This is a genomic window from Kosakonia pseudosacchari (genome assembly GCF_900184035.1).
In the GTDB taxonomy this organism is placed as follows: Bacteria; Pseudomonadota; Gammaproteobacteria; order Enterobacterales; family Enterobacteriaceae; genus Kosakonia; species Kosakonia pseudosacchari.
This window is the reverse complement of sequence record NZ_FXWP01000025.1, coordinates 400405-456958: the sequence shown is the minus strand read 5'-3', so window position 1 is coordinate 456958 and position 56554 is coordinate 400405. Positions and strand designations below refer to the sequence as shown.

General features: G+C 57.7%; 56 protein-coding genes (1 of these 56 cut by a window edge). 24 read left to right on the top strand and 32 right to left on the bottom strand.

Features of this window, described 5'->3' with window-relative positions; genetic code table 11:
• From ascF to BN2591_RS20730, 4 genes are all read left to right on the top strand, one after another.
• Positions 1-1085, top strand: the 3' portion of a protein-coding gene (gene ascF / locus BN2591_RS20745; RefSeq protein ID WP_086873688.1) for a PTS cellobiose/arbutin/salicin transporter subunit IIBC. It extends 358 nt beyond the left edge of the window; 1085 of the gene's 1443 nt are visible here — the last part of the coding sequence; the start codon falls outside the window, past its left edge; the stop codon is at positions 1083-1085.
• A gap of 20 nt (positions 1086-1105) precedes the next feature.
• Positions 1106-2530: a 6-phospho-beta-glucosidase gene (locus tag BN2591_RS20740; RefSeq protein WP_086873687.1), complete on the top strand. Its 1425-nt coding sequence runs from the start codon at positions 1106-1108 to the stop codon at positions 2528-2530.
• 167 nt (positions 2531-2697) lie between these two features.
• Positions 2698-3591, top strand: coding sequence for an SDR family oxidoreductase (locus BN2591_RS20735; protein WP_086873686.1), 894 nt, complete (start codon positions 2698-2700; stop codon positions 3589-3591).
• Positions 3592-3657: 66 nt separating this feature from the next.
• The gene (locus BN2591_RS20730; RefSeq protein WP_086873685.1) at positions 3658-5487 is read left to right on the top strand and encodes a glycoside hydrolase family 15 protein; all 1830 of its coding nucleotides are present in this window, start codon (positions 3658-3660) and stop codon (positions 5485-5487) included.
• 75 nt (positions 5488-5562) lie between these two features.
• Here BN2591_RS20730 and BN2591_RS20725 read toward each other — a convergent pair whose 3' ends face one another.
• The 8 genes from BN2591_RS20725 to BN2591_RS20690 form a co-directional block, all read right to left on the bottom strand.
• A complete protein-coding gene (locus BN2591_RS20725; RefSeq protein ID WP_086873684.1) occupies positions 5563-6615 on the bottom strand; it encodes a bifunctional transcriptional activator/DNA repair enzyme AdaA in 1053 nt (350 codons plus the stop codon).
• The gene (locus BN2591_RS20720) at positions 6599-7366 is read right to left on the bottom strand and encodes an isocitrate lyase/PEP mutase family protein (RefSeq protein WP_086873683.1); all 768 of its coding nucleotides are present in this window, start codon (positions 7364-7366) and stop codon (positions 6599-6601) included. Before BN2591_RS20720 ends, BN2591_RS20725 begins: the two co-directional genes overlap by 17 nt.
• A 140-nt stretch (positions 7367-7506) precedes the next feature.
• Entirely contained in the window at positions 7507-7941 is a 435-nt protein-coding gene (locus tag BN2591_RS20715) for a hypothetical protein (RefSeq protein ID WP_143468274.1), read from the bottom strand.
• Between the two features lie 5 nt (positions 7942-7946).
• The gene (locus tag BN2591_RS20710; RefSeq protein WP_086873681.1) at positions 7947-8246 is read right to left on the bottom strand and encodes a helix-turn-helix domain-containing protein; all 300 of its coding nucleotides are present in this window, start codon (positions 8244-8246) and stop codon (positions 7947-7949) included.
• Positions 8234-8596 (bottom strand): type II toxin-antitoxin system RelE/ParE family toxin, encoded by a 363-nt coding sequence (locus BN2591_RS20705; protein WP_086873680.1) that lies wholly within the window; start codon positions 8594-8596, stop codon positions 8234-8236. Before BN2591_RS20705 ends, BN2591_RS20710 begins: the two co-directional genes overlap by 13 nt.
• Before the next feature lie 114 nt (positions 8597-8710).
• Entirely contained in the window at positions 8711-9418 is a 708-nt protein-coding gene (locus BN2591_RS20700; protein ID WP_086873679.1) for an ArsR/SmtB family transcription factor, read from the bottom strand.
• Complete coding sequence (locus BN2591_RS20695; RefSeq protein ID WP_086873678.1) at positions 9415-9807, bottom strand: amino acid-binding protein; 393 nt, start codon at positions 9805-9807, stop codon at positions 9415-9417. The genes BN2591_RS20700 and BN2591_RS20695 overlap by 4 nt, the downstream gene beginning before the upstream one ends.
• Position 9808: 1 nt before the next feature.
• Positions 9809-10123 carry an antibiotic biosynthesis monooxygenase family protein gene (locus BN2591_RS20690; RefSeq protein ID WP_086873677.1) on the bottom strand — a complete coding sequence of 105 codons (315 nt, stop codon included), beginning with the start codon at positions 10121-10123 and terminating at the stop codon, positions 9809-9811.
• Positions 10124-10354: 231 nt separating this feature from the next.
• On the opposite strand from BN2591_RS20690, the gene BN2591_RS20685 reads away from it, so the two are divergent.
• Positions 10355-12214, top strand: a complete 1860-nt coding sequence (locus tag BN2591_RS20685; protein ID WP_086873676.1) for a beta-glucoside-specific PTS transporter subunit IIABC — start codon at positions 10355-10357, stop codon at positions 12212-12214.
• A 39-nt stretch (positions 12215-12253) separates the two neighbouring features.
• The gene (locus BN2591_RS20680; protein ID WP_086873675.1) at positions 12254-13258 is read left to right on the top strand and encodes a LacI family DNA-binding transcriptional regulator; all 1005 of its coding nucleotides are present in this window, start codon (positions 12254-12256) and stop codon (positions 13256-13258) included.
• A gap of 16 nt (positions 13259-13274) precedes the next feature.
• Here the strand turns inward: BN2591_RS20680 and BN2591_RS20675 are convergent, their stop codons facing one another.
• On the bottom strand, positions 13275-14138 hold the full coding sequence (locus BN2591_RS20675; RefSeq protein WP_086873674.1) for an aldo/keto reductase family oxidoreductase: 864 nt from the start codon (positions 14136-14138) through the stop codon (positions 13275-13277).
• A gap of 97 nt (positions 14139-14235) precedes the next feature.
• Between BN2591_RS20675 and BN2591_RS20670 the strand changes: the two genes are divergently transcribed.
• Both BN2591_RS20670 and BN2591_RS20665 read left to right on the top strand, forming a co-directional pair.
• Complete coding sequence (locus BN2591_RS20670; RefSeq protein ID WP_086873673.1) at positions 14236-15156, top strand: LysR family transcriptional regulator; 921 nt, start codon at positions 14236-14238, stop codon at positions 15154-15156.
• A gap of 50 nt (positions 15157-15206) precedes the next feature.
• Positions 15207-16163: a sensor domain-containing diguanylate cyclase gene (locus tag BN2591_RS20665; protein ID WP_017459278.1), complete on the top strand. Its 957-nt coding sequence runs from the start codon at positions 15207-15209 to the stop codon at positions 16161-16163.
• Positions 16164-16199: 36 nt separating this feature from the next.
• Here the strand turns inward: BN2591_RS20665 and hycI are convergent, their stop codons facing one another.
• From hycI to hycA, 9 genes are all read right to left on the bottom strand, one after another.
• Entirely contained in the window at positions 16200-16655 is a 456-nt protein-coding gene (hycI, locus tag BN2591_RS20660) for a hydrogenase maturation peptidase HycI (protein ID WP_017459277.1), read from the bottom strand.
• Positions 16648-17058 carry a formate hydrogenlyase maturation HycH family protein gene (locus BN2591_RS20655; RefSeq protein ID WP_086873672.1) on the bottom strand — a complete coding sequence of 137 codons (411 nt, stop codon included), beginning with the start codon at positions 17056-17058 and terminating at the stop codon, positions 16648-16650. The genes hycI and BN2591_RS20655 overlap by 8 nt, the downstream gene beginning before the upstream one ends.
• Positions 17058-17822 (bottom strand): NADH-quinone oxidoreductase subunit B family protein, encoded by a 765-nt coding sequence (locus BN2591_RS20650; protein WP_086873671.1) that lies wholly within the window; start codon positions 17820-17822, stop codon positions 17058-17060. The genes BN2591_RS20655 and BN2591_RS20650 overlap by 1 nt, the downstream gene beginning before the upstream one ends.
• Positions 17822-18364, bottom strand: a complete 543-nt coding sequence (locus tag BN2591_RS20645) for a formate hydrogenlyase complex iron-sulfur subunit (protein ID WP_045511023.1) — start codon at positions 18362-18364, stop codon at positions 17822-17824. The genes BN2591_RS20650 and BN2591_RS20645 overlap by 1 nt, the downstream gene beginning before the upstream one ends.
• 16 nt (positions 18365-18380) lie before the next feature.
• Complete coding sequence (gene hycE, locus BN2591_RS20640) at positions 18381-20093, bottom strand: formate hydrogenlyase subunit HycE (RefSeq protein ID WP_086873670.1); 1713 nt, start codon at positions 20091-20093, stop codon at positions 18381-18383.
• A 12-nt stretch (positions 20094-20105) separates the two neighbouring features.
• Entirely contained in the window at positions 20106-21032 is a 927-nt protein-coding gene (locus BN2591_RS20635) for a respiratory chain complex I subunit 1 family protein (RefSeq protein WP_086873669.1), read from the bottom strand.
• Positions 21033-21034: 2 nt separating this feature from the next.
• Positions 21035-22849: a formate hydrogenlyase subunit 3 gene (gene hycC / locus BN2591_RS20630; RefSeq protein ID WP_086873668.1), complete on the bottom strand. Its 1815-nt coding sequence runs from the start codon at positions 22847-22849 to the stop codon at positions 21035-21037.
• Positions 22846-23454, bottom strand: a complete 609-nt coding sequence (locus BN2591_RS20625; protein ID WP_086873867.1) for a 4Fe-4S dicluster domain-containing protein — start codon at positions 23452-23454, stop codon at positions 22846-22848. Before BN2591_RS20625 ends, hycC begins: the two co-directional genes overlap by 4 nt.
• Before the next feature lie 97 nt (positions 23455-23551).
• Entirely contained in the window at positions 23552-24019 is a 468-nt protein-coding gene (hycA, locus tag BN2591_RS20620; protein ID WP_017459269.1) for a formate hydrogenlyase regulator HycA, read from the bottom strand.
• Positions 24020-24219: 200 nt separating this feature from the next.
• Between hycA and hypA the strand changes: the two genes are divergently transcribed.
• Genes hypA through flhA form a run of 6 tightly spaced genes read left to right on the top strand, consistent with a single transcriptional unit; the run spans position 24220 to position 29963 of the window.
• Positions 24220-24567, top strand: a complete 348-nt coding sequence (gene hypA, locus BN2591_RS20615) for a hydrogenase maturation nickel metallochaperone HypA (RefSeq protein WP_045511032.1) — start codon at positions 24220-24222, stop codon at positions 24565-24567.
• A 3-nt stretch (positions 24568-24570) separates the two neighbouring features.
• Positions 24571-25443, top strand: coding sequence for a hydrogenase nickel incorporation protein HypB (gene hypB, locus BN2591_RS20610; protein WP_086873667.1), 873 nt, complete (start codon positions 24571-24573; stop codon positions 25441-25443).
• Positions 25434-25706 (top strand): HypC/HybG/HupF family hydrogenase formation chaperone, encoded by a 273-nt coding sequence (locus BN2591_RS20605; RefSeq protein ID WP_017459266.1) that lies wholly within the window; start codon positions 25434-25436, stop codon positions 25704-25706. Before hypB ends, BN2591_RS20605 begins: the two co-directional genes overlap by 10 nt.
• Positions 25706-26827, top strand: a complete 1122-nt coding sequence (gene hypD / locus BN2591_RS20600; RefSeq protein ID WP_086873666.1) for a hydrogenase formation protein HypD — start codon at positions 25706-25708, stop codon at positions 26825-26827. The genes BN2591_RS20605 and hypD overlap by 1 nt, the downstream gene beginning before the upstream one ends.
• The gene (gene hypE, locus BN2591_RS20595; RefSeq protein ID WP_086873665.1) at positions 26824-27834 is read left to right on the top strand and encodes a hydrogenase expression/formation protein HypE; all 1011 of its coding nucleotides are present in this window, start codon (positions 26824-26826) and stop codon (positions 27832-27834) included. Before hypD ends, hypE begins: the two co-directional genes overlap by 4 nt.
• Positions 27835-27890: 56 nt before the next feature.
• Positions 27891-29963, top strand: a complete 2073-nt coding sequence (gene flhA, locus BN2591_RS20590) for a formate hydrogenlyase transcriptional activator FlhA (RefSeq protein ID WP_086873664.1) — start codon at positions 27891-27893, stop codon at positions 29961-29963.
• Positions 29964-30097: 134 nt separating this feature from the next.
• Here the strand turns inward: flhA and BN2591_RS20585 are convergent, their stop codons facing one another.
• A complete protein-coding gene (locus BN2591_RS20585) occupies positions 30098-30439 on the bottom strand; it encodes a nitrous oxide-stimulated promoter family protein (RefSeq protein WP_086873663.1) in 342 nt (113 codons plus the stop codon).
• Positions 30440-30659: 220 nt separating this feature from the next.
• On the opposite strand from BN2591_RS20585, the gene BN2591_RS20580 reads away from it, so the two are divergent.
• The 3 genes from BN2591_RS20580 (at position 30660) to BN2591_RS20570 (ending at position 32874) form a co-directional block, all read left to right on the top strand.
• Complete coding sequence (locus BN2591_RS20580) at positions 30660-31226, top strand: hypothetical protein (protein ID WP_086873662.1); 567 nt, start codon at positions 30660-30662, stop codon at positions 31224-31226.
• Complete coding sequence (locus BN2591_RS20575; RefSeq protein WP_086873661.1) at positions 31223-31744, top strand: surface-adhesin E family protein; 522 nt, start codon at positions 31223-31225, stop codon at positions 31742-31744. Before BN2591_RS20580 ends, BN2591_RS20575 begins: the two co-directional genes overlap by 4 nt.
• A gap of 86 nt (positions 31745-31830) precedes the next feature.
• Entirely contained in the window at positions 31831-32874 is a 1044-nt protein-coding gene (locus tag BN2591_RS20570) for an alpha/beta fold hydrolase (protein ID WP_086873660.1), read from the top strand.
• A 43-nt stretch (positions 32875-32917) separates the two neighbouring features.
• Here BN2591_RS20570 and BN2591_RS20565 read toward each other — a convergent pair whose 3' ends face one another.
• From BN2591_RS20565 to BN2591_RS20520, 10 genes are all read right to left on the bottom strand, one after another.
• Positions 32918-34105, bottom strand: a complete 1188-nt coding sequence (locus BN2591_RS20565) for a cytochrome c biogenesis protein DipZ (RefSeq protein WP_086873659.1) — start codon at positions 34103-34105, stop codon at positions 32918-32920.
• Between the two features lie 129 nt (positions 34106-34234).
• Positions 34235-35536 carry an ATP-binding protein gene (locus BN2591_RS20560; protein ID WP_086873658.1) on the bottom strand — a complete coding sequence of 434 codons (1302 nt, stop codon included), beginning with the start codon at positions 35534-35536 and terminating at the stop codon, positions 34235-34237.
• Positions 35533-36273 (bottom strand): response regulator, encoded by a 741-nt coding sequence (locus BN2591_RS20555; protein ID WP_086873657.1) that lies wholly within the window; start codon positions 36271-36273, stop codon positions 35533-35535. Before BN2591_RS20555 ends, BN2591_RS20560 begins: the two co-directional genes overlap by 4 nt.
• Positions 36274-36364: 91 nt before the next feature.
• Positions 36365-40108: a bifunctional nitrate reductase/sulfite reductase flavoprotein subunit alpha gene (locus BN2591_RS20550; RefSeq protein ID WP_086873656.1), complete on the bottom strand. Its 3744-nt coding sequence runs from the start codon at positions 40106-40108 to the stop codon at positions 36365-36367.
• A gap of 17 nt (positions 40109-40125) precedes the next feature.
• The gene (nirB, locus tag BN2591_RS20545) at positions 40126-43038 is read right to left on the bottom strand and encodes a nitrite reductase large subunit NirB (protein ID WP_086873655.1); all 2913 of its coding nucleotides are present in this window, start codon (positions 43036-43038) and stop codon (positions 40126-40128) included.
• A gap of 35 nt (positions 43039-43073) precedes the next feature.
• Positions 43074-43868, bottom strand: coding sequence for an ABC transporter ATP-binding protein (locus BN2591_RS20540; protein WP_065370199.1), 795 nt, complete (start codon positions 43866-43868; stop codon positions 43074-43076).
• 9 nt (positions 43869-43877) lie between these two features.
• Positions 43878-44765, bottom strand: coding sequence for a nitrate ABC transporter permease (gene ntrB / locus BN2591_RS20535; RefSeq protein ID WP_086873654.1), 888 nt, complete (start codon positions 44763-44765; stop codon positions 43878-43880).
• 10 nt (positions 44766-44775) lie between these two features.
• On the bottom strand, positions 44776-46035 hold the full coding sequence (locus BN2591_RS20530) for a CmpA/NrtA family ABC transporter substrate-binding protein (RefSeq protein WP_086873866.1): 1260 nt from the start codon (positions 46033-46035) through the stop codon (positions 44776-44778).
• Between the two features lie 275 nt (positions 46036-46310).
• Complete coding sequence (locus tag BN2591_RS20525; RefSeq protein WP_086873653.1) at positions 46311-47567, bottom strand: nitrate regulatory protein; 1257 nt, start codon at positions 47565-47567, stop codon at positions 46311-46313.
• A gap of 60 nt (positions 47568-47627) precedes the next feature.
• Positions 47628-48224, bottom strand: coding sequence for a TetR/AcrR family transcriptional regulator (locus tag BN2591_RS20520; RefSeq protein WP_086873652.1), 597 nt, complete (start codon positions 48222-48224; stop codon positions 47628-47630).
• A gap of 112 nt (positions 48225-48336) precedes the next feature.
• On the opposite strand from BN2591_RS20520, the gene BN2591_RS20515 reads away from it, so the two are divergent.
• Positions 48337-48933, top strand: a complete 597-nt coding sequence (locus BN2591_RS20515; RefSeq protein ID WP_086873651.1) for an NAD(P)H-dependent oxidoreductase — start codon at positions 48337-48339, stop codon at positions 48931-48933.
• Positions 48934-49179: 246 nt separating this feature from the next.
• On the opposite strand, the gene BN2591_RS20510 is transcribed toward BN2591_RS20515, so the two are convergent.
• Entirely contained in the window at positions 49180-50844 is a 1665-nt protein-coding gene (locus tag BN2591_RS20510; protein WP_086873650.1) for a phospholipase D-like domain-containing protein, read from the bottom strand.
• Between the two features lie 187 nt (positions 50845-51031).
• On the opposite strand from BN2591_RS20510, the gene BN2591_RS20505 reads away from it, so the two are divergent.
• Genes BN2591_RS20505 through BN2591_RS20495 form a run of 3 tightly spaced genes read left to right on the top strand, consistent with a single transcriptional unit; the run spans position 51032 to position 52873 of the window.
• Positions 51032-51553, top strand: coding sequence for a tetratricopeptide repeat protein (locus BN2591_RS20505; protein WP_086873649.1), 522 nt, complete (start codon positions 51032-51034; stop codon positions 51551-51553).
• On the top strand, positions 51534-52091 hold the full coding sequence (locus tag BN2591_RS20500; protein WP_086873648.1) for a sigma-70 family RNA polymerase sigma factor: 558 nt from the start codon (positions 51534-51536) through the stop codon (positions 52089-52091). Before BN2591_RS20505 ends, BN2591_RS20500 begins: the two co-directional genes overlap by 20 nt.
• Entirely contained in the window at positions 52088-52873 is a 786-nt protein-coding gene (locus tag BN2591_RS20495) for an anti-sigma factor family protein (RefSeq protein WP_086873647.1), read from the top strand. Before BN2591_RS20500 ends, BN2591_RS20495 begins: the two co-directional genes overlap by 4 nt.
• Positions 52874-52890: 17 nt before the next feature.
• Here the strand turns inward: BN2591_RS20495 and BN2591_RS20490 are convergent, their stop codons facing one another.
• Complete coding sequence (locus BN2591_RS20490) at positions 52891-53460, bottom strand: YceI family protein (RefSeq protein ID WP_086873646.1); 570 nt, start codon at positions 53458-53460, stop codon at positions 52891-52893.
• A 166-nt stretch (positions 53461-53626) separates the two neighbouring features.
• Here BN2591_RS20490 and BN2591_RS20485 point away from each other — a divergent pair, with 166 nt between their 5' ends.
• From BN2591_RS20485 to BN2591_RS20475, 3 genes are all read left to right on the top strand, one after another.
• Positions 53627-54334, top strand: coding sequence for a heavy metal response regulator transcription factor (locus BN2591_RS20485; protein ID WP_086873645.1), 708 nt, complete (start codon positions 53627-53629; stop codon positions 54332-54334).
• A complete protein-coding gene (locus BN2591_RS20480; RefSeq protein WP_086873644.1) occupies positions 54327-55703 on the top strand; it encodes a heavy metal sensor histidine kinase in 1377 nt (458 codons plus the stop codon). Before BN2591_RS20485 ends, BN2591_RS20480 begins: the two co-directional genes overlap by 8 nt.
• Before the next feature lie 114 nt (positions 55704-55817).
• On the top strand, positions 55818-56201 hold the full coding sequence (locus BN2591_RS20475; RefSeq protein WP_086873643.1) for a DoxX family protein: 384 nt from the start codon (positions 55818-55820) through the stop codon (positions 56199-56201).
• A 95-nt stretch (positions 56202-56296) separates the two neighbouring features.
• Here the strand turns inward: BN2591_RS20475 and BN2591_RS20470 are convergent, their stop codons facing one another.
• Entirely contained in the window at positions 56297-56554 is a 258-nt protein-coding gene (locus tag BN2591_RS20470) for a YdgH/BhsA/McbA-like domain containing protein (protein ID WP_086873642.1), read from the bottom strand.

Below are 56554 nucleotides of genomic sequence, written 5' to 3'. Positions count from 1 at the left end.
CGATCATCGGCGGGTCGATGGTTAAACTGCTGGCAATGGTGCTGGAGATGTCCGGCGCGTTGCCAAAAGGCTCCTCCACGCTGACGATTTTGACGGTGATTGGCGATGGTGCTTTCTTCTTCCTGCCATTAATGGTGGCGGCCTCTGCGGCGGTGAAATTCAAAACCAATATGTCGCTGGCGATCGCCATCGCCGGGGTGCTGGTGCATCCGAGCTTTGTCGATCTGATGGCGAAAGCCGCGCAGGGCGAGCATGTTGAGTTCGCGCTGATTCCGGTAACGGCGGTGAAATACACCTATACGGTGATCCCGGCGCTGGTGATGACCTGGTGTCTGTCGTATATCGAACGCTGGGTGGATCGCATTACACCGGCGGTGACGAAAAACTTCTTAAAACCGATGTTGATCGTGCTGATTGCCGCGCCGCTGGCGATTGTGCTGATTGGCCCGCTCGGTATCTGGATCGGTAGCGCGATCTCCGCGCTGGTCTACACCATTCACGGCTATCTCGGCTGGCTTTCCGTTGCCATTATGGGCGCGTTGTGGCCGCTGCTGGTGATGACCGGTATGCACCGTGTGTTCACCCCAACCATTATTCAGACCATCGCGGAAACCGGCAAAGAGGGCATGGTCATGCCGTCGGAAATCGGCGCGAACCTGTCGCTCGGCGGCTCTTCGCTGGCGGTGGCATGGAAAACTAAAAACCCGGAACTGCGTCAGACCGCGATGGCGGCAGCGGCTTCCGCGATTCTGGCCGGTATCTCTGAACCGGCGCTCTACGGTGTGGCGGTGCGTCTGAAACGCCCGCTGATTGCGAGTTTAATTAGCGGTTTTGTCTGCGGCGCGGTCGCGGGTATCGCCGGGCTGGCCAGCCACTCGATGGCGGCACCGGGATTATTTACCAGCGTGCAGTTCTTCGACCCGGCCAACCCAATGTCCATTGTCTGGGTGTTTGGCGTGATGGCGCTGGCGGTAGTATTGTCTTTCGTATTGACGCTGCTGCTCGGGTTTGAAGATATTCCCGTAGAAACCAGTGACAAACCGCAAGCGGCTGAGCCAGTCACTGTAAAAGAAGCACGAGCCTGATTAAGAAAGCGAGGTAACGCATGTCAGTATTTCCGCAAGGATTTTTATGGGGCGGCGCGCTTGCCGCCAACCAGTCGGAAGGGGGTTATCTGGAGGGCGGCAAGGGGCTGACCACCGTGGATATGATCCCGCACGGCGCAAACCGTCTGCCAGTGAAACTGGGGCAGGAAAAACGCTTTACGCTGCGCGATGACGAATTTTACCCAAGCCACGAGGCGATCGATTTTTATCATCGCTACAAAGAAGATATCGCGCTGATGGCGGAGATGGGGTTTTCGGTGTTTCGTACCTCGATTGCCTGGAGCCGCTTGTATCCGAAAGGTGACGAACTGACGCCGAACCCGGAAGGGATCGCCTTCTACCGCGCGGTGTTTGAAGAGTGCAAAAAGTACAATATCGAACCGCTGGTCACGCTGTGCCACTTCGATGTGCCGATGCATCTGGTCATTGAATACGGCTCATGGCGTAACCGTAAAATGGTGGAGTTTTTCACCCGTTACGCGCGCACCTGCTTTGAAGCGTTTGACGGGCTGGTGAAATACTGGCTGACCTTCAACGAGATCAACATCATGCTGCACAGCCCGTTCTCCGGCGCCGGGCTGGTGTTCGAAGAGGGGGAAAACCAGGATCAGGTGAAATACCAGGCGGCACACCATGAGCTGATTGCCAGCGCGCTGGCAACCAAAATCGCCCATGAAGTGAACCCGCATAACCAGGTCGGTTGTATGCTGGCGGGCGGGAATTTCTACCCCTACTCCTGCAAACCGGCCGATGTGTGGACGGCGCTGGAAAAAGATCGCGAAAACCTGTTCTTTATCGATGTGCAGGCGCGCGGCAGCTATCCGGCCTACTCCGCGCGCGTGTTCCGCGAAAAAGGCGTCACCATTTTGAAAGAGACAGGTGATGACGAGATCCTGAAGAACACCGTCGATTTTGTCTCCTTCAGTTATTACGCTTCGCGCTGTGCGTCGGCAGATATGAACGCCAACAACACCAGCGCCGCCAACATCGTGAAATCACTGCGTAACCCGCACATTGAAGTGAGCGAATGGGGCTGGGGCATCGATCCGCTGGGTCTGCGCATCACCATGAACATGATGTACGACCGCTACCAGAAACCGCTGTTCCTGGTGGAAAACGGCCTGGGCGCGAAAGATGAACTGAACGCCAACGGCGAAGTGGAAGATGATTACCGCATCAGCTACCTGCGTGAGCATATCCGCGCGATGGGCGACGCCATTGAAGACGGTATCCCGGTTATCGGTTACACCAGTTGGGGCTGTATCGATCTTGTGGCGGCATCGACCGGCGAAATGAGCAAGCGCTACGGTTTTGTCTATGTTGACCGCGATGATGCCGGTAACGGCACGCTGGCACGCAGCCGTAAAAAATCGTTCTGGTGGTACAAGAAAGTGATCGCCAGCAACGGGGCCGATCTCGACTAAACACCGCGCCATACCAGACGGGCAACACGAATGCATGTCGTCGTTGCCCGTCCTTTCCCCGCTGTTTACAGACTTTTCTCAACGCTGGTTTACCGCTTGATAGCGTGACAACGCTCACATCTATGCCAGGCTTAATGACGTGTATAACAACGTCTGAAGGAGAAAGCATGGCAGAGCAAAGCCCTAAAACCACGCTAGCACCGCACTATCCTACTCCTCCGTTTGTCGAACAACCGCAGCCCGCGCCGGGTCTTGCCAGCAAAATGAAACCCGTGCCGGATCACGGTGAAACCAGCTACCGGGGTTCCGGCCGTTTAACGGGCCGCAAAGCGCTGATTACCGGCGGCGACTCCGGCATTGGCCGGGCAGTTGCCATTGCCTATGCCCGCGAAGGCGCGGATGTGGCGATTAACTACCTGCCGGAAGAGGAATCCGACGCCGCCGAAGTGATCAAACTGATCGAAGCCGAAGGGCGAAAAGCCATCGCCATTCCGGGTGATATCCGCTCGGAAGCGTTTTGCCAGACGCTGGTAAAAGAGGCGGTCGCCAAACTGGGCGGGCTGGATATTCTGGTCAATAACGCCGGTCGCCAGCAGTTTAACGAGTCAATCCTGACACTTTCGACCGAGGATTTTGACGCCACCTTTAAAACCAACGTCTATGCGATGTTCTGGATAACCAAAGCCGCAGTGGAACATCTGCCGCGCGGTGCCAGCATTATTAACACCTCTTCGGTGCAGGCCTACCAGCCAAGCCCGATTCTGCTGGATTATGCGCAGACCAAAGCGGCGATAGTGGCGTTCACCAAATCGCTGGCGCAGCAGCTGGGTGAAAAAGGCATCCGCGTCAATGCGGTGGCGCCAGGCCCTTACTGGACACCGCTGCAGTCGAGCGGCGGTCAGCCGCAGGAAAAAGTGCAGCAGTTCGGGGCCAGCGCACCGCTGGGCCGCCCTGGTCAGCCCGTGGAAATCGCTCCGCTGTATGTCACCATGGCCTCGGCGGAAAGTAGCTACACCTCCGGGCAGGTGTGGTGTTCTGATGGCGGTACCGGCACGCTGTAACTCACTCCCGCTTCCACTCTGTATGGCCGCCGTCTGGCGGCCATTTCTGGTAAGGATCGCAACACCGTGAAGAACACAATTTCTCACTCTCCTGTACGGGAGGATGGCTTTGCCGAACCCGGCGATTACGCCGCGATTGGCGAAGGGCGCTCGGTTGCCCTTATCGCTCCCGACGGGTCAATCGACTGGTGGTGCGCGCCAAACCTTGATTCCCCACCGCTGTTTGATCGCCTGCTCGATCCGGAGATCGGCGGTTTTTTTCAGCTCGAGCCACAGCAACCTTACACCGTGACGCGACGCTACAGGCAGGACAGCAATGTGCTGGAAACCACCTTCACTACCGCCAGCGGCAAAGTGTTACTCACCGAATCCATTAACAGTACGCTCGCCGGACGCTTGCCGTGGAGCGAGCTGGCGCGGCGGATTGAAGGTCTGGAAGGCGAAGTAGCCTTAACGCTGAAAGTCCGTTTCGGCACACGAGCGGAAACCTGTTCGCCGTGGATGAACAAAACCGCGCACGGCAACGTCTACCATATCGCCGATTTAATGGCGATGCTGCGCACCAGCGAAGAGGTCAACATCACCGACGCCGACGATGAGCAGGTTAACGGCCATGTTACGGTTTCGGCGGGTCAACGGCGGTTAGTCGCCCTGCTGGTGACCGAGAAAGAGCCGCTGGCAGTCCCGAGTCTTGAGGCTATCGACGCGCGCATTGAAACCAGCCACACCGCCTGGTGCGACTGGTCAAAAAGCCTGAGCTATGCAGGACGCTACGCCGGGCATGTTGGCCGTTCCGCGCTGGCGCTGAAATTCCTCTGGTATTCCCCCACCGGCGCGCTTGCGGCGGCGGCGACAACCTCTATTCCGGAAGGGATGGGTGGCGAGAAAAACTACGACTATCGCTATGCGTGGATCCGCGATGCCTGCCTGATTATTAAAGCGTTTGCGTTTTTGGGGGCGCTTGAAGAGTGCAAAGCCGCTTTCTCGTGGCTGTCAAAAACCATTATTCGCCACGGGGTCAGGCTACAGACCTGTTACACCCTCGAAGGGGATGAAGTGCCCTGTGAAACGTACCCGGCACTGCGGGGCTACAAAAATTCAAAGCCGGTGCGAGTGGGGAACAACGCGCGCGACCAGCTACAGCTCAGCATGTATGGCGACATGCTGGCAACGGCGGAACTGTTCGTGGAAGCGGGCCATGTGCTGGATCTCACCACGTCGCGGCTGCTGGGTGAGCTGGCAAACTGCTGCGCCGATCACTGGCGGCAAAAGGATTGCGGGATTTGGGAACTGCCCGAGCTGCAACATTATACCCACTCCAAGATGGCGTGCTGGCTGGCGCTGGATATGGCCGTGCTGATGGCGAAAGAGAAATATATCGAGCCAACGTGGGTCGGGCGCTGGGAGCGCGAGCGGGATCGCATCCGCGACTGGATAGAAACCCATTGCTGGTCAGAGCGCAAACAGGCTTACCTCTTCTACCCGGAGAGTGAAGATCGGCTTGATGCTTCACTGGCGCTGGTTTATCGCTATGGCCAACAGGTTAACCCTGAGCGCATGCTGGCCACTTACCGGGCTATTGAAGACGAGCTGGGTCACGGCGGCGCACTGGTCTACCGCTACAGCGGCGTCGAACAGGAAGAGAACACCTTTGTCGCCTGTTCGTTCTGGCTGGCCGCAGCCTGGGCAGCGATGGGCGAGACAACCAAAGCCGAAGCGGCCATGGACGCGATCCTCAACGCCCTTTGCGATAAAGGCAATGTCGAAACGTTTAATGAGATGTTTGATGTTCGCACGGGCAAGTGGAGCGGCAACCTGCCGCAGGGTTTAAGCCACCTGGCGCTGATTTGCGCAGCCCAGGCGATTACCGAACACGGCTCATCATCACGCCCATGAACCGGCAGGAGCGGCAAACGTGCTTGCGTTCTCAGCCCGCAACCGCAGGTTTTTCTGCCAAAAGGGTAAACACGGCTACTGCCTGAGGTGGTTTTTCTCATGCGCGATCAACCACGCTTTACGTGCGATACCGCCGCCGTAGCCGGTCATCGCGCCATCTTTACCGATAATGCGATGACAAGGAATGACAATCGCCACCCGGTTTGCGCCATTGGCCGCCGCAACAGCACGCACGGCGGTGGGTTGTGCAAGTGACTCCGCCAGCGCCTGATAATGTGTGGTCTGTCCGTACGGCACCGTTTGTAAGCCTTGCCACACGCGGCGCTGAAACGCGCTGCCGGGCAGATCCAGCGTCAGCGAAAACTGCTGGCGTTCACCTGTGAAATACTCGCCGATCTCTTTTTCCGCCTGCCGGGTATGCAGGTTTTCTCCGGCGATAATGAGCGCTTTCAACAAGCGCTGTAGGTCGCTGAATTCGGTCTCCAGCATGCGCCGATCCACGAACTCCAGCAGACACACGCCCTGTTCCGTGGCGCAGACAAACATCGGGCCAATCGGTGTAGTGAAACGGTGGATCATGATCACCTGCTGCCCGACGCTCGGTGGCGCGCCAGTGAGTTTTTTACAGGTATAACCAAAACCGCTGAGCGATTCATAACCGCTGTCAAAGGCAACTTCGGTGGCGCTGCGCCCGCCTTTCAACTCCTGAAGCGCGACATTTACCCGCGACATGCGCTGAAAAGCCTGAAACGTGATGCCATGTTGCTGTAAAAACCAGCGGCGCACGCGCTCCGGGCTGATGCCCTGATCGCGCAGCAGCGTGTCGCTGATACGCATTTTAGGATGGGCGCGGACCAGCGCTACTGCCTGCTCGATAAAGCCCGGGGCCGAGCAGGCATTTTCCGTTGGCCGACACACTTTGCACGGGCGGAAACCGGCATCGAGCGCTGATTTCATTTCGCGGAAAAACACCACATTTTCCCGCTTTGGTTTACGCGCGCGACAGACGGAAATACAAAAAACCCCGGTGGTTTTGACACCGACAAAAAAGAGACCGGTATATTCAGAAGCGCGATCGAGCAGCGCCTGATACCAGATATCGCACTGCGCTTTATCCGTGATTTGCATAGTGGAAAACGCCCTCAAAGGATTGCTGTGTCTGCACGCTCAACAGTATGTTTTTCAGCTGCGTTTGTAACGCGGCATGAACAAAATTGCCCATCGAAATGCGGCGCACGCCGAGCGTGGCCAGTTCGGCGAACCCTGCCAGCCCCGGAACGCACATCACATTGAGCGGCAAAGGGATCTGTTGCGCGAGTGCTGTAATATCCGCGTTTTGCAACACGCCAGGCACAAACAGACCGTCCGCGCCGTGCTGAGCATATAACTGCCCGCGATACAGCGTCTCTGCCAGCGCATTTTTTCCGTTCAGCAAGAAGGTGTCGGTACGGATATTTAAAAACAACGTACCCGGCAATTGCGCGCGAATTTCCCGTAACTGCCGGGCGAATGGCGTGGCCTCAAGCAGTTGCCGTTCGCCATTAACCACACGGCTATCTTCCAGATTGATACCCTCCACGCCGAGCTGTATGAGTTGTTGCAGGTTATCGGCAATCGCCTGTGCGGTTTCGCCGTAACCGGCTTCCATATCCACGCTGAGTGGCAGATCGCAGGCGGCGCGAATGCGCTTCACCATAAACAGCAGTTCAGCAAACGGCATCTGTTCGCCGTCATCATAACCGAGCATCGCGGCAATGGCGGCGCTGGAGGTGCCCATCGCCTGATACCCGGCCTGCTCTGCCGCCTGCGCGCTGGCTGCGTCCCAGACATTGGCAAGCAGGAATGGTGTGGTTTGCTGGTGAAAAGCGGTGAAATCCATAGTCGTCTCCAGGAGGTTAAGTGCAGTCAGTGTGGCGTTTGCTGTCTACGCCTCACAACCGAAAATCGGACGACCATTTTTTTATCTCAGGCAGAAGCCGTTTTTGGCTGGCAATTAATTTACCCGGCGCAGAGCAAAGATCATTGCCTCAGACGTTGGGGGTAATACGCGATTTTGCTGCGCTCGGATCGTTGCGGTAAGAGATTGCTGGAACCGCGTTTCCAAGGGGAGCTATCGAGGTCCAGGGTGTTGATAGTCAGCGGTTGATTCTTATTGCTATAGGTTTGGCCGTTTGCCGTGAAGGTGCGGGTCATCACAATTTCGACCTTGCCTGAATCGTTCGGTGTTCTGAAGAAAAAAGTGACGATCTGCGTTTCAGTCTGCAGCGGGTCTTTGTTGATTTTTCGGCTGAGGAAATCATCGTTACCAAAACAGCGCCCATCATCGCGGTAAAAAGAACCCAAACTAAAGCCACTGAAATGGAACGCATTTTTCCTCATAAAATCAATGCTACGTCGTGGAGGCCGGATAAGGCGCAAAGCGCCATCCGGCAACGTAGTAGTGGTTTTTGGCATCAATATCAGATATGAAATGCAACGCGTTTGCCCGTCGGCAATGTGATATCAATGCTTAACTCACCGCCTAATGCAGAGACATAGCGCTTGAGAGTAGAAAGGCGGGGATCGTTGCCAGGCTGCTCTATTTTCGCCAGTGTCGGTTGTTTGACGCCCATGACTACGGCAAGCTCGGTCTGGGAGATATTTAATTCTTCACGTAGCTGGCTCAATACAATATTGCGGCGCAGTTCATCAACACGCACTTCAATTCGCGCCTGGCTTTCAGGACTGCGTTTCGCTAAAAGTTCGTCTAAGGTTGCCACGTTAACTCCTTATTTCGCATATGTTTTCTGAACTCTGCGTCGGCAATTTTTATCATCTCTTTATAAAACCGTTTCTCGTTAACGCCCGTTTTATCTCCGGCGCACAAAACAATAGCCCGCCGCGTAGAATCGAACGCAAAAAAGGCGCGTACGGGAGAACCTGCATACTGGATCCTCAACTCTTTCATATTGCTATAGGTTGATCCTTTTACAGTATCAACATAAGGACGGCCAAGCTGCGGGCCAAATTCACTGAGGATCCTGAAAACGGCTAAAATCTCATCCTGCAACCGTTCTGGCTGGATGCTAAACCACACGTCAAAACGCTCCGTCGTAATCACTTGCCACATTGCTCTTCCCTCATAGCTTTCTTGCTATGAAGGGAAGTTATAGCCTGTAAGCTATGCAATCAAGAGAAGTGTAGTCATTCCTGAAGGCGTGTCGACAATTTTCTTTTCACCTTTTCACCCTTTCACACCGAACACCCGATAAAACGCAGTTTTTCCCTCTTCGGTTACCGTGACTTCACGATAACCGAGGGTTCTGCGCAGCCAACCCTGCTGTTCAAAAGCAATCAGCAGTGCCGCGCCGGCATCGCCGCCGAGGTGAAAACGCCGCTCGCTCCAGTCCAGACAGGCGCTACAGGGTTTACGCCGGGTGCGCGGATCGAGGGTAACGCCAATCTTCTCAAGGCTACGTTTACCTAAATCCGTTACCGCGCTGCCATCGTCAGCGATCCAGCCTTCGCGCTGCATAAACGCATACACGCCAACGGCGATTTCACCGGCAAGATGGTCATAACAAGTACAGGCATGGCGCAGCGCCTGTGGCGTGCGGGTGACAGGAACCTGCGCACCGCGCATGGATACGCTCATCATCGTTTCCAGCAGCGCGGCGACATCGCTACCTGCCAGCCGGTAGTAGCGGTGCCGCCCCTGCGAAACGCAGACCAGCAGCCCGCTGGCGAGCAGTTTTGCCAGGTGCGCGCTAGCCGTTGACGCGGCAATATCCACCACCGCGCTCAACTCGGTTGCAGTCCACGCCCGCCCGTCCATCAGCGCGCAGAGCATTTTCGCCCGGGAAGGCTCCGCCATCGCGCTGGCAAGGCCGGAGAGCGTCTCCTCCAGCAGATGCGGCTCCTCCCGCGTTTCGCGTCGTTCATAGCTGGTCATAACGGTTGTACGTCCCATCGTTGTGTTACTTCCCGCGCCAGCGGATCGTTATCGGTGATCAGGATCAACCGGTTGTCATGGTCGCTGTATTGCACAAGGATATTGATATTATGTTGCGCGATCGTGCGGGCAATTGCGCCTAACTCGCCAGGTCGTTCCTGCTTGAGTTTGCGAATAACCGGCGACGTCACCGCATGCACCGGGAAACCGGCCTCGGTTAACGCTTCACGGGCACGCTCGCCATCGGCCACAAGAAAGTGCGCATGGCAGTGATCGCCTGCGGTAAAGACCCCTCCGCCTTCCAGCCCGACGCCATTTTTCCCGAGCGTTTCGCCAAGCTGTGCCAGCGCGCCCGGCGCATTATTCAGGATAACGTGAATATCGTACATATTATGGCTTCTCCGGGGTTGATGCGTAATCGCGAAAAACCGTGGCAACACGGATGCGGTAGGAGGAAAAAACGGCGTCCCGCCCTTCACGCTGGGCCGCCTGGTGCAGCACATTGCTTTTCCAGGCGTGCACTGAGGCTTCATCGCGCCACCATGACAGTGACAAAATCTTTCCTTCGCGGCTTAAGCTCTGAAAACGCTCGATAGCGATAAACCCGTCGATGTCGGCCAGTACGGGCTTGAGTTCTGCGGCTAATTGCAGGTAACGCGCCTGTTTGCCTGCGGCGATATCGGCTTCAAAAAGTACGGCGATCATAAAGTGGCTCCTCATGAATAATGAGCCGCCAGTGTTGCGCAGACGCCGGATCCACGCTTCGTCCCCCAACGAAATATGCCTGTCGATTGCCTCTCCCTAATACAAATCGGGAAGTGATTTGGCTCGCAGATCTCCATGAAACCGGTTGCAGGTGAAGTTTACCAGGTTAGCATGAAACCGGTTTCAGGCAGTTACACCGACTCAGTTTCCGGTAATAAAAGGTAAATAAACATGGCCGTTATCAGGGATTACAACAAGTTAGCGAGTGATATCCTCCGCGAGGTCGGCGGTGAAGGGAACATCAATAATTTCTCCCGCTGCGCCACGCGTCTGCGCCTGGTATTGAATCAAACGCCTGACACGGCGAAAGTCAATATCCAAAGCCTGCCGGGCGTGATAGCGGTGGTGGAAAGCGGTGGACAATTTCAGGTGGTGATTGGCACCCACGTCGCCGATGTGTTTAACGCCCTGAGCGGCATGGTGAAAGAGAAAGATGGCAACACGGCACCGCCGAAAACACGCTGGCTGGATGCGGTGATCGCCACCATGTCGGCGGTATTCGCGCCAATTGTCTACATTCTTGCCGCCGCCGGGATCTTACAGGGTGTGCTGATCCTGCTGGGTCTTGCCGATGCAGAGATCAAATCTTCCGGCACGTTTGCCGTGCTGAACTTTATGTCATGGACGCCGTTTGCTTTCCTGCCGGTATTTATCGCGATTACCGCCGCGCGCCATTTTAAATGTAACCCTTTTATTGCTGTGCTCTGTTGCTGCGCGTTAATCAATCCGGAGTGGACGGCGATGGCCGGGAAAATCGCCAGCGGCAGTGAAGTGAAATTCCTCTTTTTCCCGCTGGCGGAAACGGTTTACACCTCGTCGGTTCTGCCGCCGTTGTTCCTCGTCTGGGCACTGTCGTGGTTTGAGCGCCGGGTAGAAAAATGGCTGCCTGAAGTGGTAAGCCCGTTGTTTACGCCACTACTCTGCTTTGTGGTGATTGTACCGCTGACGCTGATTGTGATTGGCCCGATCACCAGTTGGGCTGCGCTGGGTGTCGCGCACGGTTATAACACGCTGTTCCACGCCGCACCGGCGCTGGCGGCGGCAATTATCGGCGGCGTCTGGCAGGTGATTGTGATCTTTGGTGTGCACTGGGGCATTACGCCGGTGATCATGGCCAACTTCGATACTCAGGGCTATGACTCTTTCCAGGCGTATCAAACCATTGCGGTGATTGGCCAGATGGCGGCAGTGTTTGGTGTGTTTATCAAAAGCCGTAACAAGCAACTGAAGGCAACCTCGCTGTCAGCGGGCGTGACGGCGATTTTCGGCATTACCGAACCGGCGATTTATGGCGTGACGCTGCGCTTTAAAAAACCGTTTATCTGCGGCTGTATTGGCGGCGCGATTGGTGCAGTCGTCGCCAGCCTGTTTGGCAGCCTCTACTATGCTTATGCCGCATTGCCGGGCCTGTTCACGCTAGTCAACGCGATTAGCCCGGATGCGCCAATGTCGTTTATTGGCGAACTGGTGGGCGCGGGCACCGCAATTGTGCTGACCATTGTGATGGTGCAGTTTGCCGGTTTTGACGATCCGGTTGACGCCGTGGTTTCTGATGAAAAAAACGCGCCGCTGACCGTCGGTTCCCTGCAAATGCTCAGCCCCATTAAAGGTGAAGTGATTGCGCTGGAAAGCGTGGCGGATGAAGCCTTTGCCGGAAAAGTGCTGGGCGATGGCATCGCCATCATCCCGCATGAAGGTAAAGTTGTCGCCCCTTGTGATGCACAGGTCGCAACATTGATCGACTCTCATCACGCCATTGGCCTGATATGTGATAATGACGCGGAATTGCTGATTCACGTTGGGCTTAACACCGTTAATCTGCAGGGGCAATTTTTTACGCCGCTGGTCAAAGAGGGCGACCGGGTTAGCGCCGGCACACCGCTGCTGACCTTTGATAAAGAACATATTGAGCAGGCAGGTTACGACTTGACGACCCCCGTGCTGGTGGTCAATAGCGAGGCGTTTACGCTCACTCGCCATCAGTCGCAGGGCGCTGTCAGCGCGGGCGTTCCGCTGATGTCGCTGGCCTGAAACTAACCGCCGCAATAATAACAACAGTGAGGTTGAACGATGGTAACGATACTGGATGTCGCCAGGCTTGCCGGCGTCTCCAAAGCGACAGTATCGCGCGCGCTAAACGGCAAAGTTTTCGTCCGCGAGGAAGTGAAAGCCCGTATTATGCAGGCGATTGCCGAAACGGGTTATCGCCCTAATCAGCTGGCGCGCAATCTTGCCAACAATAAAACCAACTCTGTCGGGCTGGTCATTACCAACGGGCTGTATAACGGCCCGTTTTTCTCCAGCATGATTTACCACGCGGCGACCAACAGCGAGCTGCACAGCCGCCAACTGGTGCTGGCAGACGGTAAACACAGCGCGCAGGAAGAGCGCGACGCCATCGATCTGCTGCTGTCGCTGCGCTGCGAAGCAATCATGATCTATCCCAAATACCTGTCGGTCGCCGAACTTGATGAGATCATCGAACGCAACCCGACGCCGATCGTGGTGATCAACCGGGAACTTACCCGCCACCGCAGCCAGTGCGTGTTTGTCGATCACCAGCAAAGCTGTGAAACGATGATGGACTACCTGCTCTCGCAGGGGCATACGCGCATTGCGTTTGTTGCCGGTTCTGACGCCTCTCCCACTGGCGAGCGCCGTTTAGCCGGATATCGTAAAGCCCTGCGCAACGCCGGAATTGAACCCGACCCGCAACTGCTGGTGCGCGGTAGCTGGAGCACCGATAGCGGTTATGAGGCGGGGCGAGAACTGCTGGCGCGCAACGTGCCGTTTACCTGCGTGCTGGCCGGGAATGATGATATGGCGATTGGCGTGGCGAAAGCCTGTTATGAAGCGGGGTTGCGGCTGCCGCAGGATGTGTCGCTGGCCGGGTTTGATGATTCGGTTATCGGCAAGTATTACAACCCGTCGCTGACCACCATCCATGTTCCGATGGAGGAGATGATCCGTAACGCCATCGAGAGGGTTCTGCTGCCAGAGGCTGCAACTATTTGCGCCCATCGGGGCGAACTGGTGTGTCGTGAGTCGGTGATTGCGCATAAAACTGCCCGGTAAACCGGGCAGTTTCTGATTACGCCTGCGCGATAGCGTCGAGTTTCGCCAGCGCATCCGGCGGCAAGGTAAGTTGCGCGCTGGCGAGGTTTTCCTGCAAATGCTGCGGCGAAGAAGTGCCCGGGATCAGCAGAATATTCGGCGAGCGCTGCAACAGCCAGGCCAGTGCCACCTGCATCGGCGTCGCGCCAAGCGCCTGCGCCACCTCGTTCAACTCGCCTGACTGCAACGGCGTAAAACCGCCGAGCGGGAAGAACGGCACATAGGCGATCCCTTGCGCGTTCAGTGAATCAATCAGCGCGTCATCATGGCGATTCGCCACGTTATAGAGGTTCTGCACACAGACAATCGGCGTCATTTTCTGCGCGTCGGCTACCTGTTTTGCCGTCACGTTGCTCAGACCAATATGGCGAATCAGCCCGCGCTCTTTCAGCTTAATCAAAGCCTCCAGCGGCGCTTCAAGCGGCCCCTCTTCCGGCTCATGCACGCCAAACATTGCGCGCAGATTCACCACTTCCATCACGTCGAGGCCGAGATTTCGCAGGTTATCTTCAACGGCTTGCGTTAGCTCTTCAGCGCTGAATGCGGGCAGCCAGTTGGCTTTGTCATCACGGCGCGCGCCGACTTTAGTGACAATGCACAGATCATCCGGGTACGGATACAGCGCCTGCTTAATCAATTTATTGGTGACATATGGGCCGTAAAAATCGCTGGTGTCGATATGGTTCACGCCTGCGGCAATCACATCGCGTAGCACCTGCAGCGCTTTCGCTTCATCAGCAGGTGGCCCAAATACACCAGGGCCAGCCAGTTGCATTGCACCATAACCCAGGCGACCAACCTGGCGATCGCCCAGACGAAAGGTAAGTGAGGATTGAGACATGGAGTACCTCCTGTGCATTAAGTAAACAGATTGTAGGAGCATCGTTGCTGTGCAACAATCCGTTGAAATTCATACACACTGTACGGTTAACCGAACAATGAAGCTGGACTTCGCCCTGCTGAACGCCATTGTGGCGGTCGCCAACGCCGGAGGCTTTCGCGAAGCCGCGCGCGTGACCGGCACCAACCCTTCCCGCCTGAGTGATGCGGTGCGCCGCGCTGAACAGCAGCTCGGCGTGCGCCTGTTTAACCGCACTACCCGCACCGTGGCGCTAACCGATGCGGGTAAAGCGCTGATGGAGCGACTGCAACCGGCGATGAGCGAAGTGGACGCGGCGCTCGACGCCATTAACCGTTACCGCTCAACCCCCAGCGGTACGCTGCGCCTGAACGTGCCGGTCAGCGCCGCCCGGCTGGTGCTGCCCGCCATTGTTCCCGCCTTTCTGGCGCAATATCCGGACATTCAACTGGAAATCGTTGCCGAAAGTAACGTGCAGGATGTCTTTCGCGACAGTTGTGATGCCGGCATCCGCTATGACGAATGTCTGGAGCAGGATATGGTCGCGCTGCCCATCGGCCCGCGTCGCCAGCGTTTTGTCGCCGCCGCCTCCCCCCATTACCTGCAGCAACATGGCATACCGCAACATCCACGCGATCTGATTACTCACAACTGCATTCGCGGGCGCTACGCCAGCGGCGTGATGCCGGAGTGGGAGTTCGAACGCGATGGTGAAACGTTGCGCGTACAGGTCAATGGCGCCTTAGTGGTTAGCGTCGGCGCGGCGATGGATCTGGGCGTGCAGGCTGCCATTGCCGGTAGTGGCGTTATCTATCTGTTTGAAGAGTGGCTGTGCGCGCCGATTGAACGCGGTGAACTGATCCCGGTGCTGGAACCCTGGTGGCTGTCGTTTAACGGCCCGTATCTTTATTACAACTCCCGGCGGCTAATTCCTGCGCCTCTACAGGCGTTTATCGATTTTGTGCGCGGGCAGGCAAGTTACGGATATATAACGCGATGATCAGAAGTTCTGTCTACACTTTAGGAAACAGAACAGAGCGAGGGTGAGCTATGATCTTTCCGGCCATGCCAGTCAATGAAATCGAGCGGCTGAAGTCGCTATACATGATGGATTTGCTTGATAAAAAGGACGATGAGCGCTTTGACCGGTTAACCCGTACGGCGAAGACCACCTTTGACGTACCGATCGCGGTCATCAGCCTGCTCGATCGCGATCGCCAGTGGTTGCTGTCGCGCAGCGGTGTCGACACCCACGAAACACCGCGCAATCTCTCCTTTTGCGCACACGCCATCCTCGAAGAGGGGACTTTCATTGTGAAAGATACCCTCGCCGATCCGCGTTTTGCCGATAACCCGTTTGTCGTTGGTGAGCCCTGGGTGCGCTTTTACGCAGGCTGCCCGGTGCGTCTGCCGGACGGGGCTATTGCCGGGACGATTTGTATTATTGATACCTATCCGCGCCCGTTCTCCAGCGCGGAAATCAACACCCTGCTCGACTTCGCCGCCATCGTGGAAGATGAGTTTTTGATCCTCAGTATGGCGATGACCGACAGCCTGACCGGGATGCCAAACAATCGCGGTTTTTACCGCACCGGCGAGAAGCGTTTCGCGTGGCTAAAAGAGCATAAAAAACCCTTCAGCCTGCTCTATTTCAGTATTGATAATCTGAAAGCCATCAATGAGTTGCTGGGCAGCAAAGAGGGCGATGAGGTGGTAAAAATCTTCGCCAGTAACCTGACGAAATGCCTGAAAGAGCAGGATATCGCCGCGCGTCTGGGCGGCGGGGAATTTGCCGTACTGCTGGGCAATCTCGCCGTAAATGACGTGGATGCGTTTTTATTCGATCTGCAATCGCGGATGGATGCCATCGACCATCTGTCCGGTAAGAATTACCACATCAACTATTCGCACGGCATTATTGAAAATGGCGGCAGTCGATACGCCACGCTGCGCGACATGCTGGAAGATTGCGACAAAGTGATGTACGCGGAAAAACGTCGTCGTTAGTTGTTAAATGACTGCGCCGGGCAACCGGCGCACCGTTTACAGATTGTCGAAACCGCCGTTACCTTCCCAGCCCGCCAGCCGCTGGTAGATACATTCCACCGCAGCTTTTACCGGCGGCGTCATCGGGTAGTAAAACCCGACAATATCCGGCTGAATTCCAAGAAAAATCACCTCGCCGATATCTTCTTTCAACTGATCAATCAGGTAGTTAAGCGGCATATTGTGGGTGGTCATCAGGAACATTTCGGCAATGTCATCCGGGTCCACCACGCGGATATCACCAGGGTTGAGCCCCATATCGGTCGCATCGACAATCAGCAGCCGTGAGGGTTTCAGTTCGCGAATCGCGACCACATCGTTTTCCGGCGCGCTGCCACCGTCAATCACCTGCCAGTTACCTTGCGGGTTTTCGGCGCACATTTGCGCCAGCAGCGGGCCTGCGCCATCGTCGCCCATCATACTGTTGCCGACACACAGCAATACGTCAGTCACGTAATCTCCTCACCATTAAATAGATGGCGCTTTCCTGATGGATATCATGCAGCATCGACAGCAGCGCTTTGCTCCAGGCGAGCTGCTGCGCATTTTGCCGCGCCTGCGCCCGATCAAACGCGTTTGCCAGCAGCATCACGTGCGTGCTGTCGATAACAATTTCGCCATAGCGCGGCACGCCTTCCATTTTGCGCCGTGCCTCGCTGCCCGCCTCCAGCGTGGCGATCCACGCCAGGTACTCATCCCACGGGCAGGAGAGCGCCGTTTCCAGGCAGTCGATCACCCCCAAATGGTGGCCGATAGCCAGGCTGTAATAAACCACTTGCTGCGCCTGTGCGGGTGTAGCGTCGTTCTCGTCGATAAATTTACGCCGCAACTGGCTAAAGACCACCGATTCGCCCATCAGATTTTCGCCTCCTGCACCACCTGGTTCAGATGGCTAACAATCTCGGTCAGGCGCGGATCGTTTTCCTGCGCCAGCCAGTTCACCACTTCATGTTCGCCGATGCTTCGCAAACGCAGATAGTCATCGGCAATCTGACGACCGTAGCGGTAACCCGCCAGCCGACGGGCGGTGCGATCGACTTTCACGCGCAGCGGCTGCACCATTGTCGGGTGCAAAATCTCGGCTGGCTGGTCGTCCTGCTCACCCGGCAGACGAGCATGGATTTTCTGCTCCAGCAAGCCCAGCGCCATGGCGAAACCATACAGTGTGGCAGCGGGCGTTGGCGGGCAGCCGGGAATATAAACATCCACCGGCACAATTTTATCGGTGCCGCCCCACACGCAGTACAGGTCGTGGAAGATACCACCGCTGTTGCCGCACGCGCCGTAGGAGATACAGATTTTGGGATCCGGCGCAGATTGCCAGGCACGCAGCGCAGGCGATCGCATCGCGCGGGTTACCGCCCCGGTAAACAGCAGAATATCGGCATGGCGCGGTGACGGAACCACTTTGATACCAAAGCGTTCAGCGTCGAACAGCGGCGAAAGCGTGGCGAAAATTTCAATTTCGCAGCCGTTGCAACCGCCGCAGTCCACGCGGTAGACATAGGCGGAACGTTTGATCTTATTCAGCAGCGAGGCTTTCATGCTGGCGATGGACTCCTCCACCGTCATCGGTACCGGAATACCGTCCGCATCGCGCGGACCTAACAGCTGGCTCATTAGCTGGCCTCTCTCATATGGCGGGTCAATTCAATACGATCGGACGGCACCAGGCACTTCTGGCGCTTACACTCCGGGCAGGTTTCAAAACTTTCACGGTGCAGCTCTGCCCGGCTATCGCCGTTATGCGCCAGCAGCGCGATGGCGTAGTCGATCTCTTTTTGCACCGCGAATGGCCGGGCGCATTCGCGGCACTGGCACAGTTCAAAGCGCGACTGTTGCAGGAAATCGGCTTTGTTCCACACCGCCAGTTCATACTCCTGCGAAAGCGTGATAGCGGCCGTCGGGCACACTTCTTCGCAACGGGCGCAGAAGATGCAGCGCCCCAGATTGAATTGCCATGCCAGCTCGCCGGTGGCGAGATCGGTTTCTACCGACAGCGCATTCGACGGGCAGGCGTTGACGCAGGCTGCACAGCCAATGCACTGCTGCGGGTTGTGCTGCGGCTTGCCGCGAAAGTTTTTGTCGACCGGCATCGGCGACAGCGGGTAATCGCTGGTTGCCGTGCCGGTTTTGATCACTTTTTTGATAAAGGTAAACATCGCTACCGTTCTCCCCTCACGATTTCAACGGCGAGTTCTTACGCTCAACCCCGTAACGCTCCAGCTCTTTGTAAGCCACGACCTTACTTTTCTTCTTGCGCACATCCACCACCGTCATGCGGTCGGTGCAGGAGTAGCAAGGGTCGAGGCTGCCAATGATCAGCGGTGCGTCGGAAACCGTGTTACCGCGCAACATATAGCGCAGCGTCGGCCAGTTGGCGTACGTCGCCGCGCGGCAGCGCCAGCGGTAAAGTTTCTGGTTATCGCCGGTCATGCTCCAGTGAATATCGTCCCCGCGCGGCGCTTCAGAGAAACCGAGCGCGAAACGGTGCGGAATATAGGTAAAGCCTTCCACCATCAGCGGGCCGCCAGGCAAGTTATCCAGACCGTAATCGATCATATTGAGTGCGCTCAGCACTTCGTTGATGCGCACTTTCAGGCGTGAAATCACATCGCAGCCCTGTTCGGAATGCACGGTCATCGGCAGCAGACCGTAACCGACAAACGGGTGATCGGCGCGGGTATCACGGGCGTGACCGCTGGCGCGCACCATCGGGCCGACATTACTGAAATCGCGAGCGATTTGCGGATCGAGGCGACCAATGCCCACGGTGCGCTGCTCAATGTTCGGCGTACTCATCAGCACCTCCACCAGCTCGGTGACATCGCGGCGCATCTGCTGTGCTAACTGGCGCGTCTGGATCATGTCGTCTTTCAACATGTCGCGGCGGATACCGCCAATCAGGTTCAGACCGTAGGTTTTACGCGCCCCGGTGAGGATTTCCGCCATTTTCATGGAGGCTTCGCGCACGCGGAAAAACTGCATAAATCCGGAGTCAAAACCAACAAAGTGGCAGGCCAGCCCCAGGTTGAGCAAGTGCGAGTGCAGGCGTTCCACTTCGAGCAAAATGGCGCGGATCATCTGCGCGCGTTCCGGCACCACGATGCCCATCGCGTTTTCAACCGACGTGGTATAGGCCGTGCTGTGGGCAAAACCGCAGATACCGCAGACGCGATCGGAAAGGAACGTGACTTCGTTGTAACCCATGCGGGTTTCCGCCAGCTTCTCCATGCCGCGATGGACGTAAAACATGCGGTAGTCGGCATCGACAATATTCTCGCCATCAACAAACAGGCGGAAATGGCCCGGTTCGTCCGAGGTCACATGCAGCGGGCCAATCGGCACCACATTGTTTTTCTTATCGCCCAGCTCGTTAATAAACTCGTAGGTTTCCGCATCGGTGGTCGGCGCCGGACGCTGGCGATAATCCATGCTGTCTTTACGCAGCGGGTAGAGTTCATCCGGCCAGTCATCCGGCAGCACCAGGCGGCGCTCATCCGGCAGGCCTACCGGGATCAGACCGTACATATCGCGCACTTCGCGCTCGCCCCACACCGCCGCCGGTACGCGCGGTGTTACTGACGGGTATTCTGGTTTCAGCGCATCCACTTCCACACGCACGGTAATCCAGCATTTGACGCCCTGCTCCATCGACAGCACGTAATAAACGGCAAAATGACCGTTCAGTTTGCGTTCGTCGTTGCCAAACAGCACGGAAAGCCAGCCGCCCTGTTGGTAGTACAGGTACTCGACGACTTCCGGCAGGTAGTTCACTTTGATGGTGACGGTAATCTGGTCTTTGGTCTGCCACGCTTCATCCAGCACCACGCCGGGAAATTTCTCGTGCAGGGCGGCAAGATAGTGTTGACCGATTTTTTCTTCAGACATGCTCAAACTCTCTTAATACGTCGCCAGCAAGGAGACGAAGGCTAAAAAGGCGACGCCGAAACCGGCCCACGTCACGCGCGAAGTAGCAACAAAACGCAAACGCGCCATGCTGTTCTCAAACAGGGCAATAATCAGCACGCCAGCGACCAGTTTCACCACGGCGATCGCCAGTGCCAGCAGCAAACCGGCGGCGCTAAAGGTGGTCATCTGCCCCCAGGGCAGAAACACGCCAACAAACAGTTGCAGCACCACTAGCTGTTTTAAGCTGATGCCCCACTTCAGCACGGCAAAACCGCTGCCGCTGTACTCAGACAGCGGCCCTTCCTGCAACTCCTGCTCCGCTTCCGCGAGATCAAACGGCAGTTTGCCCATCTCGATAAAGGTGGCGAACGCGCAGGCGCACAGCGCCAGCAACAGAGGAATGCTGCGCGATAGCGGCCAGTGATAAACGGCATTGGTGATATGGCTAATGTGCGTGGAACCGGCGACCAGCGCCGCCACCCACAGGCCAAGCAGCAAAATCGGCTCGACCAGCACACCGAGCATCGCTTCACGGCTCGCGCCTAGCCCGGTAAACGGGCTGCCGGTATCAAGCCCGGCGATGGCAAAGAAAAAGCGGGCAATGGCGAACAGGTAAATCAGCGTGATCAGATCGCCCAGTTCCGGCAGCGGCGAGGCAATCGTCACCACCGGTAACGCGGTCGCGACGGTCAACATGACGCCCACCATCACAAACGGTGTCAGGCGAAATACCCAGCCCGACGCCGCCGGAGCAATACTTTGCCGTCCCAGCAGTTTCAGCAGATCGCGGTATTCCTGCAGCACGCCCGGCCCGCGCCGGTTGTGTAAACGCGCACGCACCACGCGGCTGATGCCGGAAAGCAGCGGCGCTGCGGCAAACAACACCAGCGCCTGGAGTAAAGCAAACAGAAAACTCATCATCAGGCTCCTCGTGAAATCACCACTACCACCAGCACCGCCAGCTCAATCAGCGCCAGCCGGCGAAACAGCACCGGCGCGCTATCACCGTGCCAGCCGGGGACAGGAAGCCGGGGCTCCAGCCATTTGCGCAGCTTCAGCACCGGGGCAAAGGCCGCTTTCACCGGCATGGCGAAACCATGCGCGGTAATCACCATTGATCTTTCGTGATCGTAACCGCACACCCAGGCGCTACCGCGACGGCGGGCAGGCAGGCGATCGCCTTTAAACAGCATCATCAGCAGCAACGGCAGCAGCGGCGTGGCAATCAGCAACAGCGCAATCATCGGTTGCGACACCACGGTATTTGCCGTTTGCAACGGCAACGGTACGGCGGCAAACAGGCGCGGCATCAGCCACGGCGCGGCAACACCGCCAATAACGCAACAAATGGCCAGCGCGGCGACCACGCCAGTCATTAACCAGGGAATGGAACGTGGGTTTTCCGCCTGAGCGCTACGCGGCGCGCCAAGAAAAGTGACGCCATAGACTTTCGCCATGCACATCACCGCCAGCGCGCCGGTAATTGCCAGGCCAACCGCCAGCAGCGGCCCCAGCAGTTGCAGCAGGAAATGACCGCTGGCGCTTAAACTAAAGAAGGATTGATAAATCACCCACTCACCGGCAAAACCGTTGAGCGGCGGCAGCGCCGCCATCGCCATCAGCCCGACCAGCATTGCCAGCGAGATAACCGGCATCTTTTTACCGATGCCGCCCAGTTTTTCGATATCGCGATAACCAGTGCCAAACCACAGTGTCCCCGCGCCGAGAAACAGCGTGCTTTTAAACAGACTGTGGTTGAAAAGGTGATACAGGCCGCCGGTCAGCCCCAGCGCCAGAAGAACAGGTTGCTGCAGCGCAAGGCCGGTCACGCCAGCGCCCAGGCCGAGCAGAATAATGCCGATGTTCTCCAGCGTGTGGTATGCCAGCAGGCGCTGGATATTATGCTCCATCAAGGCATACAGCCCGCCAACAAAGGCAGTCATGATGCCGAATACCAGCAGCGCAACGCCCCACCACAGCGGCGGTTGGCCGCCGAGCAGTGAAAGGCTCAAAATGCCGAACAAACCGACTTTCATCACCACCGTGGAAAACAGCGCCGCCGCCGGTGCGGGCGCAGTGGCATGCGCCTGCGGCACCCAGGCATGCAGCGGAATAATCCCGGCCAGCAGGCCAAACCCGATCACCCCGAGCAGCCAGATGTCGCTGTCGAGCGCGTGGGTGGCGAGCAGGGCAAAATCCAGCGTCTGGTAACGCTGCCACAGCAGCCAGCAGGCCACCGCCAGCAGTACCGTACCGAAGCGACCCATGACAAACCACAGCTTGCCGGATTTGCTACAGCCGGTGAGGAACACCGCGCTCAACGCCATGATTTCCGCCATGATCACCAGTGCGCCGACGTTTGCCGCGCTCACCGCGCACAGCGCCGCAGCCAGCAGCAAGTTCATCAGCAAACCGTTGGCTTTCACTGCTTCATGATGATGCCAGTAAATGGAGAACAGGCTAACGAAACCGCCGCAAACGCCGAGCGTTATCAGCCATATGGCACTCAGTGGAGTGACCAGAATGTGATACTGAATCAGCGGTATCATGCCGCTCACCGTAACGGTGTCTGTTAACGCCATCACGCCACAGGCCGCTGTCATTGCGCAGCCGATAGCGCCGCCAAGCCCGGCAAACAGACCGCTTAACGCTTTAAACGGCATAAACAGATAGGCCAACATGGCGGCGCAAGTAAGCACCGCGACAGCAGCGCTTAACAAAGAGAGGATAGTCATTTCGCGCTCCGGTTTAGCTGCGTATACAGCGATAAATCGCCGTAATCTGTATTGAGGGTTTGCTCGCGTTTGCGACGGCTGGCTCTGGCGATATCCCGGTTATTAACCAGATGCAGTGCCTTGGTCGGGCACATCCGCACACAGGCCGGGCCTTCTGCATCGAAGTGGCAGAGATCGCACTTCACCGCAATGGCCCGCACACCGGGTACCCAGTCCAGCAACGTGCTGACTCGCGCGGGTGCAGGCGGCGCGGCGGGCGCTTTGGGCGAGTTAACATTGGCGGGAATATCCAGCGGGCGGCTACCGGAAAACTCAATCGCGCCGAAAGGACACGCAATCGCGCACAGCTTGCAGCTGACGCACAAGCTTTCATTTAACTGCACCGCGCCATCAACGCGGTTGATCGCGTTTACCGGACAAACGCCCGCACACGGCGCGTCTTCACAGTGGTGGCACTGCTGCGGCGCGGACTCTTTTTCGCTGCGCATCACACGCAGCCGCGGCATCGCCTGCAGGCCATGCGCACGGTGCGTTTCGGCGCAGGCAGCCTCGCAGGTATGGCACCCAATACATAACGCCGAATCGGCAATTACAAAACGGTTCACCAGCAAATCCTCAGGTGATTCACCCTGGTTACGGGCGGTCATTTATGACGAAACGTGTCGCGCGATGTGTCACTTCGACACATGTCGACACCCAAACTCAGGCCAGCGCAGGCGCGTGTGCGTGGCTGGCAAGCGTGGTGAGATTGACCGGCGTATCCGCTTCCATTGCGGCATACAGGTTGTCGTAAACGGCGGCGATTTTGCCGAGATAATGCTCCAGCACTTTTTCGCGATCGCGCACGCTGAACGCGCCATCGACCTTGCCATCGCTGGAGAGCTGCGCTGTGGCAATCACGCGCCGCTCATCGCTCTCTTTATTGGCAATCGCATATTCAATGGTGTGACCGTTAAAGCCGCCGGTCAGGGTGATATAAACGGTGAAGTGTTCGAACAGCACAAAGCAGAGTTGCTGTTCCGGCGCGCAGCCGATGGCGTGATGCAACCGCGCTTTGGAGAGCGTAACGCCCTGAACTAACGCGTTACAGTAGCTACGCCACTCTTCCTGCAGGCGATGATGCCGCCCGGCAATGTAATCTGCCTTTTCGCTAATTTCCCAAATGGTCATGTCTGCTTACCCGGTTAATGAAAAACAACGGCGGTAAAGCATCATCCATGCCAAATTTTAACTTATTGATTTTTAAAAATATAAAAACCAAACACTCCCCCTTTCGACGTGTCATCTCGACATTGTCGACATCGTCACCGTGTCAAAATGCGTAATGGCACTCTTATTGCATTAAGGGCGCAAAGTCATCAGGAGGCGTTATGCACGAAATCACCCTCTGCCAGCGTGCGCTGGAAATTATTGAACAACAGGCGTCAGCAAACGGCGCGCGTCGGGTCACCGGCGTGTGGCTGAAAGTCGGCGCATTTTCTTGTGTAGAAACGGAAGCTTTAACGTTTTGTTTTGATCTGGTTTGCCGTGGCAGCCTGGCGGAAGGTTGTACACTGCACATCGAACAACAACAGGCGGAATGCTGGTGCGAGTCCTGCCAACAGTATGTGACGTTACTTACCCAGCGAGTGCGCCGCTGCCCGCAGTGCCACAGCGACCAGTTGCAGATTGTCGCCGATGACGGCATGCAAATTCAGCGACTGGAAATTGAGGAGTAAACAATGTGTACAACATGTGGTTGTCAGGACGGTAACCTTTATATTGAGGGGGATGAACATAATCCGCACTCGGCGTTTCGCGGTGCGCCGTTCTCCCCTGCTGCCCGCCCGGCGCTGAAAATCACCGGTATCAAAACCGACGATTTTCGTCCCACGCAACTGGCACACGGCGACCTGCATTATGGTCACGGTGAAGCCGGTACCCACGCTCCCGGCATGAGCCAGCGCCGGATGGTGGAAGTGGAGATCGACGTACTGGAGAAAAATAACCAAATCGCCGCCCGTAACCGCGCCCGCTTCGCCGCTTCGCAACACCTGGTGCTGAACCTGGTTTCCAGCCCCGGTTCCGGCAAAACCACCCTGCTTACCGAGACCCTCATACGCCTGAAAACGCGCGTTCCTTGCGCGGTGATCGAAGGCGATCAGCAAACGGTTAACGATGCCGCGCGAATTCGCGCCACCGGCACCCCGGCGATTCAGGTCAATACCGGTAAAGGCTGCCATCTTGATGCGCAGATGATTGCCGACGCCGCACCGCGCCTGGCGCTGGAAAATCGCGGCATTCTGTTTATCGAAAACGTTGGCAATCTGGTGTGTCCGGCGGGTTTCGACCTTGGCGAGCGTCATAAAGTGGCGGTGCTGTCGGTCACAGAAGGTGAAGACAAGCCTCTGAAATATCCGCATATGTTCGCCGCCGCCTCGCTAATGCTGCTCAATAAAGTGGATTTGCTGCCTTACCTCGATTTTAACGTCGAGCAGTGCATCGCCTATGCCCGTGAAGTGAACCCGACCATTGAAATCATGTTGATTTCCGCCACCAAAGGCGACGGGATGGAAGCCTGGCTTGACTGGCTGGAGACGCAACGATGTGTATAGGCGTACCGGGGCAAATTTGCGCCATTGATGGCCTGCAAGCCAAAGTGGATGTCAGCGGCATTCAGCGCGATGTCGATTTAACGCTGGTCGGCAGCACGGACGAAAACGGACAGTCGCGCCTCGGCCAGTGGGTGCTGGTGCATGTCGGCTTCGCCATGAGCGTGATTAACGAAGAAGAGGCGCTGGATACGCTGGCGGCGCTGCAAAACATGTTCGATGTCGAACCCGATGTCGGCGCGCTGCTTTACGGCGAGGAGAAATAATGCGTTTTGTCGACGAATACCGCGCCCCGGAACAGGTGATGCAACTGATTGATCACCTGCGTGAACGGGCTGCGCACCTCTCTTACACCGCCGCGCGCCCGTTGCGCATTATGGAGGTGTGCGGCGGACACACGCACGCTATTTTCAAGTTTGGCCTCGACCAGTTACTGCCGGAAAACATTGAGTTTATTCATGGCCCCGGTTGCCCGGTCTGCGTATTACCGATGGGGCGAATTGATACCTGCGTGGAGATAGCCCAGCACCCGGAGGTGATTTTCTGCACCTTTGGCGACGCCATTCGCGTGCCGGGGAAAAACGGTTCGCTGTTGCAAGCGAAAGCGCGCGGCGCGGATGTGCGGATTGTCTATTCGCCAATGGATGCGCTGGCGCTGGCGGAAAAAAATCCGCAGCGCAAAGTGGTGTTCTTCGGTCTGGGGTTCGAAACCACCATGCCCGCCACCGCCATTACGTTGCAGCAGGCAAAAGCCCGTAACCTTGATAACTTCTGGTTTTTCTGCCAGCACATTACGCTGATCCCCACGCTGCGCAGCCTGCTGGAGCAGCCGGACAACGGCATCGACGCGTTTCTCGCACCGGGCCATGTCAGCATGGTGATCGGCACCGACGCCTATACCTTTATCGCCGATACTTATCAGCGCCCGCTGGTGGTCGCCGGGTTTGAACCGCTCGATCTATTGCAGGGCGTAGTGATGCTGGTTGAGCAGAAAATCGCCGCCCACAGCAAGGTGGAAAACCAGTATCGCCGTGTGGTGCCGGACGAAGGCAACCGGCTGGCCCAGGCCGCTATCGCCGAGGTGTTTACCGTACGCGGCAACAGCGAGTGGCGCGGCCTGGGCATGATTGGCGAATCCGGTGTGCATCTGACTGACGCGTATCAGCGCTTTGACGCCGAAGCCCATTTTCACCCGGTTGAACAGCAAGTGTATGACGATCCGCGCGCCCGCTGCGGTGACGTGCTGACTGGCCGCTGTAAACCGCACCAGTGCCCGCTGTTCGGTAACACCTGTAACCCGCAAAGCGCGTTCGGCGCACTGATGGTTTCATCAGAAGGTGCCTGCGCGGCCTGGTATCAATACCGTGCTCAGGAGTGTGAAGCATGAATGAAGTACAGATGGCGCACGGCAGCGGCGGCCAGGCCATGCAGCAGCTTATCAGCCAGCTTTTTATGGACGCGTTCGCCAACCCCTGGCTTGCAGAACAGGAAGATCAGGCGCGTATCCATTTGGCCGAGCTTACGGCAGGTGGCGATCGGTTGGCGTTTTCCACCGACAGCTACGTTATCGATCCGCTGTTCTTTCCCGGCGGCAATATCGGCAAGCTGGCGGTGTGCGGCACGGCAAATGACATTGCCGTGAGCGGCGCAACACCACGCTTTCTCTCCTGCGGCTTTATTCTTGAAGAGGGATTGCCAATAGCCACCCTGAAAACGCTTGTCGAGAGCATGGCCGATACCGCCCGCAGCGCCGGTATCGCGATTGTCACCGGCGATACCAAAGTGGTGCAGCGCGGCGCAGCCGATAAGGTGTTTATCAATACCGCCGGCATTGGCGCGATCCCGGCCTCTATTCACTGGGCAGCAGCATCGCTGCAACCCGGCGATGTGCTGCTGGCAAGCGGCACCCTGGGCGATCACGGCGCAACCATCCTTAACCTGCGTGAAGGCTTAGGGCTGGATGGCGAGCTGACCAGCGATTGCGCGGTGCTGACGCCGTTGATTAGCCAACTGCGCGAGCTTCCCGGCGTAAAAGCCCTGCGCGACGCCACGCGCGGCGGCGTTAACGCGGTGGTACATGAGTTTGCTGCCGCCTGCGGTTACGGCATTGAGTTAAATGAACGAGATTTACCGGTAAAACCGGCGGTACGTGGCGTTTGCGAACTGCTGGGGCTGGATGCACTGAATTTTGCCAACGAAGGCAAACTGGTGATTGCCGTTCAGCGCGAAGCCGCAGAGCAGGCGCTGGCACAATTACGCGCTCACCCGTTAGGGCGCGACGCCGCCATAATTGGCGAAGTGGTCGACCGCAAAGGCGTTCGTCTGACAGGCCTTTATGGAGTGAAGCGCCTGCTGGATTTGCCCCATGCCGAGCCCTTACCACGGATTTGTTAACTTTTTATTTTTATTACTTTTTTCACACCTTCAGCGTGTGTTCCTGGAAAAGCAAAATGTCGTATACACCGATGAGCGATCTCGGGCAACAAGGATTGTTTGATATAACACGGATGTTATTACAGCAACCCGATATGGCCGCGCTTTGTGAAACGTTAACCCGATTGACCCGCCAGGCAGGTCTCGCCGATAACGCCGCGATTGTGCTGTGGCATGCCGACAGCCACCTCGCCAGCCGTTACGCCGTGCAAGGTCCCGACAACAGTGCCCGATATAACGACCAGGCGCTGCTGGCAGGCGGCCCGGTGCGGCATATTCTCTCTCACCCGCAGGCGCTGCGCTGCACCGCGCAACTCTTTAGCGAGACCTGGCCCGCCATTGCCGAAAGCCGGATCTACCCGGCATTCGCCCATTACAGCTTGCTGCCGCTCGCTGCTGAAGGGCAGATATTTGGCGGCTGCGAATTTTTTCGCACCAGCGACAGGCCATGGAGTGACAAAGAGACCGAGCGCCTGCATACGCTGACACAAATCGTCGCCGTTGTCGCCGAGCAGTTGCAAAGCCGCGAGCATCCCACGCCAGACTACGAACTCTTGTGCCAGGAGCGCGACGATTTTCGCATTCTGGTGGCCATCACCAATGCGGTACTCTCCCGGCTGCATATGGATGAACTGGTCAGCGAAGTGGCGAAAGAGATCCACTACTACTTCGGCATTGATGCCATAAGTCTGGTGCTGCGCGGCAGCCGCAAGGGCAAACTGACCATCTACTCGACGCATTATCTGGATGAAGCCGACCCCGCCCATGAAACGCAGGAAGTCGACGAACAGGGAACGCTGACCGAGCGGGTATTTAACAGCCAGGAGATGCTGCTGATTAATCTGCATGAGCGTGACAAACTCGCGCCCTACGAGCGGATGCTGTTTGAAACCTGGGGCAACAACATTCAGACCCTGTGTCTGCTGCCACTGATGTCGGGGAAAAATCTGCTGGGCGTGCTGAAACTGGCGCAGTGCCAGAAAGAGGTGTTTACCCCGGCGAACCTGAAACTGCTGCGCCAGATTGCCGAACGTATCGCCATTGCCGTGGATAATGCGCTGGCCTACCAGGAGATCCACCGTCTGAAAGAGCGGCTGGTGGATGAGAACCTCGCGCTTACCGAACAACTTAATAATGTCGACAGCGAGTTTGGCGAGATTATCGGGCGCAGCGATGCGATGTACCGCGTGCTCAAGCAGGTTGAGATGGTGGCGCAGAGCAACAGCACGGTGCTGATCCTGGGCGAAACCGGCACCGGCAAAGAGCTTATCGCGCGCGCCATTCATAACCTTAGCGACCGCAACAGCCGCCGGATGGTGAAGATGAACTGCGCGGCGATGCCCGCCGGGCTGCTGGAAAGCGATCTGTTTGGTCACGAGCGCGGCGCGTTTACCGGCGCCAGCGCCCAGCGCATCGGGCGTTTTGAACTGGCGGATAAAAGCTCGCTGTTTCTTGATGAAGTGGGCGATATGCCGCTTGAGCTACAACCCAAGCTGCTGCGCGTGTTGCAGGAGCAGGAGTTTGAGCGCCTCGGCAGCAACAAGCTGATCCAGACCGATGTCAGGCTTATCGCCGCCACCAACCGCGATCTTAAACAGATGGTCGCCGATCGGGAATTTCGCAGCGATCTCTACTATCGCCTGAATGTATTTCCTATCCACCTGCCGCCGCTGCGCGAACGCCCGGAAGACATTCCGCTGCTGGTGAAAGCCTTCACCTTTAAAATCGCGCGCAAAATGGGGCGCAATATCGACAGCATCCCGGCGGAAACCTTGCGCGTGCTGAGTGCGATGGAGTGGCCGGGCAATGTGCGTGAGCTGGAGAACGTGATCGAGCGTGCGGTGCTGCTCACGCGCGGCAACGTGCTGCAACTCTCAATGGCGGAAATCGCCGTGCCGTCCTTCGCGCCTGAAACGCCCGCCGAAGTGGCGCGCGAAGGGGAAGATGAGTATCAACTGATTGTGCGCGTGCTGCGGGAAACCAACGGCGTGGTCGCCGGGCCAAAAGGCGCGGCGCAGCGGCTGGGGCTCAAACGCACCACGCTGCTCTCCAGAATGAAACGATTAGGTATTGATAAAGAGGCGTTATAGCCGCAGACCCGACGGGCGTTCGCACGTCGGGCATTTCATTTCACATCATTAAAATCCCACAACCCCATCCGGCAAACGCGTAACCCGCCTTCGTTTCCTGCCTTCACCGAATAAACTCCCTGCTTACTCACCCGCTATTTGCGCCGGTACTTTTCCGGCAGCTCCGGTACCGGGCGCTTATCATCAAGCAAATGGCGCACCGTCAGTATCGGGTGACGCCACAGCATGCGCGGCCCCGCCCAGCGCATAATTTGTTTCATCTCTTCGCGTTTCGCAGGCTGGTAACAGTGTACCGGGCACTGTTTGCAGGCCGGTTTCTCTTCGCCAAACACGCATTTATCCAGCCGCTTTTCCGCATAAGCGTACAAATCCGCATAGTGCGCCGCGCTGCTTACCGCATCCGGGCAGGCGCGCTGATAAAGGGCAATCATTTTGCGGATAGTCAGTTTTTCTCGCAGGATCCGGGGGCCAGCCATACACGTCACCAATAGTTAAGATGCATAAATAATACAACTTAATGAAATCGCAAAAAACCACGCCCGCCGCGTTTTTATGTAAAGGTCAGACCTCGTATGCCGATACCTGTTTACCCCCTTCTGCTGACGATGACGAGATGGAGCCGTCATAACAAACGGCGCAGACCTTAAGGACACCCATGAAATCTTTTTTCTCCCCCTGGCGCTGCTCACGCTGACGATGACCGGAGCCGCAAAAGCGCAAACGCTGACAGAAAGTCTGCTGCGTTGCGATAGCACTTTTTTCAGTGAACTCTACAAACAGCGAGCCACACTGGCGCACACCGCGCCACTGGTGACAGATAAGCAACATCACGCCTGGTTTGCCGAGCCGAAAGACGACTCCGGTATCGTCTGGTTTAGCAAGCCGCTGCGCATAAATCAGCTCACCATTTCTGGCTTTGACAGATCTCAAGAGTCACTGGGTAAATTGGGCGATTATTACTTCTGGGGGTGGATTATCGAAGAGCCCCTCTCTGCGGTGATAGCGGCGTTGCCTGACGTTCACTGGCAAAAAGTCACTGACGGGTATTACGGCAATCCGCTGATCAAACGCGCCGGCGAGACAACATGGCGGGTCAACAAAACTGCCGTCAGCAGTATTGCCCCGGCTGCAGATAGCGTGGAAAAACTCGCCATGCTGGAAGTGAGTGAAGGCAAAACCTTTTTGCGCTGCTCAATTCAGGGTCATGTGAGCAATGAGGATTTACTGGCGGTGCGCCCGGATCTGCAAGGAAAGCAAAAATGAAAAAATCCCTCTGTCTTGTTACCGCGCTGCTGCTGATGTCCGGCTGCGCCAGCCATCCCAGGAGCACTGATGCACAAACGGCAACGCCGCCCAAACAGGTCGTTAAGTTCGTGACACTCAGCAGCGGCATTAGCTATCTGGATTTTCGTGCCATTTCCCTTTACGACGGCAATCCCTATTTGCGCCGTATTGACGTGATTCATAACTACACCGAAGGCATGCCGGTGAAAAAGGATCCGCTGATGGTGATTCGCAGTGAACGCCAGAGCCTGGTAGTGAACTGTGATACGCACCAATTCGCCCATGTGCATAAACTCTTCTTTTCAGAGCCTTTTGCCACTGGCGACAAAATCGCCCGCATGAACACGCCCGGACAGTGGCAGGATTACCCGCCAACATCCTTAATCGGCCTGACGGCAGGCTTACTGTGTAAGCTCCCGGTGGAGCGCCTGGTCGCAGAGCCCGAACGCGATACGCAAACACCGCTGTTATACACGCTGATACAGAACGGCGCGTAGTCGCACACAATCGGGATACAGTGATCCCTTGCAATAGCGGGTGGATGGCGCAGGACGCCATCGCCCACTTTTTGCAGGAGACACTTATGTCATCGATTGAAAACCCGCAACGCCGCCTGCTGTTGCAGGCTACTGCCGCAAGCCTGGCCGCACTGGAACTGGGGCTAAACGCCCTTCCCGCCCACGCCAGCGCACCGCCCGCCGCACTCACCGCCGCACCGCGCAACCTGACGCCGCTACCGCCCATTAAGCAGATTGACGCAGGCGTGCTGAATATCGGGTATATCGACACCGGGCCGGTAAACGGCGAACCGGTGCTGCTTCTGCACGGCTGGCCGTATGACATCTACAGCTTTGCCGATGTGATCCCGCGCCTTACCCGCGCCGGGTTTCGCGTGCTGGTACCCTGGTTGCGCGGCTATGGCAGTACCACATTTTTATCTGCCGATACACCGCGCAACGGCCAGCAGGCGGCACTCGCCGTCGATGCTATCGCCTTTCTCGACGCGCTCGACATTAAACAGGCAGTGATTGGCGGTTTTGACTGGGGCGCGCGTACCGCCAATATTCTTGCCGCACTGTGGCCGCAGCGCTGCAAAGGGCTGGTTCCGGTAAGCGGTTATTTGATTGGCAGCCAGCAGGCGAACAAAAAACCGCTGCCGCCTGCGGCGGAGCTCGCCTGGTGGTATCAATTCTACTTTGCGACCGAGCGCGGCGAAGCAGGCTATCGGGAACATACCGATGCGTTTGCGAAACTTATCTGGCGAACCGCCTCGCCGCAGTGGCGCTTTAGCGACGCGGAATTTGCCCGCTCGGCGCAGGCATTGCACAACGCCGACCACGTCGCCATTACGTTGCATAACTATCGCTGGCGGCTGGGAATAGTCAGCGGTGAGCACCGTTTCGACGCGCTGGAACAGCAACTGGCAAAGGCGCCGGTGATTACGGTGCCGACCATTACGCTTGAGGGCGATGCTAACGGCGCGCCGCACCCGGATCCCGCCAGCTACGCCGGCAAATTCAGCGGCCGCTACCAGCACCGTACCGCCACCGGCGGCATTGGTCATAACCTGCCGCAAGAAGCGCCCGCGTTTTTTGCGCAGGCGCTTATCGATATTGCCAGGGCTTAAACAGCGCGCGCCTTCGGCTGATTCAGCGAAGGCGCGTTTTCCCTCATGAATGGGCTTCGGCCAGCAGTTTCTGAATAAGTTGCTCCTGCTGTTGATACTCCCCTTCACCAAAGTACATCTGCCGCAGTTGGCCTTTGGCATCAAAATAGTAATGCGCGGGCCAGTACTGGTTCCCAAACGCATTCCAGATGGCGTAGTTATTATCCACCGCCACCGGGAAGCGGATATTCTCTTTTCGCACCACATTTTGCAGTGACTGAATGTTCTTCTCGAACGGGTATTCCGGGGTGTGAACACCAATCACCACCAGCCCCTGGTCGCGGTATTTTTCCGCCCACGCTTTCACGTACGGTAACGTGTGCTGGCAGTTGATACAGTCGAACGTCCAAAAATCCACCAGCACCACTTTGCCCTTCAGCGCCTGCGGGGTGAGTGGTGCCGAGTTAAGCCAGCTCACCGCCCCCGCCAGTGGCGGCATGGTATTGCGTACCACCGGCTCGCTGACCGGCTGCAGCATGACGGCTGGTTGCGGCAACGCCCGCCAACTCAGAAGCTGTTGTTCCAGCCGCGTTGTCCATGTACCCGCCCCCTGCAACGCAGAGCTCGCCCCGCTGCCAATCAGCACGACCGCCCCCAGCATAGCGACACCCGCTCCCTGGCGCAGTCGCTCGCTGAAGGGCAGGCTGGCACGCAGACGAGAAAAAAGTCTATCGCCACACAGCCAGAGCAGCGCCAGCATCGCCGCCGCACCGCTACCGTAGGCCGCCAGCACCAGCGCCGTCTGCCCGTTTGCGCCGTTTAGCATGGAGGTGCTCAATACCGCGCCGAGGATCGGCCCGGCGCACGGTGCCCACAGCAGCCCGACGGATAAGCCCGCCAGCAGTGCTGAAAGCACGCCGCCCGTACGGCGACTGCGGTTATCAAGCCGCTCACCGGCGCGCACAGCAAAGTGCATCACTGTGCTGGCAATGCGCGGTGAAATCAGCGACAACGCCATCACCGCCAGCAGACCGAGCGCCAGCCAGCGCCCCCAGGCGTTGGCCTGAATTATCCACTGCTGCGTGGCGCTCGCCAGCAGCGTCACCAGCGTAAACATCGCCACCATTCCCGCCAGCAGTGCGGCAAGATGACGTTTATCCCGGCCAAAGCTTGCGAACAGCAGCGGAATCACCGGCAGCGTACAGGGGCTGAGCAGCGTCAAACAACCGCCTAAAAAAGCAATGATCACCATAACAGGCTCCTTGATTCGTTGAGGAAACAGGCGCATTACACCGCCGCTGTGTATCGCGGCGGTGTCGGTGATGGCGGGTTTTGTCAGCCGGTGTTGCAGGCCTGAGAAAAGATACGCAGAGATACAAACTTAGCGCGGCAGTAACACGCAGACATCCAGCCCCCCTTCGGGGCGGTTGCTCAGATGCAGTTGCCCACCGAGTTGCGACACCAGTTGCTGGGCAATCGCCAGCCCCAGACCGGTGCCGCCGGTGCCGCGATTACGCGAGGTTTCCAGCCGGTAGAAAGGCTCCAGCACCGCTGCCAGCGCTTCGTCAGGAATGCCAGGGCCGTTATCAAGCACATGGATCGCCAGTTGCGTATCTGGCGTAAGTACAATATCGATCTCCGCTTTGCCGGCGAATTTCAGCGCGTTATCCAGCAGATTGGTTAATATGCGTCGCAGCGCCTGCACATCAATGTGCAGTGTGATATCCGGCGGGCAACGCAGCAGCGTCACCGGTTTGCCAACGTCGACATAATCACACACCAGGCTGTCAATAAACGGGTGCAGCGCCAGCCGCTGCGGTGTGAGCGGCGGCGCATCCTGCGTGCGGGCATAAGCGATCCCTTCGCGCACCAGCCGGGACATTTCGTCCAGATCCGCCAGCAGTTTGTCGCGCAGCGCTTCATCGGCAGCCATTTCACTGCGCAACCGCATCCGGGTGATCGGCGTTTGCAGGTCGTGCGAAATCGCGGCGAGGATCTGCGCGCGCGAATTCAGGTGGTGAGCAATACGTGCCTGCATCGCGTTGAAAGCACGCACCGCGTGCTGCACCTCCGTTGGGCCGCTCTCTTCCATCACCGGCGGCGGTTCGGGCGACGGGGTGAGCGCATCAAGCGCGCGGGTAAAGCGGGTCAGCGGCTTCACCGCCAGACGTACCGCCAGCCAGCAGCAGATAAGCAACAGCAGCAGTTGTGCGGCCAGCACCGCAGGCAGCCAACGGGCGATGGGCGTCGGACGCGGGGTGATATCAATGGTCAGCGGCGCGCCATCATGCAGGCGCAAATGCGCCTGCAAATGTTCCTGCGAGCCAGAGATGGCATTGATTTTCAGGGCATATTGGCTGCCCAGCGCCTGTTCAAGCGAACGCGCGGTATCTTTCGAACGCCAGCTGGTGGGATAGCGCCCGCTTTCGCCTGCGCTCAGCAAGTAGCGATAGTTACCGCGATCGATACGCGCCAGCCACGCAGGGCGCTCACTGGCGGGCAAGCGGTCGAGGATCGCCACGCTGGTCGCCACATCGTATTCAAGATTGCCCAGCATCACCGAACGCGCGGTACTGATACGTTCATACAGTAGCAGGCTAAGGGTTAACGCGTTCGCCAGCAGCAACCCCACCAGCACAATCACCACTAAACGTGACAGCAGCGAGCGCGGCCACAGCCTCATTCCCGCGCCTCTGTAATCACCACCGGCATTGAGAAAACATAGCCTTCGCTGCGCACGGTTTTGATATAAGCCGGTTCACGCGCGTCGTCGTTCAGACGCTGGCGCAGACGGCTCACCAGCAGATCAATAGATCGTTCGAAAAGCTCCGCGTCGCGCCCCTGAGTAAGGTTCAGAAGCTGGTCGCGGTTGAGTACGCGCTGAGGGTGATCGAGAAATACGCGCATCAGGCGATACTCCGCGCCGCTCAGCGCCACTACGGTACCCTGCGCATCCACCAGATGGCGCGCCGAGGTGTCAAGCTGCCAGTCGCCAAACGCCAGGCAGCGCCCTGCTTCGGTAATTTGCAGGTTCGGCGGCAACATGCGCGTACGGCGCAAAATGGCTTTAATACGCGCCAGCAGTTCGCGGGCAACAAAGGGTTTGACCAGGTAGTCATCCGCCCCCATCTCCAGACCGACAATGCGATCGGTATCTTCGCTGCGCGCGGTCAGCATCAGCACCGGCACGTTTTTATGCGCACTGCTGCGCAGCTCGCGGCACAGCGTCAGCCCGTCCGTGCAGGGCATCATGATATCCAGCACAATCAAATCCACTGGCGTGGTTTCGAGCAACTGGCGCATCTGTTTGCCATTGGCGGCAACGCTTGCGCGCAGGCCGGATCGGGTCAGGTAATCAGCAAGCAGCGTGCGAATTTCCCGATCATCATCAACAACCAAAATATGGTCAATATGTTCCATCCAAAAAGCCCTGGCGGCGGGTAACGGTAAAATGAGTGTATCCTGGTTACGCACGGCCCGGGCGTTGGCTTTGTATCACACTGTACAGCGCTTAATAGACATCGCGCTGGTAGCGATTTTCCCGCGCCATTGCCGCCAGCCAGGCGTTGGCCTCGTCAGCGCTCATGCCGCCAAAAGTTTGCGCCACCTGTTTTAAGGCGTTTTCGACATCTTTCGCCATCTGGCTCGCATCGCCGCAAACATAAAAGTGCGCCCCGGCGGCTAACCAGCGCCACAGTTCTTCGCCCTGCTCCAGCATGCGGTGCTGAACGTAGATTTTCTGCGCCTGATCGCGGGAAAACGCGCAGGTGAAACGCTGCAGAACGCCGTCGCGCTGCCAGGCCTCCAGCTCCTCACGGTAATAAAAATCCGTGGCCGCATGTTGCTCGCCAAAGAACAGCCAGTTATCCCCTCTCGCCCCCGAGGCCTCGCGCTCCTGCAGGAAACCGCGAAACGGCGCAATGCCGGTGCCAGCACCGACCATGATCGCTGCCGTGTTCGGGTCTGCTGGCAGGCGAAAATGTGGCGCAGGCTGAATAAAGATCGCCACGAGCCCGGCACGATCCGCCAGAAAGGTCGAACAGACGCCGCCGCGTTGCTTGCTGTCGCCATAACGCACGGTGGAGATTGTCAGTTCCACGCGCTGCGGGGAGACTCTCGGGCTGGAGGAGATGGAATAGAGCCGTGGCTGTAAGCGGCGCAGCGCGGAAAGCCACGGTTCCGCCGCCAGATGTACCGGGAAGCTCTGCAACAGATCGATGATCTGCCGCCCCCACAGCCACTGCGTAAGTTCGGTACTGTTTTCACTGGCGAGCAGATTATCCAGCGTTTCGCTTTGCGCATGGTCAGCCACCAGGCGCAGTATCTCCGGGGTGATCCGCGTAATGTCGAAACAGTCGCAGAGCGCAGCCTGCAATGACATCTCGCCCACGCCGCTCACCTGCACCACGCGTTGCCCGTCCAGCGCCAGCAGATCGAGAATTTCCGCCACCCGCTGCGGGCAGTTGCGCGGCCAGACGCCGAGCGCATCGCCCACTTCGTAGTGCAGACCGCTCCCCTGCAGATCAAAGGCGAACTGACGGATCTCTTTTTCCGCCCCCGGCGCGCTCAGCAGTTGGTTGGTGACCAGCGGCACGCTAACAGGAGCGTGGCGGCTGAAACCAGCTTTTGCCGTGAGTTGCGCCGCGCGTTGCGACGGCGCGCCGAGGCGCAGAATGTCAGTGTGGATCGCCGTCAGCCACTGCTGCGCCGCATCAATATCCCCCGCGTCGCACGTCTGGCACGCCAGCAGCCGCTGTGCGCCCAGTGCGTCCAGCCGGGCATCCAGGTTGCGGCCAAAACCGCAAAACTGCGCGTAACTGGCATCGCCAAATGCCAGCACCGAAAATGCCGTCCCGCTCAGCGCAGGCGCGTTTTCAGCGCTTAACGCCGCCCACAACGCCGCGCCATTCGCGGGCGGATCGCCATCGCCAAAGGTGCTGGCGAGCAGTAACACGCGCGGCGCGGCGGCAATATCGCTCATGCTAACGTTATCCATGGCGCGCAGTTTTACCGCCAGCCCGGCATGCAGAAGCTGTTCGGCGCAGCGGCGGGCAAACGCCTGCGCATTGCCGGTGGTGGAGGCCCACAGCACCAGCACTAACCCGCAGTCCACATCCGTTGCGGGTGCCGCGGCGGGCGCGGGCTGCTGCTCGCTGCGCACCAGCGCAATGGCGCAGTGTTTCAGCTCGGGTTGCAGCGAAACCGGATCCAGCGCATCGCTGGTCAGGGCGTTAATCGCCAGATTGTCGCCAAACCGATCGTTCCAGTGAAAGGGCGCAAAACTGTTGCCGGGCCGTACACGGTCAGTCACCACCGCAGGCAGCCGCGCCATACCGCGCCGCGAGCGGATATCCACCCAGTCCCCCTCGCTTATCGCCAGGCGTTGTGCGTCCACAGGGGAGATTTCGATAAACGGGCCGGGGTTGAGCGTATTAAGTAGCGGGATTTTGCCGGTCTTGGTGAGCGTGTGCCACTGATGCTGCACGCGCCCGGTGTTGAGCACCAGCGGGTAGTCGTCATCCGGCATTTCCGCAGGCGCGAGATCCGGGCGGGCAAAAAATTGTCCCTTGCCGCTGGCGGTAGCAAAACGTACGCGCCCGTTATCCTGCAAATAGCGAATGGGGTGACGCGTTTGATCATCATCCGGCGGGCAGGGCCACTGTAACGGCGTCTGGCGCAGCCGCGCGTAGCTCGCGCCGCGAATGTCGTAGCCGGTTGCCGAGTTGTGAGCAGTGCGGATTTCGTCAAATATCTCGGCGGCGCTGGCGTAGTGAAACCCCTCGGCGTAGCCCATTTCGCACGCCACTCTGGCGATAATTTGCCAGTCGGCAAGCGCATCGCCCGGCGGGGAGACGGCCTGCTGCATCAGTGTCATGGTGCGCTCGGAGTTGACCATCACCCCTTCAGCTTCCGCCCACAACGCGCCCGGCAGCAGGATATCGGCATAGCGGTTGGTTTCGGTATCCAGAAACGCATCCTGCGCAATCACCAGCTCGGCGCGTTCCAGCCCGGCAATCACTTTTTTGCGGTTTGGCACAGTAGCGACCGGGTTGGTGCAGATTATCCAGCAGGCTTTGATCTCGCCCGCGCTCATCGCCTCAAACAGCGCGACCGTACCGCCGCCGACCTCGTCGCGCAGCGTACCTGGCGGGCGTTGCCACAGGTGTTCGACGAAAGCGCGGTCTTCTGCCGCCAGCACCGTTCGCTGGCCCGGCAACCCGCCGCCCATGTAGCCCATTTCCCGCCCGCCCATCGCGTTTGGCTGGCCGGTAAGCGAAAACGGCCCGCTGCCGGGACGGCAAATCGCGCCGGTCGCCAGGTGTAAATTACACAACGCGTTAGTGCTCCAGGTGCCGTGCGTGCTCTGGTTTAGCCCCATCGTCCAGCAGCTCATCCAGTTGCCTGCCTCGCCAATCCACTGCGCCGCCTGGCGAATATCGGCTTCACGCAGCCCGGTGCGCTCCGCCACCTGCTGCGGCGTATAGTCCAGCAGAAAATCCGGCATCGCCTGCCAGCCTTCGGTGTGTTGGGCAATAAAATCGTTATCCAGTTGACCGTTTTGCACCAAGAGTGCCAGCAAACCATTCAGTAAGGCGAGATCGGTGCCGGGTTTGATCTGCAAAAAGAGCGAGGCTTTCTCCGCCGTGGCGGTGCGGCGAGGATCAATGACAATCAGTTTCGCCCCGGCGTTAACGCGCTCCATCATGCGCAGGAACAGGATCGGGTGGCAGTCGGCCATGTTGGCGCCAGTCACCAAAAACAGATCGGCGTGGTCAAAGTCGTCATATGAACCCGGCGGCCCGTCAGCGCCGAGCGAGAGTTTGTAACCACTGGCGGCGCTGGCCATGCACAGACGCGAGTTGGACTCGATGTTGTTGGTGCCAATAAACCCTTTCGCCAGCTTGTTCGCCAGATATTGCGCTTCTAACGACATCTGGCCGGAGACATACAGCGCCAGCGCATCCGGGCCATGCTTATCGATAATGCCACGCAGTCGCCGCGCCGTTTCGCGGATGGCGTCATCCATCGCCGTACGCACCGGCTCATGCTGACGCGATGTGCGCAGCCAGGCACTCTCCAGACGGTCCGTCGCCGTTATCGCCTCCGCGCAGCTTTTACCTTTGGTACACAGCCGCCCCTGGTTGGTCGGATGGCTTTTATCGCCCTCCACACTGATGATGCGCTGGTTTTCCACCTGCATCACCAGCCCGCAGCCCACCCCGCAGTAGGGGCATACGCTTTTGATCTGCTCCATTTCGCCCCCGGGTTTGTTTAAGACGCTTCGGCAATGGCCGGAAACGCGTTTTGCGCGGCAGGCGTGTGCTGCACCCAGATTTGCCCGTGCAGGATTTTCACCGGCCAGACGCGCAGACGCAGCCCGGCATCGTCCAGGCTCTGCCCGTCGCGCAGGCGAAAGCGTTTTTTATACAGCGGGGAGATAACCATCGGCTCGCCGCCCGCATCGCCCACCAGCCCGCGTGCCAGCACATTCGCCTGGCTCCCCGGCTCGTGGTTTTCGAGTGCGAAAACCTGCGGCTCACTGCCAGCCAGGTGAAACAGGGCAATCTGCTGCTGACCAAGACGCGCCGCCATCCCGGCGTTGGCCGGAATATCGGCCAGTGCGGCAATCTGCTGCCACTCGCCATCCCCCGAATGCGAGTGGTTCTGCACCGGTGGTTTTTCCTGCGCGGTGGCCGGGCGGATCTGCCCACGCTCCGGCACCATCACCACCGCTTCATCGGGTTGATCGCTATTGAGGAAGCCCCGGAACAGCAGGCGGTTTTGCGGGTTATCAAGGGTGGTTTTCCACTCGCACTGATAGCTGTCGACCACCTGCTGCATGTCGCGCTCCAGTTCCGCGCCAATGTTGAGGCTGTCTTCCAGTACCACCTGTTTGAGGTAGTCCAGACCGCCTTCCATGTTATCCAGCCAGGTGCTGGTGCGTTGCAGGCGGTCGGCGGTACGGATATAGAACATCAACACCCGGTCGATGGTGCGGATCAGCGTTTCGCTGTCGAGATCGCTGGCAAACAGATCCGCGTGACGTGGCTTCATGCCGCCGTTGCCGCAGACATACAGGTTCCAGCCTTTATCGGTGGCAATCACGCCAATGTCTTTGCCCTGCGCTTCAGCGCATTCGCGGGTGCAACCGGAGACCGCCATTTTGATTTTGTGCGGTGAGCGCAGCCCCTTGTAACGGTTCTCCAGCGCGATAGCCATGCCGGTGGAGTCCTGCACACCGTAGCGGCACCAGGTGGAACCGACACAGGATTTCACCGTGCGCAGGGATTTGCCGTAAGCGTGGCCGGTTTCAAACCCGGCGGCGATAAGTTCCTCCCAAATGGCGGGCAACTGCTCAAGCCGCGCACCAAACAGATCCACCCGCTGCCCGCCGGTGATTTTGGTGTAGAGGTTATAGCGCTGTGCCACTTCGCCGATGGCGATAAGCCCCTGCGGGGTGATTTCGCCCGCCGGGATGCGCGGCACCACCGAGTAGGTGCCATCTTTTTGTATGTTGGCGAAGAAGCGATCGTTGGTGTCCTGCAATGGCAGGTGCTGCGGTTTAAGCAGGTAATCATTCCAGCACGAGGCGAGCATGGACCCGACCAGCGGTTTGCACACTTCGCAGCCGTGCCCCTGACCAAACTGCGCAATCAGCGCGTCAAACGTGCGGATATCGTGCAGGCGGATCAGGTGATACAGCTCCTGACGCGACCAGGCAAAATGCTCGCAGATATCTTTTTTCACCTCCACGCCAAGCTGTTGCAGCTCGTGCTCCATCACCTGTTTCAGCAGCGGCACGCAACCGCCGCAGCCGGTGCCCGCTTTGGTGCAGCTTTTCAGCGCCCCAAGCTCGCTGCAACCGCCCGCCACGGCCGCCGCGATATCGCCCTTGCTGACGTTATGACAGGAGCAGATTTGCGCGCTGGCAGCGAGCGCCGCCACGCCCAGCCCTTTTGGCGCGTCGCCGGAAAGCGCAGGCAGGATCAGCATTTGCGGCTGCGCGGGCAGCGGCATGTCGTTAAGCATCATTTGCAGCAGCAGGCTGTAATCGGCGCTATCACCAATCAGCACCGCGCCGAGCAGCCGTTTGCCATCAGCGGAGACAACGATTTTCTTGTAGATTTCGCGCGGGCCATCGGTCCACTGGTAACTCTGGCTGCCGGCGGTTTTGCCGTGCGCGTCGCCAATAGAAGCGACCTCAACGCCAAGCAATTTCAGTTTGGTGCTCATATCCGCGCCGGTAAACGGTGTGTCGCGGGCGGCAAGTTTATCCGCCACGCTACGCGCCATCTGGTAACCGGGCGCGACAAGGCCAAAAATCTGCCCGTTCCACAAGGCGCACTCGCCGATGGCGTAAATGGCCTCGTCGGAGGTCTGGCAATGATCATCAATCACAATGCCGCCGCGCGGCCCTTTTTGCAGCCCGGCGCTTTCCGCCAGTTCATCGCGCGGGCGAATACCCGCCGAAAACAGCAGCAGATCGGTTTCCAGAAAACTGCCGTCGGCAAAGCAGAGGCGGTGGCGCGCCTGCTCGCCGTCAATGATTTCCCGCGTCTCTTTGCGCGTATGTACCTGCACGCCCAGCGCTTCGATTTTGCGTTGCAGCATCATGGCGCCGCCTTCGTCGAGCTGCACCGCCATCAAACGCGGCGCAAACTCGACGACGTGGGTTTCCAGCCCCAACTGACGCAGAGCGTTGGCGGCCTCAAGCCCCAGCAAACCGCCGCCAATCACCACCCCGCGTTTCGCGTTCTTCGCCTGCGCGGCAATGGCGTCCAGATCGTCGAGCGTGCGATAGACCAGGCAACCGGGGCGCGTATTGCCGCTGATCGGCGGCACAAAAGCATACGAGCCGGTAGCGAGCACCAGCGTGTCGTAATGGGTTTCCACACCTTGCGCATCGCGCACGTAGCGTTGCTGGCTGTCGATGGCGACAATTTTGCTCGCGCAGTGCAGCGTAATGCCGTTGTTGGCAAAGAAACCATCATTTACCAGCGACAACGACTCGGCGCTGCGCCCGGCGAAATATTCCGAAAGATGCACGCGGTCATAAGCCGGTAGCCGTTCTTCGCCAAATACCACAATGTCGTAATGCTGGTGCAGTTCGCGCTCTACAAGCTGTTGCAAAAAGTAGTGGCTCACCATGCCGTGGCCGATCACCGCTAAAACGGGCTTTTTCATAACCTGAATCCTTAAAGGCAAAAGAGAAAGAGAGGTCAGGCCGCTTTGGGCTGTTTCTCATACAGGAAATGCAGCACTTGCTGGCGATAGCGCTGATACTGCGCGTCGTCGGCGAGTGAAACGCGCGAGCGCGGGCGCTCCAGCTCCACCGCCATCATTTCGCCAATGCTTGCCGCCGGGCCGTTGGTCATCATCAACACGCGGTCAGAGAGCAGCACCGCCTCATCCACGTCGTGGGTGATCAGCACAATGGTGGTGTGCAGACGCTGTTGGATCTCCATCACCGCATCCTGTAAATGGGCGCGGGTTAAGGCGTCGAGTGCGCCGAAAGGCTCATCCATCAGCAGTACGCTCGGTTTCATCGCCAGCGCGCGGGCGATGCCGACACGCTGCTTCATACCGCCAGAGATCTCGTGCGGACGCTTATTCCACGCGTGGGACATATGCACCAGATCGAGGTTGTGCATGATCCATTCATGCATCTCCGCTTTGCTCATCTCGCCGCGAAACACCTGGCGCACCGCGAGACCTACGTTGTCATACGCCGTCAGCCACGGCAGCAGCGAATGGTTCTGAAACACTACGCCGCGCTCCGGGCCTGGGCCGTCGATTTCGCGGTTGTTGCACAGCAGGCCGCCGCTGGTGGGCAGCGTCAGCCCGGCAATCAAATTCAGCAGTGTGGATTTGCCGCAGCCGGAGTGACCAATCAGGCTGAGGGTTTCGCCGGGGTGAATATCGAAGCTGACGTTATCAAGCGCCAGAAACTCACCGCTGCTGGTGTTAAAACGCTGGCTCACTTGCTGAACCTGGATAATCGGATTGGTACGCATCAGAGCCCCCTAGCGGTTGGTGTAGTTAAAACGGTTAGCAATCCACATCAGCGCCTGCTCCAGCAACAGGCCGACCACGCCAATCACCACAATGGCGATGATGATGTGTTCCACATTCAGGTTGTTCCACTCGTTCCAGATCCAGAAACCGATGCCGATACCGCCGGTCAGCATTTCTGCGGCCACAATCACCAGCCAGGCAATGCCAATCGATAACCGCATACCGGTGAGAATGCCGGGGAGTGCGGCGGGCAGCAGGATTTTGCGCATGATGGCGAACTCGGACAGTTTCAGAACCCGCGCGACATTCAGGTAATCCTGCGGGATCTGTCGCACACCTTCGGCGGTGTTGAGGATCATCGGCCAGATGGAGCAGATAAAAATCGTCCAGCTTGACGCCGGTTCCGCGCGCTGGAACAGCAGCAGACCAATAGGTAACCAGGCGAGCGGGCTGACCGGACGCAGCAGGGAGATAAGCGGGTTGAGCATGTTGGCGACAAAACGAAAGCGGCCAATCAAAAAACCGGTGGGAATACCGACCAGGGCGGCGAGGCCAAAACCGGTCGCCACGCGCTCTAATGAGGCCAGCACGTTCCAGCCAATGCCCTGATCGTTTGGCCCGGCGACATAAAACGGGTCGGCGAAAATCTCCAGCGCCGCCAGCCATGTTTGCCACGGTGTGGGAAAGTTTTTGCTGTTCAGCGCCGCCACCTGCCACAGGCAGAGCAGCAGACCGATACCGAGCAGCGCAGGCACCACGCGCTGCATCAGCGGGCGTAACAGCGACGGGCGGCGACGCACGCGCACTTTGGCGGGCAGCGTCACGATCTCTGCCTGTTGTGGGGTTTTCGCCACCTCGTCGAGCGGAATAGGGATAACTTGCGCCTGGTTTTTCATTAGCGACCTCTCATTTTTTTACGCTAAAGCCGTTGGCGTAGGCGGCAGGGTTACTGCCGTCCCAGCGAACGCCATCCATCAACACGCTGCTGCGCATATCGCTACCCGGCAGCGGAACATTGCCCACGCTGGCGGCGGCCTGTTTGTAGATATCAATGCGGTTCACCTGGCGGGCGATGGCGAGGTAGTCCGGATCGCTGTCGAGCAGCCCCCAGCGTTTGTGCTGGGTGAGAAACCACATGCCATCGGAGAGCCACGGGTAGTTGACCGAGCCATCGCGGAAGAAGCGCATCGCGTGCTGATCTTTCCAGCTTTTGCCAATGCCGTTGTCGTACTGGCCGAGCATGCGACCAATGATGGTCTCTTCTTTGGTGTTGAGATAAGCGCGTCCGGCGATCACTTTTGCCGTTTCACGGCGGTTATCGTCCGAGGCGTCGATCCAGCGCGAGGCCTCCAGAATCGCGGCGGTCAGCGCGCGGGCGCTGTTGGGGTTCTTCTCCACCCAATCGGCGCGCGTACCGAGCACTTTTTCCGGGTGATCCGGCCAGATATCCTGGCTGGTCGCGGCGGTAAAACCGATGCCATCGCTGATGGCGCGCTGGTTCCAGGGCTCGCCAACGCAGTAGCCAACCATGTTGCCAATTTTCATGTTCATCACCATTTGCGGCGGCGGCACCACCACGCTGCGGATGTCGTTGAGTGGGTTAATGCCCGCGCTCGCCAGCCAGTAGTTGAGCCACATGGCGTGAGTGCCGGTCGGGAAGGTTTGCGCAAAGGTGTACGTGCCCGCAGGGCTGGCGGCGAGATGCTTTGCCAGCGCAGGTAAATCCGTGACGCCCGCCTCGTGCAGTGCGTTTGCCAGCGTGATCCCCTGCCCGTTCTGGTTGAGAGTCATCAGCGCCGCCATATTGGTTTGCGGCCCGGAAAGCCCCATCTGCAGACCGTAAAGCTGGCCATAGAGAATGTGCGAGGCGTTCAGCTCGCCAGAAAGCAGTTTGTCGCGCACCGATGCCCAGTTGGCCTCTTTGCTCGGCAAAATGGTGATGCCATATTTTTTGTCGAAACCTTTAACCGCCGCCATCACCACCGAGGCGCAATCGGTGAGCGGAATAAAGCCCACGCGGATCTCTTTAAGCTCCGGAGCGTCAGAACCGGCAGCCCAGGCACGGTTGATGACACCCGGGACCAGCAGGCTGCCGCCCAGCACCGCGCTGCCCAGTAAAAACTGACGGCGGGAAACCGTCATACCTTTCGTGTTGTTCTCACTCATGCCACCCTCGCGCTGCTCACCGTTGTGGGATGCAAAAAAAAACGGCGCCCATAAGCCCGTGCAAAGCTGCACGCTTATGGACGCCGTTGTCCGCTTAACGCTAAACCGACCGCCATTGGCCGGGTGCGCGTTGTGATTTTTTTCTACCTGAGAAGGTTAAAGCAAAGGCTATGCCAGGATCGAAAACCGCAGTTTTCGCGGCATAGTGCCGCTAACAACTCAACGCGGCGCACTGCGGAAGGGCAGATTTTGCACAGGCAATGTGCAGCTACTCCTTAAGGGTTAGCCTGAAAAACATCGGCTACCGCCAGCATGGCGCTGGCGATTTCAATCAGCTTTTTATTCTGGTTCATCGCCATGCGGCGCAGGGTTTTGTAGGCCTCCTCTTCGCTGATTTGCCGGTGCTGCATCAACATGCTTTTCGCGCGCTCAATCTGTTTGCGCTCGTTGAGCGTTTCGCGCAGCGCCGCAAGCTCAGTGTCCAGCGCCTGCAAGCGCCGCGACTGCTGCTGCACCAGCACCAGCAGTGAACGGCCAAGCTGCGGGCGAACACCGCCGCTCTCCAGCCAGCCGTGCGCATCGCTAAAGACCGAGTAACTGCTCTCTTCGCTTTCGTATGCGGGCATCAGGCTTTCGATATCGGCGAGTTGCTCATTATTCGCCTGCTCGGTGGCGGCAATGCGTGCGCGGCAGTGCGCCATCAGCGTTTGCGCCAGCGCATCCTCCAGCGTTTTCATCTCGTCAATGCGCTGCGTGGCAAGGGCAAACCAGCGCAGGCAACTGTCGGTTTCGTATAACTCACGCCCGGTGCAGGCAATGCGCCGCAGGCGTTCAAACTGGCTGTCGGCCGCCATCTGCTGCCAGCGCAGGCGGTGTTCATCATCGGCAAAATCGGCGAAGGTGGCGAAACAGCGCTCCTGGCGTTCAATCAGGCTGAGCAATTTCTGCTGCGTCTCTTCGCTGAAGGTGCCAGCGGCAAAGGCCGCCGCGCCGGTCGCCCGCTCCTGGCCTGCGTACTCTTTGCCCTGCATAAAGCTGAACATGGCGATTAAGTGCCGGGAGATGGCCGGTTCGGCGGCGGTGTCAGACAGCTCAAACACCAGCGACAGCAGGTGGCGGATGATGTCGTTAAAGAAGCTCATCGCCTGCGGTAAACGCAGCGTGCGCTGGCGGATTTGCAGGCGTAACGCAGGTAACACACTCAGGGCGTACACCACGCTCGCGACGTGGCTGAACAGGCGGCTGGCCTGCGGCAGCGCGGCAATTTGCTGCTCCAGCGTGTCGAGCTGCGCCATCAGCGGTGCTTGTGCCTGCGCCACCTCTTGTTCGCGCAGCATCAGCTCATCAGCAAATTGCCCTTTGCTTGAGCAGAGGAACATATTGGAGGTTCCCCGCTCGCGTTGCAGCATGTGTACCAGTTGGCTGATCTTGCCCACCAGCTCGCCGCTTTGCAGCAGATAACGCAGGCTGTTGAGCTCACACTGGCGCGAGGCGAGCAGGAAACGGATGGTGGTCGATGAATTGGCTATCATGCGTATGCTCCAGGGAAGTCCAGCTTCCCTGATGCAAGGCGCGCGCCAGGTAGAACCGCGTTAGCCGCGCGGCAGTGTCGCCCGAACCATGGCGATGATGACCGCACAAAGCTCCTCTTTCGCCTGCGACTCGCTGATAGCACCCTGCACCGCTGCCCAGGAGAGCCCTTCGGCGGCTCCCAGCATGGCCCACAGCGGCGCATCACGCAGCGGTTCGCCGCAAAATGGCGCGAACAGCGCGCGGCATTTACCAATGAAATCGACGGCGTATTCGCGGCGGATAGTCTCCAGTTCCGGCGTACCGGCGAGCGCCGCCAGTAAACTTGGCATTTCGCGCCCCTGAAACAACACGCACTCAATATACGCGGTGGCGATAACCGTGGCGCGCGCGGCGAGTTCCGGCGCGGTCTTTGCCAGCGCGTCATCCATTTTGCGGTTCTGGCGTTGGTCATATTCGCGATACAGCGCCGCCAGCAGCCCGGAACGGCTGGTGAAATGATCGTACACCACCGGCTTTGTGACACCGGCTAAGTCCGCCAGATGGCCGAGCGTCAGCGCTTCGGTGCCCTCTTCACGAATAATGTGCCACGCGACATCGACAAGCTGCGAATAACGCTCTTCCCGCGACAAGCGCTGACGCACACGCGTTTCCGCCATGATGTTTCTCCCTTGACAGGCTTATATACTAAAAGTAACTTACTAATGGTAGGTTACTGTTCGTATATAAGACTACGTCCGTTAACGGCGGATGGCAATCGAGGAGGTTCAGATGCATGCGTTAATCGTGGTTTCTCACCCTTTAACAAGCTCGTTAACCCATCGCGCGGCGCAGGCGGTTGCGGCGGGAATAACGGGCGAAACGCCGGAAAACAGCGTGGAGTTTGCCGATCTTGCTCAAGAAGGTTTTAATCCCCTGTTTTCTGCAGCCGATCACGCTGCTTTCAGTGAAGGCGCGCCGCTGCCTGCCGATGTGCTGGCCGAGCAGGCGCGCATTGCGAGAGCCGATGCGCTGGTACTGGTATTTCCCATTTACTGGTGGACGATGCCGGGTCTGTTAAAAGGCTGGATTGATCGGGTCTTTTCTAACGGCTGGGCCTATGAAGAGGGCGCAAACGGCAAGGTGTCCGGCAAACTGGGGCATTTGCCTGTGCATCTGCTTGCGCTCGGCGGTTCAGATATGAAAACGTTTGAAAAACATGGTTATGCGCAAGCGTGGAACACGCAAATCGCCCATGGGATTTTTGATTATTGTGGTGCGCCGGTCCGCACCAACGCCACGCTGATGCTGCCTGATTTCGGCACGCCGGAGGCGTTATTAAGTGAGGCACAAAAAATTGGCGAGCGAATATTTACTCACCAGCAATAAACCGCTCACTGAATACGTGAGAACCCGCCACGCAGGCGGGTTTTCATGCTCATTATTGTTCGCGCGGAAAACAGTAACGCCAGACATTGTTTGCATTTCACCGAATTTAAACAAAATATTCATGCCGGTGCGCTTTAATAGCGGTTATTTCACTTTTTATCAGGCCGAACAAAGGCAGAAAAAAAGACCAATGGCGAAACTATCGCCACCGGCAATTATTTCCTGCCATCGCTATTTTGTCGCCGCTTATTGGCCGGAAAAGTAGCGACGACGCAGGGCGCGATCGCTACCGGCGACAAAATAGCCGGATGCGGCATCAATCCACTGTGTGGTTTCGTACAGATATTTTGGCGACACCGCGCCCGCAACGATGCGCTGTTGCGAACGCGCCACCGATTCGCGAAACGCGTAGTGGGTAAAGAGGCGCATAAACTCACCAAGATAAACGTCCGCCACGGCGGCGTTGCCCTTGATTATCAACATGTTTTCATCATTGGTGTCGGTGGACGCGGCGGAGAAGTTTGCCGACCCAACTATCACAATCGGCTCCGGGCCAAGCGGGTCGATCAGCAAATATTTGGTGTGAATGTAAGTAACGTGCGTCTCTTCAACCGGGCTTTCGATCTCTTTCAGCCAGCGGTCAAAGGCGTTCAGCACCAGATTCTGCCCAACGGCGATGGTGACATTAGGATGTTTGCGGATACGGTCAATTTCCGCCGCTTGTTGCTTGTACTGGCTGCCGGAACCTTTTTTCTCCAGCAGGGCGAAGCGCAACACCTCATCGGTGCGATCCCAGGCGGGAACAAACAGTTTGTTCATGCCGAAAGCGAAGGTGCCGAAAAGCGCCCGTTGCGCGCCCGCCGCCAGTTGGGCGTACCACTCCAGCGCGGTGAGCGAAGTGCGCGGCGAAAAGACGGTGCTGACTTCATCCCGCCAGGGAACCGGCGGCGCAGCGGTGATCGTTTCGACTTTTTTCGCCGTTGGCGAGCGGGTTAAATCCTGCAACAGCAATTGCCAGTAGGTTTCATACTGCTCAGCCACGCGCGGATCGCGAACGATATGGGCATTATTCGAGTGACCAAAAATGCCGTTTTCGCTGAGATTAGTGGAGCCGGTCCACACCTGCTGCGATACACCGTTGCGCCGGAAAACAAAGAATTTGTTATGCATATAACGCCCGGAGTGTTCGCGGGCATGCGTCAGCGCCTCGATGCCGCTGTGCGCCAGATGTTTTTCATTGGACTCGCGCTGCGAGTCGCCATCGTAAATCACGCTCACGGTTGCGCCGCGCGCGGCGGCGCTTTTTAACGCTTCATAGATACGGCTGTTTTTGAATTCAAAAATGGCACCGTGCAGCTCATCACCTTTATCCGCCTGGCCGATAAACCGTTCCAGCCCTTCCAGCAGGCCGCGCGACAGCCACTTCCAGGCTGCATCGCCAATCTCCACCGGGCTGGCATTGTGAAAGCGGCGGGCATACTCCTGAGAGGCGATCGCCCCACGGTTGAAGAAGATCGCGTGCTCGCCGTTATCCACCGGCTCGGTTAATAGCGAAAGTTCCACCGCATCGCCCGGCGTTAACGCCCCGGCAGGCCCGCGCATGGCGACAATCCTGTAGCGATATTCAGCGTTGGGCGCAACGCTGTAATCAGACCATTGAAAGGTCTGGAAGGGGTGTCTGAACGAGGAGACCGGCACGCCCGGCGCAGGCGTCGGCTCGACGCTGGCGAAAGTTTTCATGCCGCTTAACCAGATAACTTCCCCGTCGCTTTTTCGTGTGCGCTGAATGGCGAAACCGAGAATATTACCGGCGAGGATGTGCTGTTCTGGCATATCCCAGCCCAGCAACACTACATAGCTGCCCGCCACCGCTAACGCCGTTAACTCACCTTGCTGCCCGCTAACACGCATGGTTTCCCCTCCACTGAGTCAGAGACTCACATTACCGCGACACGCCGTAGGAAAGTATAAACCGGATGTATGAAGTAACGGTGATGTCGCCAGCCTCAGTCGTGCTTTGCGGGAAAGGTGATTTTTTTCGAATAGAAATCGCTATTGCGACGTTAACTCACTACTCACGCTACCGAAGGAACTTCACATGATAACGCTCGCCCCGCTGTTGCTGTCGCTATTTTTGCTGCCTGCCGCGCAGGTTTTTGCCGCCGGAGACGATAATAGCAACAGTAAAACGCCAGACTGCCCGAGCGGGCAGGTTTATGACAGCACGCTCAAACAGTGTGTGGCGGAAAAAAGCAGCCGCCTCAGTGACGACGATAAAACCCGTTATGCTTACCATCTGGCGAAAAAGGGGGAGTATCAGGCGGCGCTGAATCTGCTGGATACGCTGAAAAACGCCAATACCGCCGAAGCCTGGAACTACCGGGGTTACGCCACACGCAAACTGGGTCGCACCGATGAAGGCATTGGCTATTATCAGCGTTCGCTGGCGCTCAACCCGCAGTATGCGAAAGTGCGTGAATATCTCGGTGAAGCGTGGCTGGTGAAAGGCCGCCCGGATCTGGCAAAAGAGCAACTGAAGACCATCGCCACGCTGTGCGGCGTGCAATGCGAGGAGTATCGCGATTTGCAGGCGGCGATTAATGGTCACCCTGAATCCTGACTACCGCTGCGAGGAGCGCAAAATCACCACCAGTGACGTTCGCCAGCAACTTGCTGCACATCTGACACGCCTGTGGCGCTACGGGCTGGTTCTGTCGCGCAACCGCGAGGTTGCCGAAGAACTGGTGCAGTCGACCTGCGTTCGCGCGCTTGAAAAGAGCGCGCAATTTACCCCCGGCACGCGCATAGACAGCTGGCTGTTCGCCATACTGCACTCGATCTGGATCTCTGATTTGCGCGCCCGTCGCGTGCGGGTGGGGCAAGGCTTTGTGGAGAGCGACGAACTGCTGGCGGCGGATACCCACGCCCAGCATGACGCGCGACGGCATTACGCGAAAATTATGCAGCACGTCAGCGCGCTGCCGGAGGCGCAGCGCAATACCGTATTTCTGGTTTATGTCGAAGGTTTTACCTATCAGGAAGCGGCAGACACGCTCGCCGTGCCGATTGGCACCATCATGAGCCGGCTGGCGAGCGCACGCGCGACGCTGGCGAAAAAAGCCACTATGCCGGCCAAAGCCGAGGAGAAACGCTCGTGAAACCCAGCATATTTACACCGCCCTACCAGGATGACGCGATTGTCGCCTGGCTCGATGGCGAGATGAGCGAAGCGGATGCGCAACAATTTGAGAGCCAGCTTGCACAAGACGACCAGCTCGCCAGCCGTACCGGGGCGCTAAAACAGGATCGGGCGGATTTCGCCGAAGCGTTCGCACCGCTGCTAAATGCCGCCCCCGAAGCGCGAATGCAGGCGCGATTAAACGCGCTGCTGGCTTCGCCCCGCCCTTCCGCGGGCGTTAGCCGCCGTTCGCTGATTGCCGCATCGCTCAGTTTTTTAGTTATCGGCAGCGGATTAGGCTACTTCGCAAAACCCCTGCCGGCAGCGCGTGATGAGAGTGAGAAAATCCGCGATCTTGAAGCGCAATACATGTCGCTGTATAGCGCGGAAACGCTGCTGGATGCAGACAGCTCGCCCATTGCTTTGCAGCGCGGGCTGGCGCGCACGGCGCAGGATATTGGCTTAAACGTGAAGGTGGCGCAGCTTGCCCTGACCGGCGCAGAACTCAAAATGGTGCGCATGCTGCGCTATGACAGCACCTCGATTGCGCAAATCGCCTGGATGGATGCGGAATATGGCCCGATGGCGCTGTGTATTTCGCCTGAACGACATACTGAAACGCGCGCCTTAACGCCTGAAAATCGCCACGATATGCACCTCGTCTGGTGGCATCAGCGCGGCTATCAATTTGTGCTGATAGGCCGAAATCCGCCGCCGCAATTGTCACAACACGCGCAGGCGCTGCAGACCGCGCTGTCATAAATCCTGCCCGCCACGGCTTACGCTGGCTGGCGGGCTTGCGCATGGATTTCAATATTTATCGTTACCGTGTCGTCCACCAGCATGGCGAACTTATCCATGTTAAATGCCGAACGGGAGATAGCGGTGGTGGCATGCAGCGAAAGTAGCCCCGAATCCTCCCTGCCCTGTTTTTGCAGCGTGGCGTCGAGGATCACCGGGCGGCGAACATTTTTTACCGCCAGCGAACCAAAAACCCGGAAATGGCCGTCGCCTAAATCCACCACCCGGCTACTGCTAAAAGCGATGGTCGGATAGCGTTCCGCATCAAAGAACAGGCTGCTTTTTAGTTGGTAGGTCAACAGGCTGTTAGAGGCGATAAGTGTCGCAACAGGGATCGTCACGTTGATGCGATCCTCCCTCTCCTGTGCCGGATTCAGCGTTACGTCGCCACTTACGCCGTCAAGATGCGCCTGTGACACGCCGCCAAAGGCGTGCCAGGAGAGCGCAACCGTGGTTGCCGGCGTGGCGATGCGGTAGCTGAGCGGCATTGCCTGTGATCCCGGCGCGCTTAAAAGGCCAATCATCATGGCCGGAATGATGCGTTTCATAAATGGATTCTCCCGATTGCAGATACCCCGTAAACGCACCAGGCGGGAATTTTATTCGTTGTAACGTCTTTTGCTTACAAAATTGTCAGTTAACGGTCAGGCAATTGTTAGCGGCAACGCTTTATATTATTGGCGTCAGTTATGGGTACTCATCAGGGCCAGCGTCATGAAACTCCTTTTAATCGAAGATGAAGAGAAAATTTCGTCTTACATCAACACCGCACTTCGCGAGCAAGGTTACAACGTCGATGTCTGCGCCGACGGGCGCGAAGGGTTATTTCTGGCAACAGAGATGGATTACGACGCCATTATCCTTGATGTCATGCTGCCATCGATGGACGGGTATGCCGTCATCACCAGCCTGCGCAAGCTGAAACAGACGCCAGTGCTGATGCTTTCCGCGCGCGGTTCGCTTGATGAACGGGTAAAAGGGCTGCGGCTGGGCGCGGATGATTACCTGACCAAACCGTTTTCGCTGATTGAGCTGGTGGCGCGCATTCAGGCGCTGCTGCGCCGCCGACCAACCGATGGGCTCGATATTTCTCAGTTGCAGGTCCACAACCTGCAACTCGATCTGCTCGCGCGCAAAGTGTACCGCAACGGTATGCGCATCGACCTGACGCAAAAGGAGTTTGCCCTGCTAAGTCTGCTCGCCAGGCACCAGGGGGAAGTGCTGTCGAAAATGATGATTGCCGAGCAGGTCTGGGATATGAACTTTGAAAGCGACGCCAATATTGTCGAAGTCGCGATCAAACGTTTACGCGCCAAAATCGACTCCCCGTTTGAAGAGAAGCTGCTGCACACCGTGCGCGGCATGGGTTACATCCTTGAGTATCGCGACGACGATCCCGGCAAAATGAGTGCGTATGTTTAACCGTTCTATTTCCCGCAAACTGGCGCTGACGTTTGCGGTGGTCACCTTATGTATTGCCCTTGCCTATGCGCTTTGTCTGCGGGAGTCGCTGCGCGAATCGCTGAATAAACAGATGCATAACGAGTTGATGTTCCGCTACTCGCTGGTGGAGCCATTGATCGTTTCCAAGTTTAATCACCATGAACTGGATGAACTCAAAACCAAGCTGATGAGCCTGAGTAACTCGGAAGGCGGGCGCGTTCACTACTGGATTTTAAGCAGCGATCCGGCGCTGCAAGTCGGTGGCGAGCCGCCAAAAGAGATCGATCTTAATGCCCTTACCGATGGCTTCAGCCGCGTTAACCGGGACAAAACCGACCAGTGTCCGTTGTTTATTCTGACGAAAACTATTCGCTACCGCGATGGCGTGACGCCGTTGCATTTTGTGGTTTCTATCGACTCCACGCCGTATATGGGCACGCTGAATGAATTTACCCAGGTGCTGATTTTTATCACCACCATGGGTGTGCTGTTTGTGACCTTTTTAGGCTTTGTCATCTCCCGCCAGGGGATGCAGCCGGTGGAACTCCTCAGCCAGCAGGCGCGTGAACTGGCGCCGGGGATTGACGGTCAGCGGCTGGATGCCACCGCGCTGCCGCAGGAGTTGCAGGGCCTGGCGGAAGCCTTTAACGGCGTGCTCGCCCGTCAGCAAACCGCATGGCGACAACTGGAAAGTTTTAACGCCGATGTGGCGCACGAGTTGAGAACGCCGCTCTCAAGCATTCTCGGCCAGACGCAATTAGCCCTTTCGCGCAAGCGCAGCCATGAGGAACTCGAAGCCTGCCTCGAATCAAATCTTGAGGAGGTGAACCGCATGACGTCGATCGTCAACGACATGCTGTTCTTGTCCCATGCGCAAACCGGTAAGCATCCGGCGCAGCTTTCGGAAGTATCGCTGCGTGAGGAAGCGTTAAAAACGGCCGAATATACCGAACCGTCGTTCACTGATCGCCATTTGCAGTTGCTGATCGAAGGTGATGTTCAGATCTGCGTCGACAGGCGGCTGTTTACCCGCTCACTCGCTAATTTGCTGGAAAACAGCGCCCGCTACGCCTATGAAAACAGCCAGGTTACGGTCACCTTAACCAGCAATGACCAGCATGCGATGGTGAGCGTTAAAAATTACGGCGATGCCATTGAAAGCCACCATCTGGAAAGATTGTTTGAGCGCTTTTACCGCGCCGATCACGCCAGAACGCAAAGCGATACCAACCACGGGCTTGGCCTGTCGATTGTCAAAGCAGTGGCGCAAATGCACGGTGGTGATGTCTTTGCCACCAGCCTGAACGGCGAAAATACCTTTGGCTTCACGCTGGCGCTTAAAAAATAGCGCCAGCCATTATCCCTGACAGCTTTGACAGAGTGGCGTCATTCGGCCGTCAGGGTTGCGCCAATATACTGCTCATGCCTACTCATTGGTTTTTTCTTATTCAAGGAACCGCGCATGAACAGCCACACAATTATTATCATTGCCCGTATCTTAATCACCCCGCTGTTTTTATATAGCGGTAGCGGGAAAATAATCAACTTCACCGATAACGTATTAAAAACGCCGTTTGGCGATATGCTTATTGGCAGACTGATGATCATTTTTGCCATTGCCATTGAGCTGGGTGGCAGCATTGCATTTATTATGGGTTATCGGGTTAAAGAAATATCACTGTTGTGGATCTTCTATATTTTGCTCACCAGTATTATGTTCCATCAATTCTGGGCGGCAAGCGGCCCCCAGCAAGCCGGGCAAGTGATTCAATTCACTAAAAACATGAGTATTTGCGCTGGTCTGCTCTGTTTCTACCTGCTGGCGCGCGAACAACGAAAATCATAGCCAGCAAAAAGGCGCCCTTCGCGGCGCCCTTTTCAATGTCTCAATAATTCACCCCGGTCTTTAGCGAATGAAAGATCGGGGTGAATTGCAATGCATTATTTATACAGAATCGCATTGCCATAAATATATTCATCGCCACCGGCGGAGATGATTTTATAGTATTTCGCGTTATCTTTTTCAGCGGCTTGCTGAACTTGCGCTTCGAGATCCGCGACCGTACCCGCTTTAGCAATTGAAATGGTGCCCATCGGCACCAGGCCGCTAGCGTCAGTGACGGGTTGCGCGGCAAACGCGCCGAAAGAGATGGCACTAAACAGTGTTGCAGCAAGCATAGTATTCATAATGGTTTTCAT

Bases quoted from the DNA above. Each gene is read 5' to 3' on its own strand.
- BN2591_RS20470 (WP_086873642.1), bottom strand. From the start codon at position 56,554: ATGAAAACCATTATGAATACTATGCTTGCTGCAACACTGTTTAGTGCC.
- BN2591_RS20540 (WP_065370199.1), bottom strand. From the start codon at position 43,868: ATGCGTACCAATCCGATTATCCAGGTTCAGCAAGTGAGCCAGCGTTTT.
- hypD (WP_086873666.1), top strand. From the start codon at position 25,706: ATGCGTTTTGTCGACGAATACCGCGCCCCGGAACAGGTGATGCAACTG.
- BN2591_RS20725 (WP_086873684.1), bottom strand. From the start codon at position 6,615: ATGCAAATCACGGATAAAGCGCAGTGCGATATCTGGTATCAGGCGCTG.
- BN2591_RS20570 (WP_086873660.1), top strand. From the start codon at position 31,831: ATGTCATCGATTGAAAACCCGCAACGCCGCCTGCTGTTGCAGGCTACT.
- BN2591_RS20550 (WP_086873656.1), bottom strand. From the start codon at position 40,108: ATGGAGCAGATCAAAAGCGTATGCCCCTACTGCGGGGTGGGCTGCGGG.
- hycA (WP_017459269.1), bottom strand. From the start codon at position 24,019: ATGACCATTTGGGAAATTAGCGAAAAGGCAGATTACATTGCCGGGCGG.
- BN2591_RS20700 (WP_086873679.1), bottom strand. From the start codon at position 9,418: ATGACCAGCTATGAACGACGCGAAACGCGGGAGGAGCCGCATCTGCTG.
- BN2591_RS20580 (WP_086873662.1), top strand. From the start codon at position 30,660: ATGACCGGAGCCGCAAAAGCGCAAACGCTGACAGAAAGTCTGCTGCGT.
- hycC (WP_086873668.1), bottom strand. From the start codon at position 22,849: ATGACTATCCTCTCTTTGTTAAGCGCTGCTGTCGCGGTGCTTACTTGC.
- BN2591_RS20655 (WP_086873672.1), bottom strand. From the start codon at position 17,058: ATGGGCGAATCGGTGGTCTTTAGCCAGTTGCGGCGTAAATTTATCGAC.
- hypA (WP_045511032.1), top strand. From the start codon at position 24,220: ATGCACGAAATCACCCTCTGCCAGCGTGCGCTGGAAATTATTGAACAA.
- BN2591_RS20695 (WP_086873678.1), bottom strand. From the start codon at position 9,807: ATGTACGATATTCACGTTATCCTGAATAATGCGCCGGGCGCGCTGGCA.
- BN2591_RS20740 (WP_086873687.1), top strand. From the start codon at position 1,106: ATGTCAGTATTTCCGCAAGGATTTTTATGGGGCGGCGCGCTTGCCGCC.
- BN2591_RS20585 (WP_086873663.1), bottom strand. From the start codon at position 30,439: ATGGCTGGCCCCCGGATCCTGCGAGAAAAACTGACTATCCGCAAAATG.
- BN2591_RS20575 (WP_086873661.1), top strand. From the start codon at position 31,223: ATGAAAAAATCCCTCTGTCTTGTTACCGCGCTGCTGCTGATGTCCGGC.
- BN2591_RS20480 (WP_086873644.1), top strand. From the start codon at position 54,327: ATGTTTAACCGTTCTATTTCCCGCAAACTGGCGCTGACGTTTGCGGTG.
- BN2591_RS20675 (WP_086873674.1), bottom strand. From the start codon at position 14,138: ATGTCTCAATCCTCACTTACCTTTCGTCTGGGCGATCGCCAGGTTGGT.
- BN2591_RS20500 (WP_086873648.1), top strand. From the start codon at position 51,534: ATGGTCACCCTGAATCCTGACTACCGCTGCGAGGAGCGCAAAATCACC.
- BN2591_RS20705 (WP_086873680.1), bottom strand. From the start codon at position 8,596: ATGTGGCAAGTGATTACGACGGAGCGTTTTGACGTGTGGTTTAGCATC.
- ntrB (WP_086873654.1), bottom strand. From the start codon at position 44,765: ATGAAAAACCAGGCGCAAGTTATCCCTATTCCGCTCGACGAGGTGGCG.
- BN2591_RS20530 (WP_086873866.1), bottom strand. From the start codon at position 46,035: ATGAGTGAGAACAACACGAAAGGTATGACGGTTTCCCGCCGTCAGTTT.
- BN2591_RS20515 (WP_086873651.1), top strand. From the start codon at position 48,337: ATGCATGCGTTAATCGTGGTTTCTCACCCTTTAACAAGCTCGTTAACC.
- BN2591_RS20645 (WP_045511023.1), bottom strand. From the start codon at position 18,364: ATGTTTACCTTTATCAAAAAAGTGATCAAAACCGGCACGGCAACCAGC.
- BN2591_RS20555 (WP_086873657.1), bottom strand. From the start codon at position 36,273: ATGGAACATATTGACCATATTTTGGTTGTTGATGATGATCGGGAAATT.
- BN2591_RS20605 (WP_017459266.1), top strand. From the start codon at position 25,434: ATGTGTATAGGCGTACCGGGGCAAATTTGCGCCATTGATGGCCTGCAA.
- BN2591_RS20685 (WP_086873676.1), top strand. From the start codon at position 10,355: ATGGCCGTTATCAGGGATTACAACAAGTTAGCGAGTGATATCCTCCGC.
- BN2591_RS20715 (WP_143468274.1), bottom strand. From the start codon at position 7,941: ATGCCAAAAACCACTACTACGTTGCCGGATGGCGCTTTGCGCCTTATC.
- BN2591_RS20670 (WP_086873673.1), top strand. From the start codon at position 14,236: ATGAAGCTGGACTTCGCCCTGCTGAACGCCATTGTGGCGGTCGCCAAC.
- BN2591_RS20735 (WP_086873686.1), top strand. From the start codon at position 2,698: ATGGCAGAGCAAAGCCCTAAAACCACGCTAGCACCGCACTATCCTACT.
- BN2591_RS20665 (WP_017459278.1), top strand. From the start codon at position 15,207: ATGATCTTTCCGGCCATGCCAGTCAATGAAATCGAGCGGCTGAAGTCG.
- BN2591_RS20510 (WP_086873650.1), bottom strand. From the start codon at position 50,844: ATGCGTGTTAGCGGGCAGCAAGGTGAGTTAACGGCGTTAGCGGTGGCG.
- BN2591_RS20505 (WP_086873649.1), top strand. From the start codon at position 51,032: ATGATAACGCTCGCCCCGCTGTTGCTGTCGCTATTTTTGCTGCCTGCC.
- BN2591_RS20475 (WP_086873643.1), top strand. From the start codon at position 55,818: ATGAACAGCCACACAATTATTATCATTGCCCGTATCTTAATCACCCCG.
- flhA (WP_086873664.1), top strand. From the start codon at position 27,891: ATGTCGTATACACCGATGAGCGATCTCGGGCAACAAGGATTGTTTGAT.
- nirB (WP_086873655.1), bottom strand. From the start codon at position 43,038: ATGAAAAAGCCCGTTTTAGCGGTGATCGGCCACGGCATGGTGAGCCAC.
- BN2591_RS20520 (WP_086873652.1), bottom strand. From the start codon at position 48,224: ATGGCGGAAACGCGTGTGCGTCAGCGCTTGTCGCGGGAAGAGCGTTAT.
- hypE (WP_086873665.1), top strand. From the start codon at position 26,824: ATGAATGAAGTACAGATGGCGCACGGCAGCGGCGGCCAGGCCATGCAG.
- BN2591_RS20635 (WP_086873669.1), bottom strand. From the start codon at position 21,032: ATGAGTTTTCTGTTTGCTTTACTCCAGGCGCTGGTGTTGTTTGCCGCA.
- BN2591_RS20690 (WP_086873677.1), bottom strand. From the start codon at position 10,123: ATGATCGCCGTACTTTTTGAAGCCGATATCGCCGCAGGCAAACAGGCG.
- hypB (WP_086873667.1), top strand. From the start codon at position 24,571: ATGTGTACAACATGTGGTTGTCAGGACGGTAACCTTTATATTGAGGGG.
- BN2591_RS20565 (WP_086873659.1), bottom strand. From the start codon at position 34,105: ATGGTGATCATTGCTTTTTTAGGCGGTTGTTTGACGCTGCTCAGCCCC.
- BN2591_RS20720 (WP_086873683.1), bottom strand. From the start codon at position 7,366: ATGGATTTCACCGCTTTTCACCAGCAAACCACACCATTCCTGCTTGCC.
- BN2591_RS20525 (WP_086873653.1), bottom strand. From the start codon at position 47,567: ATGATAGCCAATTCATCGACCACCATCCGTTTCCTGCTCGCCTCGCGC.
- BN2591_RS20560 (WP_086873658.1), bottom strand. From the start codon at position 35,536: ATGAGGCTGTGGCCGCGCTCGCTGCTGTCACGTTTAGTGGTGATTGTG.
- BN2591_RS20490 (WP_086873646.1), bottom strand. From the start codon at position 53,460: ATGAAACGCATCATTCCGGCCATGATGATTGGCCTTTTAAGCGCGCCG.
- BN2591_RS20680 (WP_086873675.1), top strand. From the start codon at position 12,254: ATGGTAACGATACTGGATGTCGCCAGGCTTGCCGGCGTCTCCAAAGCG.
- BN2591_RS20650 (WP_086873671.1), bottom strand. From the start codon at position 17,822: ATGAGCCAGCTGTTAGGTCCGCGCGATGCGGACGGTATTCCGGTACCG.
- hycE (WP_086873670.1), bottom strand. From the start codon at position 20,093: ATGTCTGAAGAAAAAATCGGTCAACACTATCTTGCCGCCCTGCACGAG.
- BN2591_RS20485 (WP_086873645.1), top strand. From the start codon at position 53,627: ATGAAACTCCTTTTAATCGAAGATGAAGAGAAAATTTCGTCTTACATC.